This window comes from Nonomuraea sp. NPDC004186, assembly GCF_053603495.1.
In genome coordinates this window covers 58,297-114,028 of the sequence record NZ_JBSGFQ010000010.1, presented here as the reverse complement: position 1 = coordinate 114,028, position 55,732 = coordinate 58,297, and the positions used below count along the sequence as shown (strand labels likewise).

The window sequence follows — 55,732 nt, the reverse complement described above, 5'->3', positions numbered from 1 at the left end:
GGCCGCCGGACACGAGGTGGCGGTCTGGAACCGTACGGCGAGCAGGACGGCACCGCTGGTCGCCCAGGGCGCCAGGCAGGCGGCGAGCGCGGCGGACGGCGAGCTGCTGGTGGTCAGCCAGATCAGCTACCAGGCGATGTACGACAGCTTCGGCGACGCCAGGCTGGACGGGAAGGTGGTGGTCAACCTCAGCTCCGACACCCCGGAGGCGCTGCGCCGAGCGGCCCGGTGGGTGGAGGAGCGCGGCGGCACGCTGATCACGGCGGGCATCATGGTGCCGCCGCCGGGGATCGGGCAGCCGGGCGCGTACACCTTCTACAGCGGCCCCAAGGACGTCCTCGACCGGTACGCCGGGACGCTGGAGGCGCTGAGCGAGGTCACCTACGTCGGGGCGGACCGGGCCCTGGCGATGATGTACTACCAGGCCCAGCTCCTGATCTTCTGGTCGAGCCTGACCAGCTTCATGCACGCCATGGCGATGCTGCGCACGGCGGGGACCGCGCCGGCGGAGTTCCTGCCGTTCGCCCGGGACCTGTTCACCCAGCTGGGCGGTGACGGGCCCATGGGGTACGCCAAGATCCTGGCCGAGGAGTTCGCGGCCGGGAAGTATCCGGGCGAGCTCAACTCCCTGCACATGCAGGCCGTCGGCATCGGCCACGCCGTGGAGGCGCTGGCCGACGCCGGGCTGGAGACCACGGTCCCGGGCGCGCTCAAGGCGTTGTTCGAGCGCGCCGACGCCGAGGGCCGGGGCCACGAGGGGCTCGGCACCGTGATCGAGTCGATCAGAAAGCCCTAGTGATTCGCGAGGAAGGCGAGCAGGTCCTGGCGGGTGATCATGCCCGAGGGCTTGCCGTCTTCCAGCACAACGGCCGCATCGGCCTTCTCCAGCGCTTCGACCGCACGGGCCACAGGTTCACCACTGCCGATCATGGGTAGTGGCGCCGACATGTGATCACCGATCTGGTCGTCGGAGGAGAGTCTGCCGTGGTAGAGGGCTTCGAGGAGATCGCGTTCGACGATGGAGCCGACCACCTCGGCCGCCATGACCGGCGGCTCCTCCTTCATCACCGGGAGCTGGGACACCGAGTATTCCCGCATGATCGAGATGGCCGTGCCCACCGACTCGTGCGGATGCGCGTGCACGAACTCCGGCAGCCCCGCTCCCTTCCGCGCCAGCACGTCGGCGACCAGCCCCTCCTCGGACGACGTGGTCAGGAAGCCGTAGTCGGCCATCCAGTCGTCGTTGAAGATCTTGGACAGGTAGCCGCGCCCGCCGTCGGGAAGCAGCACGACGATCACGTCGTCGGGCGCGGCCGTGGCCGCCACCCGCAGCGCCGCCACGACCGCCATCCCGCAGGAGCCGCCGACCAGCAGCCCCTCCTCGCGGGCGAGCCTGCGGGTCATGGTGAAGGAGTCCTTGTCGGACACCGCGATGATCTCGTCGCAGATCTTGGTGTCGTACGTGGCGGGCCAGATGTCCTCGCCCACCCCTTCCACCAGGTACGGCCGGCCGGTGCCGCCGGAGTAGACCGAGCCCTCCGGGTCGGCCCCGATGATCTTCACGCGGCCGCCGGAGACCTCCTTGAGATAGCGGCCGGTGCCGCTGATGGTGCCGCCGGTGCCGATGCCCGCGACGAAGTGGGTGATCCGGCCGTCGGTCTGCTCCCAGATCTCCGGACCCGTCGAGTGGTAGTGGGAGTCGGGGTTGTTGACGTTGGAGTACTGGTCGGGCTTCCAGGCGTTCGGCACCTCGCGGGCCAGCCGGTCGGAGACCGAGTAGTACGAGTCGGGATGGTCGGGCGAGACGGCGGTCGGGCAGACCACGACCTCGGCCCCATATGCCCGCAGGACCGAGATCTTGTCCTGGGCCACCTTGTCCGGCACCACGAACAGGCACCGGTAACCCTTCTGCTGGGCCACGATCGCCAGGCCCACCCCCGTGTTGCCGGAGGTCGGCTCGACGATCACGCTTCCCGGACGCAGCTCGCCGGACGCCTCCGCGGCCTCGATCATCCGTACGGCGATGCGATCCTTGACCGAGCCGCCCGGGTTGAAGTACTCGACCTTGGCCAGCACCTGTGCGGACAACCCCGCGTTGACTTTGTGCAGCCGGACGAGCGGAGTGTTCCCCATGAGATCAACCAGGGAATCGTAAACGCGCACCGCGGTGTTCACCTTCTTTACCGAAGCTTGGTCAGCTTGCCAGTGGCCGAGATCCAGTGGGGGTGGCCGGCACTCGGCTAGTTTTCAAGCAAACGCTACCGCTGAGTTCGACTAGGAGGGCACGTACGGTGGTCTGGCCAGCTGGTATGGCGCGCGCGGCACGCAAGATCGCCACGGCCGCGGCGCTCGGAGGTGGCGGGCTTACGGCCCTCGGCGCGACGGCGTACGGGCTGCTGGTCGCCGAAGGACTGCTCGCGCGCCGGGCCATCGGGCAGCCGCACGGCCTGGACGGGCCGCCTTCCGACGGCACGTACGGCGACTTTCCCGGCGAGCCGCTCAAGATCGCCATGCTCGGCGACTCCACATCGGTCGGGCTCGGCATGACCGACCCCGCCCAGACCCCCGGCGCGCTGCTCGCGCACGGCCTGGCCTCGGTCGCCGAACGCCCGGTACGCCTGCTCGTCGTCGGCAAGTCGGGCTCGCCCTCGTCCGAGCTGGGCGACCAGGTGGACAAGGCCCTGGCCATGGAGACCGACATCGCGGTGATCTTCGTGGGGGCCAACGACATCATCACGCAGACGCCGCCCGCCGTCGCCGTACGCCATCTGGCCAAAGCCGTGCGGCGCTTGCGCGACGCGGGGGTCGAGGTGGTCGTGGGCACCTGTCCCGACCTCGGCACGGTGCGGCCGATCGGGCAGCCGCTGCGCTGGGTGGCGCGGCGGTGGAGCCGCCAGCTCGCCGCGGCGCAGACGGTGGCGGTGGTGGACGCGGGCGGCCGTACGGTGGCGTTCGCCGACCTCCTGGGGCCCGAGTTCGCAACAAATCCGGCAGAAATGTTCGGACCCGATCGTTTCCATCCATCTGCCCGAGGTTACGCGCAGGCCGCTTACGCGGTGCTACCGTCAGTGTGCGCTGCGTTGGGGCTGTGGCCTGAGCCGCGTCCCGCACGCGGCGAAGCACTACAACCGATCTACCTTGCGGCGGCTACGGCCGCGGAGGAGCCCGGCACCGAGGTCACCGCGACCCGGGTCGACGGACGGGCGACGGGCCTGCACGGAAAGTGGGCGACGTTGTTCCGCCGGCGGCTCGGCGAGACGTTCAACGACGCCCGGCGTCTGACGTCCCGGCTCGGCGAGACGCTCGACGACGCCTGACGTCCCCCGTCAAGGCCCGACGAGTGCCAGTGTTGGTTACTCTGCGCGCCCGCGTCGCCACTCTTCGTCCCCTTTGGAGTGGATTGCCCGTGCAGCGACCCCTCTGGAAACCGACCGTCGCCCTCGCCGGAACCCTCGTCGGAGTCCTCTCCGCGGCCGCCTGCTCCGGCAGCGACGCGGCCACCACCCCGAACTTCCCGACCTGGCAGAACACCCAGGTCAACGCCGTCAGCCGGATGGCGGTGGCGGGCGGGGTCGTCGCCGCCACCTCCATGAAGCCCGACGGCTCGCTGGAGACCGTCGCCGTCGGCCTGCGGGACGGCAAGCGGCTGTGGTCCTACCCGGCCACGATCGCCGGCCGCCTGCCCGGCATGGGCGTCTCGGCCCCGGCGGTCGTCGAGACGTCCCCGGGCCAGGGCGTGGTCGTCGCGCTCGACCCGGCCAAGAGCGGCCACTGGAACGCCACGCTCATCGCCCGCGACGCCCGCTCGGGGGCGCAGAAGTGGAGCAGGCCGGTGCACTCGACGTTCGGGCCGCAGCGGTGCGGGCCGTACGTCTGCGTGTCGGAGCACACGGCCCTGGCCAAGGCCCGCATGGTGGTGCTCGACCCGGCCACCGGGAAGACCCTGTGGAAGCTGCCGGGGATCTCCGAGGTGGAGTGGTCGGACCCGAGCCGGGTCCTGCTGCTCAGGCTGGCCGCCAGCCCCATGATCGAGTCGTACGAGCTCAAGACCGGCAAGCTGCAGTGGCAGCAGCCGATCGAGCAGGCGCTCGGCCCGGGGATCGACATGTCGGGCGGGTGGGCGTTCGGGGCGACCGGCGACAATCTGGTCGGCTACGTCGCCCCCTACACGAACCCCCAGACGAAGAAGGTCTCCGCCTTCGGCCTCTTCTCCGTCAAGATCGCCAACGGGACGATCAACTGGATGCGGCCCTCGGTCGTACGCGTCTATCCGAGCGGCAGCCCCGGCTACGCCCCTGTCGTACGCCCCGTCGACCGCCAGGGGGCCTACGGCGGCTTCGCCCGGCTCGACTCGGAGAGCGGCAGGGTGGTCGGGCAGGTCACCGCGGCCGACGTGCCCGGGTCCGGCTGGTGGCTGGCCTTCCCCGACCGGATGGACAAGCTGGGCTTCCTCAAGCACGACGCCAAGGGCACGGCGTTCGACCTGGTCTCGGGCAAGCCGGTGCCGGTGGAGGAGCAGCACGGCTGGTCCTTCTGCGTGACCGACCCCAAGCCGCTGCCGCTGCGCGGGCAGGCGCCGGGCTTCTACTCGACGGCCGCCGTCTGCGAGTACGACCTCGCCACCGGCAAGCAGGTCAAGGGTGCGGTCGTGCCGCCTCCCTGGTTCACCGGCAGCCAGGACGGGTGGCGGCTGTGGCGCGACGAGAAGGGGGCCATCCACGCCATCAACGACCAAACCTCCACCGCACCCGGCATGTACGGATAGGACCGGAATATAGTTCTATCTGTAGCACCCGACAAAGGAGGGGCCATGCCCGAGGCAGTCATCGTCGCGACCGCGCGTTCCCCGATCGGCCGGGCCTTCAAGGGCTCGCTCCAGGAGATCCGCCCCGACGACCTGACCGTGCAGATGATCCAGGCGGCGCTGGCCAAGGTGCCCCAGCTCGATCCCTCGTCCATCGACGACATCATGCTGGGGTGCGGGCTACCCGGGGGCGAGCAGGGGTTCAACATGGCCCGGGTGGTGTCGGTGATGCTCGGGCTGGACAACGTGCCCGGCACGACCGTGACGCGCTACTGCTCCTCGTCTCTGCAGACCACGCGGATGGCCTTCCACGCGATCAAGGCGGGCGAGGGGGACGTGTTCGTCTCGGCCGGGGTGGAGATGGTGTCCCGGTTCACGAAGGGCAACTCCGACTCGCTGCCCGACACGCACAACCCCGTCTTCCTGGACGCTCTGACACGCACCAAGTCCTTCGCCGAGGGCGGGAAGGTGTGGCACGACCCGCGTGAGGACGGCGTCGTCCCTGACATCTACATCGCGATGGGGCAGACCGCCGAGAACCTCGCCCAGCTCAAGGGGGTCACCCGCCAGGAGCAGGACGAGTTCGGGGTGCGCTCGCAGAACCTGGCCGAGAAGGCGCTGGCCGACGGGTTCTGGGCCAAGGACATCACGCCGGTGACGCTGCCGGACGGGACGGTGGTGGAGAAGGACGACGGGCCTCGGGCGGGGACGACGTACGAGAAGGTCTCCACCCTCCAGCCGGTCTTCCGGCCCGACGGGACCGTGACCGCCGGCAACTGCTGCCCGCTGAACGACGGGGCGGCGGCCGTGATCGTGATGAGCGACGTCAAGGCCGCCGAACTCGGGATCACGCCGCTGGCCCGGATCGTCTCGACCGGGGTCACCGGGCTGTCCCCGGAGATCATGGGGCTGGGGCCGGTGGAGGCCTCGAAGCAGGCGCTCTCGCGGGCGGGGATGGCGATCGAGGACGTCGACCTCGTGGAGATCAACGAGGCGTTCGCCGCCCAGGTGATCCCGTCCTACCGGGATCTGGGGATCCCGCTGGACCGGCTCAACGTCAACGGCGGGGCGATCGCGGTGGGGCACCCGTTCGGGATGACGGGGGCGCGGATCACGTCCACACTGATCAACAGCCTGCAGCACCACGACAAGAGCATCGGGCTCGAAACCATGTGCGTGGGCGGCGGCCAGGGCATGGCCATGATCCTCGAACGCCTCTGACCACTTCCCATCCATTTTTTACGCGCTGCCCGGGCAACCACCCGCCGCACTCCGGCTGAGGGCCCTCCAGGAAACGGCCTCTGACCCTTCACCGGCTGAGCGCCGCCACGCGAGCCCATGGTTGCCCGGCTACGCTGCCCCACCTTGCCCACCGCACGCCACGCGCCGCGCATGCCGCAGCGCCCGCGCATGCCGCCCCGGCGCGCAGTCGCCGTACGCACCCGGTGGGCCGCCATCGCGTTCTGAGCGCCGAGCATCACCGCACCCCGCCCCGCCGGCCGGGCGCCCGATCGGCGGGGGAGGCGGGTCAGCCGTGGGTGTCCGGGCCGGCGTGGTGGGGGGTGATGCGGAGGAGGACGCGGCGTTCGCGGGTCATGGCGGCGCGGTAGTCGTCCCAGTCCGGGTGCTCGCCGGAGATGTCGCGATAGTACGAGACCAGGCCCTCCATGGCGTCCGGGAGCGACTGGATGTCGGCCGTCCCGTCCACCTGGATCCATTCGCCGTAGAAGCCGTCCGTGAAGACGCACAGCGAGACGTGCGGGTCGCGGCGGGCGTTGCGGACCTTGGCGGCCGTTTCGCGGGTGCTGACGATGACCTGGCCGCCCGAGACGCCGGCGGTCACCGGGGACATCTGCGGGCGCCCGTCGCGATGCTTGGTGAGCAGGACGGCGCGGTGGTGGGTGCGGAGGAAGGCGAGTGCCTTGTCGAGGTCCATCTCCTCATGATGACGGCCATGAGGACGCGCCCGCGCCTGGGGCACGGGCGCGAGGATGGATGGGCTTAGATGAAGCCCATGCGGTTACGGCGGTGCCGCTCGTGTTCGTGCACGATCGCGGCAGCGTAGCCGTGGGATAGCCCGTGCTCGTCGGCAAGCCAGTTGGCCCGCTCGTCACACCTCAGGAAAGCCGGGCCGTTGTCGATGGCTTGAAACCACTCTGGGAGTTCGCGCCCCGTTATGGACGGGACTCTTGCGATCAGCTTTGTCTGCGTCTCCGGTGAGTGGTTCAAGGACATGGGCACCTCCGCGAATAAGGGTCCTTTGCTCGACCCTGCAACACCAGCGTCCGAATGGCAAGCCCCCAACCAGGCATCATTTTGTGACGGCACGTAGATTTTCGGTCACACAAGGAGAGGGCCCCGCCTGAACGGCGGAGCCCTCGGGGGTGACGCAGACGTTAACGATCAGTCACTACTTGTGAAATAGCTGACGAACCGCAGCACCTCGAGGTAGATCCAGACGAGGCTCAGCGTCAGACCGAACGCGCACTGCCAGGCGAACTTCTCCGGCGCCCCCTCCCGCACGCCCTGCTCGATCGAGTCGAAGTCGAGCAGCAGGAAGAAGCAGCCGATCAGGATCATGACGATGCTGAACGCCCAGCCGATCGGGCTGTCGGTGCGCAGGCCGAGGCCGCCGTCGACGAAGAAGCCGAGGATCAGGTTGACGAGCAGCAGCCCGAGCGCCGCGATGCCGGCCGCGAGGCCGAACTTCACGAGCTTGGGTGTGACGCGGATGATCCGCAACGAGTAGACCGTCAGCACCGCGCCGAACGCGAACGCCGTGCCGAGCACGGCCTGCAGCACGATGCCGCTGATCATGCCCTCGAAGACGGAGCTGATCTTGCCCAGGAACACGCCCTCGAAGACGGCGTACCCCAGGATGAGCGCCGGGTTGGTGCTCTGCGTGAACGAGGCGATCAGCCCCAGGATCAGCGCGACGACCGCGGCGCCGATGGCGACCACTGGCGGGACGTTGAGGACCCAGGCCGCGGCGGCGGCCGCGACGAGAGCCCCGAGGGTGAGAAACCCGCGCACGACGACGTCGTCTAGCGTCATGGTGCGGTACGCGGGCCGAGTGGGTTGCGCGTACGACGGCGCGTCGTACATGTTCTGCAGCTGGTCTGGGGACGGGGACGGTCCGGCCCAGCCCGCGGACTGCTGCCGCGACCTGCTGAAAACGGGGTTCTTGCTCTCCATCGCTGCCTCCTGTGACGCCGAGCCTACGGGGCGCGGCGACACCTTGGTCAACTGACGTGTTAGATCGATGTTCATTCGGGACTTCGGCAGCTTCCCAACGAACGTGCCCGGCCCAGAGTTCCCAAGGTCATCGAGCTCGCCGTTCAAGATCATCCGCAGCCCCGGCCCCAGGGCCTCGGCGCGTCCTATTTACTGTGCGTCCACGAGAAAAGACCGGCAGTAATGGCGTAGTCAAGCATTCACAGAAAGAAACGTTCGGGAGAAGCCCGGAGAGGCAGAAAGACAGCCCGTTGTCAATATGCCGAAGGCGAAAAGTAAACGACGCCCACCTGAGCTTACTCGGCCGCTCCACGTCGGCCTCAACCGGTCCGGCGTCGGCGCCCAGAGGCCCTTCCAGCAGGGGCGAAGCGCCCGGAGGCGGCGCGACACCGTAACAACTCGACATCGGCCGCAACAGGCCCGTCCGACGATCGCGGTAAACCTCCAGGTCAGGAACCCAAAGGCGATGAAGACGGCAAGTGCCCCCGGCGGGATTCGAACCCGCACGTCAACCCTTTTAAGGGGTTTGCCTCTGCCATTGGGCTACGGGGGCGCCGCAATCATACGAAACAGACCATGGTTAAGAGGAGCACAACTTCGCATCAGGCGTCACAACTGTGAAGTCTGCGGTGAAGTGAGAGGGCTCCAGGCACTCTGTCCAAGAAGAGTAGACCGTCCAGATGGTCGAGTTGGTGCTGAATGCAGCGGGCTTCGAAGGCGTCCGCTTCGATGGTGACGGGCTCCCCCGTACCTGGCAAATGCCCACGTACGGTGATACGGGTGGCGCGGAGGACATCTGCCGTGAGTCCCGTGATGGACGTGCAGCCCTCGCGCCCCGGGTCCCAGTGGGACGCTCTGGCAAGGCGTGGATTGGCCAGAACGAGCTCTCCGGCCCACGAACGGCTCCTGGGGTGGAGTCCGGCGTCAAAGGCGATCAGGCGCCAGCTCAGGCCGATCTGGGGGGCGGCCAGCCCGGTCGTGGCGGTCTCCCGGCGGAGGGTGGCCAGGAGATCGGCGGCGGCGGCCACGACCTCGGGGGCGGTGGGGTCGACCGGTTCGGCGGCGGCGGACAGGAGCGGGTGCGGGGCGCCGAGGACCTCGCACGGGGTTCCCACGCGGCCGCCGAGCACATCACGGCCGCCGGGCGCCCCCCAAGGCTCGCCGCCCCATCCGTTCATCTGTCCTCCTGCCCGTTCACAGCAGGTCCGGTTCGACGGGGCGGAAGGTGATCTCCGAGTCGAGTCCGGCGCCGACGGCCGCCAGCCTGCGCATGAGCGCCGCCACGTCCACCTCCTTCGGTAGCTCGACGTCCGCGATCAGAACGTAGAGACGGCCGGTGAGCCTGGTGCTCATCCCGGTGATGTTGCCTCGGTCAGCGGCGAGCACGGCGCTGATGGCCGAGATGATCCCGGGCCGGTCGGGCCCGTGCACGGTCAGTACGTAACCGAGACCGCCGCCCTCCTCGCAGAAGTGCCGCTGGGCCTCGATGGCGGAGGCGGTCACCACGAGATCGGGCGCGCACAGACGCTTCAGCAGCTCGGCCGAGTCCAGATCGCCCGACACCAGCAGCATCATCGCCACGTGACCGCCGAGCAACGTCATCGTCGAGTCCTGGATGTTCGCTCCGCAATCGGCGAGCGAACCGGTGACCGCGGCGATCACGCCGGGCCGGTCGACGCCGAGCACGGTCACCGCTGAGAGCCCCATCCGTGCTACCCCTTCCGCTTGCGACCAGGGGTGCCGAATACGCCCCGGCGAGGTTCGCCGGGGCGCTTGCCGTTCCTGGGCTAGCGACGGGTCGTCGCGACTGCGGCCCTGAAGTCCTCACGCGGGTGCTCCATCTCACCCAGCGAGATCGTCTCGCGCTTGAAGAACAGGGCCAGGGTCCAGTCGACGACGACACGGACCTTGCGGTTCAGCGTCGGCACCCGCGACAGATGGTAGGTCCGGTGCATGAACCACGCAGGGAATCCGCGAAGCTTGACGCCATAGACATTGGCGACGCCCTGATGCAGGCCCAAACCGGCAACCGATCCGACATACTTGTGGCGGTATTCGACCAGTTGCTGGCCACGCAGGTGGCGGACGATGTTGTCGGCCAGCACCTTGGCCTGGCGGACGGCGTGCTGGGCGTTCGGGGCGCAGTACTGGCCGGGGTTCGTGACGTCGGGCACCCCCGCGGCGTCTCCCGCCGCGAAGGCGTCGTTCGTGCCGGCGATGGTGAGCATGGCGGTGCACTTGATCCGGCCACGCTCGTCGAGCGGCAGGCCGCTGTCGTTGACCACGGGGCTGGGCTTGACGCCCGCGGTCCACACGAGGGTCTCCGCGTCGAACTCCGAGCCGTCCGAGAGGATCACGTGCCCGTCGGTGCAGGACTCCAGGCGGGTCTCGAGCTTGACGTCGATGCCGCGCTCGCGCAGCTGCTCCAGGGTCCACTTGCCCATCTCGGGGCCGACCTCGGGCAGCACCCGGTTCGAGGCCTCCACGAGCACCCAGCGGAGGTCCGACGGCTTGATGTTGCGGTAGTAGCGCGTCGAGTCCTTGGCCATGTCCTCGAGCTCCGCGAGCGCCTCGACGCCCGCGAATCCGGCGCCGACCACGACGAACGTGAGCGCCTTGCGCCGCACCTCCGGGTCGTCGGTCGACTCGGCCACGTCGAGCAGGTGCAGCACGCGGTTGCGCAGGGCGATGGCCTCGCCCACGGCCTTGAAGCCGATGCCGATGTCGGTGAGGCCGGGGATGGGCAGCGTGCGCGAGATCGATCCGGCGGCCATCACGATCACGTCGTAGGCCACCTGGCGCGGCGCGCCCTCGGGCGGCTGGAACGTGACGGTGCGCTCGGCGTGGTCGACCTCGGTGACCCTGCCGTTGAGGATCCGCACCTTGGGCAGGATCCGCCGCAGCGGCGCCACCACGTGCCGGGGCGAGAGGTTACCCGCCGCCGCCTCAGGCAAGAAGGGCTGGTAGGTCATGTAGGACTGGGGGTCGATGATCGTGATGCGTGCCTCGCCGCCGCGCAGCTCACGCTGGAGTTTGCGCTGCAGCCGAAGCGCTGTGTACAGGCCGACGTATCCACCGCCGACGATCAAGATGTGCTTGTTCATCCTGAGGCCCCATCCCTCGTGGAGTGCTTGTGAAAGCATTCACAAGCTTACGTCAAGCGCGCTTGATGAATCCAACCCGGGGGTGGTGGAACGCGTCACACAGCCAGTGACCTGGCCCTGGTGAAGACGTCGTCGAGCATCTGGGCGGTCACGCGGCCGGTGAACGTGTTCTGCTGGCTGGGGTGGTAGCAGCCGATCAGCGTGACGGGGGCGCCGGCGTGGCGGACCTCCACCTCGGCCCCGTGCCCGAACGGCGGCCTGGAGCGCGGCAGCTCGTAGCCGGCGTCCTTGAGCGCGGGCCACACGGCCTGCCAGGCGTACCCGCCGAGCGCCACGACCACCCGTACGTACGGCGCCACCAGCGCCACCTCCCTGGCCATCCACGGGAAGCAGGCTGCCTTCTCCGAGGGCAGCGGCTTGTTCGCGGGCGGCGCGCAGCGCACCGAGGCCACCACCCGCGTGTCGATGAGCCGCTGCCCGTCCCCGGCGTGGGTGCTGGTCTCCTGCGCGGCCAGGCCGGTGCGGTGCAGCGAGGCGAACAGCCAGTCGCCGCTGCGGTCGCCGGTGAAGATCCGCCCGGTGCGGTTGCCCCCGTGGGCCGCCGGGGCCAGGCCGACCAGCAGGATCCGCGGGCGCTCGGCGCCCCAGCCGGGGACCGGGCGGCCCCAGTACGTCTCGTCCGCGAACGCGCGCCGCTTCGCCTCGGCGACCTGCTCGCGCCACTCCACCAGGCGGGGACAGGCACGGCAGACGGACTGTCCGGCCGTGAGCTCCGCGAGGGTGTCACTGGTGGCGGCGAGGCGGCGCACGTCCGCGGGGTCGTGGGCGACCGGGGTGTCAGCGGTCGCCGGGTCTTCCGGCCAGCCGGTGCCAGGAGGTACGAAGCTCATGACACCGATGGTGCCTGATCACTTGGCGGGCTTCGGCGTGGGAGTGGGCGTGGGAGTGGGCGGCGGGGTCGGGCAGGCGGACCTCGTCGTGGTGGCGGCGTCCGGATCGGCCATCCCGTCCTGCTGGATCAGCGGCAGCGGGTAGCGGTTGAGTATGGGCTCCCCGCACGACCTGTCGACCGTGTATCCGAAGTCCTCGGGGTTGGTGGTCAGCGGCTTGCCGTCCTGGTCGTAGAGGTAGACGTCGCTCAGCGGGGTGCCGTCCTTGGCGTACGGCTTGATGTTGTAGACGTCGTTGTTGGACGACGCCGCGTCCACCCACACCGGCTCCGGGGTCGCCATGGCGACGCGCGCCCCGTCGGAACCGTGCGATGCGGCCTCCACCATCCCGGCGAACAACGTCAGCGCCGCGACCAGGTTGAGCGCCCCGACGAGCCCCGCGGCCAGCCCTCCCCTGCGCCGCCTGCCGATCCAGACCGAGATCCAGACGCCCGCCGCGACCAGCGCCCAGCCGGCCAGGTCGGACGGGACGAGGCCACCTTCGCCGGTCAGCGCCAGCAGCAGCAGGGCCAGCAGGTAACCCCGCAGCACCCACCACCCGGGGCGCAGCTCCGGCAGGAAGCCCACGAAGCTCCGGTACGGCCCCTGGCCCATCAGCCGGGTGTGCGCGCCCAGCGCCCACGCCCGCGGGTCGATGCGGCGCTTCCCGCCGCTCTCGGGGCGGTCTCCGTACGCGGCCGCCAGCTCCTCGGCGTACACCTCGGGCGGGCCCAGCCGGTCCTCCAGCGGCAGCTCCGACTCTGCCGCGATCTCGGCCAGGTGGTCGTCGAGGTCTTCGAGTAACTCGCCGCGCTCGGGATGGTCTGCCAGGGCATCCCGTACGGCCTGTGCGTACTGTTCGGGGGTCATGCTTGTCCCTCCTTGAGCAGGGATGCCATGGTCGCCGAGAACGAGGTCCAGGTCTTGGCCGAGGTGGCGTACATGCTCCGGCCGACCTCGTTGAGTCCGTAGTACTTGCGGTGCGGCCCTTCGTCCGAGGCGACCACGTACGACGTCAGCGCCCCGGCCTTGAACAGGCGGCGCAGCGTGCCGTAGACCGAGGCGTCGCCCACCTCCTCCAGGCCGGCCTCCCTCAGCCGGCGCACGACGTCGTAGCCGTAGCCGTCGCGCTCGTTGAGCACGGCGAGCACGGCCAGGTCGAGCACGCCCTTGAGGAGCTGACTGCTATCCACGTAATGCACACTACTGTGCAAAGCGGAGTAGTGGCAACGAGAAAACCGGGTGGCACCCGCGAGGGCTGCCACCCGGTCCGGTCAGCCTAGGCTGCGGCCTTTGGCGGGCAGGTCGCCGAGTAGGAGGCGACGCCCGAGGACGCGGCGTTCGGGCTGGTGACGACGAGCTCTACGGTGCCCTCCGTCTTGGTGGAGTTCTGCGCTCCGCCGATGCCCCAGGTCACGTCGAGGCTGCCGTTGACCGTACGCTCGAGCGTGTTGTGGTCACGGACGCCGTTGACGACCCAGTAGTACTGCACGGTGGTGGGGCCGGTGCTGGTCAGCGTAGCCTTGAAGTCCACCCCGGGGCCACGGTTGTCGGCGCACATGTCGGTCCGGGTACCGGTGACCGACGCACTCGAAACCGAGACCTTGGCGGGAGCCGGAGTCGGAGCCTCGTCCTTGCACCAGACCTTGTAGTAGGCCCGGTTGGAGGAGGCGCCCTCGGGGCTCAGGATCTCGAGCTGCGCCCAGCCGCGCTGGCTGTGACGCGGGGAGATGCCGAAGCCGACCTTGCGCGTGTCGTAGACCTTGACCCTGCCGTAGTCGGCCACTTCACCGTTGAGAATCCAGCGGTAGCGAACCCACGTCGGGCGGTTGGCCTCGATCAGGCCGACAAAGTCGATCTTGTCGCCAGGGGTGCAGACACCGGAGTACGAGTCGGGGCTGGCCCATGCGCGGGCGGACACCGACACGTCGAGCTGCGTGCGCCCCACGTCCTTCGGCTCCTCGCAGGAGACGGAGAAGTAGCCCTTCTTCGAGGTGACCTTCTTCGGACCGAGGACCTGGACGGCCTCCCAGCCCTTGACGTTCTCCTTGAAGGTGATGGACTGCCTGACCGTCACCGACTTGGTGCCCTTGCCCGAGAGCTTGAGCACCTTGACCTTGCCCTTGGACCCGTCGCCGTGGAGCCAGCGGTAGGCCAGCTCCGTCTTGCCCCGGACGGGAACCTTGATCTTGGCCGAGAAGTTGACCTTGACCGGGCAGGCTCCCTCGTAGTCGCCCGCGGACACCGCGGGCGTCGACACCGAGACCTTGGGAGCGGCCTTGGTGGTGGCGGCCGTCGCCGCCTGGGCGGGGCTGGCGACCAGGCCCGCGGCCAGGGCGGCCAGCACCGCGGCGGACGCGCCGAACGCCGCCGCCTTACGTGCTAACCCAACAGACTTCATGTGAGAGTGCTCCATTCCTTTGAGGGAAGAGACGCGCTCGGGAACGGTCGCCACGCCGGCACCTTCCGTGCACAGCAATATGGCAAAGCCCCCGTAATGCCCCTTTACCTAACCACAATACTGATTGCACGCTCAACACAGGCCATAGACCTGAAATGTCCGGATTTCTTCAGCTATCGGGCGATAGACCAGGCGATACCGTCAAGGATGTCGTGTTCACTGACCACGACCTGCGAAAACGCGAAACGACGGACGATCCGGTCAAGAATTAGCGCGCCGGCGCCAATCACGTCGACCCTTCCCGGGTGCATCACCGGAACCTCGGCACGCTCACCATGGGTCATCGCCAGCAGCCGCCGCGTCACTTCATGTACCTGCCCGGCCGAAATCCGCGAGTGGTGAATTCTGGCCGAGTCGTAAGCCGGCAGATCGAGCACCATCCCCGCGACCGTCGTCACCGAACCCGCCAGCCCCACCAGCGTGCGGGCCCGCTGCACGGGCACCTCCGCCTCGACCCTGTCGAGCGCCGCCTCGATGTCGGCCACCACGGCCTCCAGCGCGGGCGCGGAGGGCGGGTCGCCGGCGTCCTTCAGGTGCCGCTCGGTCAGGCGCACGCAGCCGATGTCCACCGACAGCGCCGCCTCGGCGTGCTCGGAGCCGACCACGAACTCGGTGGACCCGCCGCCGATGTCCACCACCAGGTACGGCGGCAGCGGCCCCTGCGGCATCTCGGTCTCCGGCGACAGCCGGACCAGCCCCTTGGTCGCCCCCACGAACGAGAGCTCGGCCTCCTCCGCCCCCGACACGACCTCCGGCTCCACCCCGAAGATCTCGCGGACCCCGTCCACGAACTCCTGCCTGTTGGCCGCGTCCCGGGTCGCGCTGGTGGCCACCACACGGGTCCTGACGGCGCCGTGCCGGTCGATCAGCTCCCGGTAGACCCTCATGGCCTTGAACGTGCGCTCAAGGGCGTCAGGGGCCAGCCTGCCGGTCCTGTCGACGCCCTGGCCGAGGCGGACGATCTCCATCCGCCGCTCGACGTCGTCGATGAGATCGTCGCCCACGTCGGCGATGAGCAGGCGTACGGAATTGGTGCCGCAGTCGACGGCGGCTACACGCATGGTCCGTCACTCCACCAGTCGGGGAGGGCGTCGAGCGCCTCCCTGCCGAACGGGTTGCTCCCGGGCGCCGCCAGCTCGTGCGCCACGAGCGCGTGCAGGCACTTGACCCGCAGCGGCATGCCGCCCGTGCTCTGCATGTCGCGCGGGAGCGGCTCCATGCCCTCCTCCTTCGCCGCCTCGTCGCGCCTGGCGACGTAGTCGTCGTGCGCGGCGCGGTAGGCGGCGGCCAGCTCGGGATCGGTGGCCAGCCGGGCCTGCATCTCCCGCATCAGCCCCGAGCCTTCGAGCGTGCCGATGGCCGAGGCCGCCTTGGGGCAGGTCAGATAGTAGAGAGTCGGGAAGGGCGAGCCGTCGGGCAGCCTCGGCGCGGTCTCCACCACGTCGGCGTTGCCGCACGGGCAGCGGTGCGCCACCCCGCGCAGCCCCCTGGGCGGCCGCCCGAGCTGCAGTCGCACCGTCTCGACGTCTTTACCGTCCAACACTTTCCTTCCCCGTCACGGCCCGGCGGCCGGTGCCTTTGTCGGCGGCCTCCACCGACTCCCAGAGCGTCTGGTACCACGGCGGCGGCGCCGGCGCCTGCTGCACGGTCGCCGGCTCCTTGATCTGCTGCTGGTCCATCACCACGTAGCACTTCTCGCCGGGCCCGCAGTAGTGCAGCCGTTCCTTGGCCGTCTTCTTGATCCAGTTGGGATCGTCGCTCTGCCGGTCGCGCTCCAGCAGCGTCTGCTTCTCCGCCTCGACCCTGGCCTTCTCCGCCCGATGCTCGGCGATGCTGCGGCGCAGGCTGATGTACTCGCGGACAGGGTAGGCCAGGCTCATCGCGATCGCGCACACCACGACGGCCAGGATGGCGGCCCGCCCGGTCAGCTGCGGCCTCTTAGCCATTTGGACACCCCCTGCTTATGGCCTATACGGCCCGGAGGCGGCGTGGTCACTTTGGAGCCGCCGCCTCGCGGCCGTATTCGAAACTAGCGCCGGAAGCGCGGGAAGGCGGCGCGACCCGCGTAGCGGGCGGCGTCGTCGAGGAGCTCCTCGATGCGCAGCAGCTGGTTGTACTTGGCCACCCGGTCCGAACGGGCCGGGGCGCCGGTCTTGATCTGGCCGCAGTTGACCGCGACCGCGAGGTCGGCGATCGTCGTGTCCTCGGTCTCGCCGGAGCGGTGGCTCATCATGCACTTGTAGCCGTTGCGGTGGGCCAGGTCCACGGCGTCGAGGGTCTCCGACAGCGTGCCGATCTGGTTGACCTTGACCAGCAGGGCGTTGGCGGTGCCCTCCTTGATGCCGCGCTCCAGCCGCTCGGGGTTGGTGACGAACAGGTCGTCGCCCACGAGCTGCACCTTGTCGCCGAGCGCCTCGGTGATGGCCTTCCAGCCGGCCCAGTCCTCCTCGTCGAGCGGGTCCTCGATGGAGACGAGCGGGTAGTTGGCGACCAGGTCCGCGTAGAACTCGATCAGCTCCTGCGCCGACAGGCCCTTGCCGTCGATCGTGTAGACGCCGTCCTTGTGGAACTCGGAGGCGGCCACGTCGAGCGCCAGCGCCACGTCCTCGCCCGGCACGTAGCCGGCCCGCTCGATGGCGACCAGGATCAGGTCGAGCGCGTCGCGGTTGGACGGCAGGTTGGGCGCGAAGCCGCCCTCGTCGCCCAGGCCCGTGGCGTAGCCCTTCTCCTTGAGCACGCCCTTGAGCGCGTGGTAGACCTCCGTGCCCATGCGCACGGCCTCGCGAAACGTCTCCGCCCCGATCGGCGCGATCATGAACTCCTGGATGTCCACGTTGGTGTCGGCGTGGGCGCCGCCGTTGAGGATGTTCATCATCGGCACGGGCAGCACGTGGGCGTTGGGGCCGCCGACGTAGCGGAAGAGCGGCAGGTCGGCGCTGTCGGCGGCGGCCTTCGCGACGGCCAGCGAGACGCCCAGGATGGCGTTGGCGCCGAGCTTGGCCTTGTTGGGCGTGCGGTCCAGGTCGATCATGATCTGGTCGATGATGCGCTGGTCCTCGGCCTCGATGCCGTTGATCTCCTCGAAGATCTCGTCGGTCACGGCGAGGACGGCCTTCTCCACGCCCTTGCCGCCGTAACGCTTGCCGCCGTCACGCAGCTCGACCGCCTCGAACTGGCCGGTGGACGCCCCGCTCGGCACGGCCGCGCGGCCGGTGCTGCCGTCGTCGAGCACGATCTCGACCTCGACCGTGGGGTTGCCTCGGGAGTCGAGGATCTCGCGGGCGTATACGACCTCGATGGTAGCCACGGGATTGCGCTCCTAAGTGAAAGGCGATATGCCATCAGAGCCTATCGGTACACCCGGACGCGGGACCGCACGGTCACCGGACACCGAACCGCGCACCGCAGGGTCAGGCCGATTCCCAGGCGCGCACCCTGTCCCGGTACGTACGGGCGGCCGCCCGCAGCTCGGCCTCGGCGTCGAGACCGGCCTCCGCGGCCCGGCGGACCAGGTCGAACAGCTCCCGGGCCACCCCCTGCCCGACGGCCGCCGCGAGCGCGTCGGGCGCCCCGGCCCGCTCGGCCCGGCGCACCAGCTGGGCGGCCAGCGACAGCGCGGGCTGCCCCATGGGCACGCCGTCGAGCACCGACTCCCGGCCCTTGGCGGCCCGCTCGGCCGCCTTGATCGCGTCCCAGTTGTCGTTGACCTCGTCGGCGCTCTCCGCGCGTACCGAGCCGAAGACGTGCGGATGGCGGCGCACCAGCTTCTCGACGATCCCGGCCGCCACGTCGTCCATGTCGAAGTCCGCGGCCACCCGCGCGTGGAAGACCACCTGGAGCAGCAGGTCGCCCAGCTCCTCGCGGAGTGCCGGGTAGTCGCCCTGCTCGATGGTCTCCAGCACCTCGTACGCCTCTTCGAGCAGGTACGGCACCAGCGACTCGTGCGTCTGCTTGCGGTCCCACGGGCACTCGGTCCGCAGCCGGTCCATCACGGCGACCAGGTCGAGCACCCGCGCCCCCGGCAGGTCGTACGAGCCCGGCACCACCTCGATCAGCGGCGGCTCCTCCAGCGCGATCGCGGCGTGCCCGACCGCGCGCATGAACTCCTCGTCCTCCTTCTCGGAGGCCGAGGCGAGCCACACCACGCTCTCGCCGACGGCCCGCGCGGCCAGCCCGCGCGGGTCGGGCTCCACGACCTCGACCGACACCCCCGCCTCCGCCAGGTAGGGCAGCTGCGGATGCGCGGCGGACCCGGTCAGCACCGGGCCAGAGCGCAGCACCTGCCAGGCCTGATGGCTCAGCAGGCCCGGCGGGACCCTGGGCGAGGTGGTGACGACGGTCAGCGGCACGGCTCAGCCCTGCGGCTGCTGCTGCTGAGGCGCCTGCTGCGGGGTGGCCTTGCCGAACCTGCCGGCGTCCACGAACAGCGACGGGTTCTCCTGCGACGGGTTGGCGTTGACCACACCGAAGCGGGGGTTGAAGATCGTCTTGATCGAGGCGAAGTCCTGGCGGAGCTTGTCGAGCCCGCCCTGGCCGGCCTGCTGCTGCAGCTTGGCCATCCCGACCGCCGTGCGCGCGTACTCGCGGGCGTAGCTGGGCGCGACGCCCAGGGCCAGCAGGTTGATCTGGGGCGACTGGTACTGGCCGGGGTCCTGGAGCTTGGCGTCGATCTCCTTGTCGGTCACCTGGACGTTGTTGCGCGCCATCAGCTGCTTGGCGGCGCTGATGTCGGCCAGCCGCTGGAGCACGTACTGGCTGACCGGCACGCCGAGCGCCGTCTCGTCCAGCTTGTTCTGCTTCAGTGCGGCCTTGTAGGCCTCCGCGTCCCTGTTGAGCTGACCCGTCGAGATGCGCTCCTTGCCCACCACGGCCGCGGCGCCGGCCTGCATGGGGGAAGAGCAGGCGGTAAGCGCGATGCCCACCGCGGCAGCGGCCACAGCCACTCGTATCGACTTCACGTGCGTCCCTTTCCGACCGAAAACCGCCGCTAGCTTACCCGCGCTGGCTCGAGGAACATCGCCTCGACCAGGTCACCGCACCATTTGAGCAGGTCGAGATCCCGGAGCGGCTGCCCACCGAGCGGCTTGGTCTTGGGCACCGGCACCAGCAGCGTCTCGGCCGCCTGCTTGTATATCGCCTTCTTGTACAGCCGGTCGAGCCGGACCTGCTGCGACTCCCTCAGCCGGGCCGGGCCGAACTTGATGTTCTGCCCCTGCAGCGTCACGTCCGTGAGCCCGGCCTGGCGCGCCTTGATCCGGAACTTGGCCACCTCCAGCAGGTTCTCCACCTCCGCGGGCGGCTTGCCGTAGCGGTCGGTCAGCTCGGCGCGTACCTCGTCGATGTCGGCGGGGGAGGCGATGGCCGCGATCCGCTTGTACGCCTCCAGCCGCAGGCGCTCGGAGGTGACGTAGTCGTGCGGGATATGGGCGTTGATCGGCAGCTCGACCTTGACGTCCTGCTGCTCCTCCTGCGCCTCGCCGCCTTCGAGCTTGGCCTTCTGCTCCTGCACGGCCTCGGCCATCAGCCGTACGTACAGGTCGAAGCCGACGCCCGCGATGAACCCGGACTGCTCGGCCCCGAGCACGTTGCCCGCGCCGCGGATCTCCAGGTCCTTCATGGCGACGTACATGCCCGCGCCCATCTCGGTGTGCTGCGAGATCGTGGCCAGCCGCTCGTGGGCGGTCTCGGTCAGCGGCTTCTCCGGCGGGTAGAGGAAGTACGCGTAACCGCGTTCCCTGCCCCGCCCGACGCGCCCGCGGAGCTGGTGCAGCTGCGACAGGCCGTAGTTGTCGGCCCGGTCGACGATCAGCGTGTTGGCGTTGGGCACGTCGAGCCCGGACTCGACGATCGTGGTGGAGACCAGCAGGTCGTACTCCCGCTCCCAGAAGCCCACCATGATCTTCTCGAGCTGGTGCTCGTTCATCTGCCCGTGCGCCACCGCGATGCGCGCCTCGGGCACCAGTTCGCGCAGCCGCGCGGCCACGCGGTTGATCGAGGCCACCCGGTTGTGCACGAAGAAGATCTGCCCGTCGCGCATCAGCTCGCGCCGGATCGCCGCCCCGATCTGCTTCTCCTCGTACGGCCCCACGAACGTGAGGATCGGGTGCCGCTCCTCCGGCGGCGTGAGGATCGTGGACATCTCGCGGATGCCGGTCAGGCCCATCTCCAGCGTGCGCGGGATCGGCGTGGCCGACATGGCCAGCACGTCGACCTGCGTGCGCAGGTGCTTCATCGCCTCCTTGTGCTCGACGCCGAACCGCTGCTCCTCGTCGATGATGATCAGCCCCAGGTCCTTGAAGCGGACCTCGGGGCTGAGCAGCCGGTGGGTGCCGATCACGACGTCGACGGCGCCCGACCTGAGCCCTTCGAGCGTGCCCTTGACCTCGCCGTCGGTCTGGAACCGGGAGACCGGCTTGAGCGTGACGGGGAAGCTGGAGAACCGCTCGGTGAAGGTGGACATGTGCTGCTGGACCAGCAGCGTCGTCGGCACCAGCACGGCCACCTGCTTGCCGTCCTGCACCGCCTTGAACGCCGCCCGCACCGCGATCTCGGTCTTGCCGTAGCCGACGTCGCCGCAGATCAGCCGGTCCATCGGGATGCCGCGCTCCATGTCGCGCTTGACCTCGTCGATGGCCTCCAGCTGGTCGCCGGTCTCGGCGTACGGGAAGGCGTCCTCCATCTCCCGCTGCCACGGCGTGTCGTCCCCGAACGCGTGGCCCGGCGAGGCCATGCGGGCGGAGTAGAGCCTGATCAGCTCCCCCGCGATCTCCTTGACCGCCTTCTTCGCGCGGGACTTGGCCTTGGCCCAGTCGGCGCCGCCCATGCGGTTGAGCGTGGGCGCCTCGCCGCCGACGTAGCGGGTGACCTCGTCGAGCTGGTCGGTCGGCACGTAGAGCCGGTCGCCCTTGGCGTATTCGATGACCAGGTATTCGCGGGTGGCGCCCTGGACCGTGCGCTGGACCATCTCGATGTAGCGGCCCACGCCGTGCTGCTCGTGCACCACGTGGTCGCCGACCTTGAGCTGGAGGGGGTCGACCATGTTGCGCCGGCGCGACGGCAGGCGCCGCATGTCCTTGGTGGACGCCTTCTGCCCGACCAGGTCGAGGTGGGTGAGCACGGCCAGGTTGGACGTGATGAAGCCGTGCTCGATCAGGCCCGTGCTGACGTGGACGACCTTGGGCTCGGGCGCCTTGTCCAGGAACTGCCGCAGCCTGGCGGGCACGTCGACGCCCTTGAGCAGCTCGACCATCCGCTCGGCCGGCCCGTGGCCCTCGCTGAGCAGCACGACTGCCTTGTCCTCGGCCAGCCAGCCCTTGATGTCGGCCAGCGCCTTGGCGGTGTCGCCCCGGTAGGCCTCGGAGTCCTGCGCGTCGAGCTCGACCCCGCCGCCGAACGGCGCCATCGTCCACCACGGCTGGCCCAGCGCGTCGGCGTGGTCGCGGATCTCCTCCAGGGTGCGGAAGGCCGCCGCGCCCAGGTCGATCGGCGCCTCGCCGCCGGCCGCCGCGTTGATCCAGGAGGCCTCCAGGAACTCCTGCGACGTGCGTACGAGCTCCTCGGCCCGCCCCCTGATCCGCTCGGGGTCGCACACGAACACCGCGGACCTGACCGGCAGGTGGTCGAGCAGCAGGTCCATCTCGCCGGCCAGCACGGGCGCGAACGCCTCCATGCCCTCGACCGGCGAGCCCTCGGCGAGCTGGTCGAGCACCTCGGCCAGCGCCGGGTGCTCCTCGGCCAGCTCCGCCGCCCGGGCCCTGACCTCGTCGGTCAGCAGCAGCTCGCGGCACGGCGGCGCGAACAGCCCTTCCTCGGCCGCCTCCAGCGAGCGCTGGTCGGCCACCTTGAACCAGCGGATCTCCTCGACCGTGTCGCCCCAGAACTCCAGCCGCAGCGGGTGCTCCTCGGTCGGCGGGAACACGTCGAGCAGCCCGCCGCGCACGGCCACCTCACCGCGCTTCTCCACCATGTCGACCCGGTGGTAGCCGTTGGTCACCAGGCGGTCGACGACCTCGTCGAGGTCGGCGTCGTCGCCCGCGCGCAGCCTGATGGGCTCCAGGTCGCCGAGCCCCTTCACGATGGGCTGCAGCAGCGCCCTGATCGGCGCCACGATCACGCTGAGCGGCCCGGCCGCGCTGTCACCCTTGATCGGGTGCGCCAGCCGCCGCAGCACCGCCAGCCGCTGCCCCACGGTGTCGCTGCGCGGCGAGAGCCGCTCGTGCGGCAGCGTCTCCCAGGCCGGGAACACGGCCACCGAGCTGGGCTCGATGAGGCTGGTCAGCGCGGCGGCGAGGTCTTCCGCCTCGCGGCCCGTCGCGGTGACCGCCAGCACGGCCCGCTGGTCGTGCGTGGCCAGCGCGGCCACGCCGAACGGCCGCAGCGCGACGGGCGCGACCAGCGCGACATCGCCGCCCTCTTCGAGAGCGGCGGTCAGTTTCGGGTCGGCGCGAACAAGGTCAAGTAGCCCGGAAAGACTCATCAGATACGCCCACAGCCCCACGACGGCAACACGACTACCCCCGGCCGGGTCAGGTCGCGGGGGTTCTCTCCAAGGGTACTCGCAGGCGCAGCTCAGCCGACCCGGTAACCGGCCACGGACGGCCAGCGGACGGTGAGCACGGTCGAGGCCTCCTCCGCGCGCCACGAATGGTCGACGCCCTTGCCCCAGACCACGTAGTCACCCGGCTCGGCCAGCAGCACGCTGCGTCCCGGCAGCTCCACCCGGAACCGGCCGCTGATCAGGACCAGCAGGGCCGTGCGCGCCTCCCCCTTGACCCACTCCGCGCGCTCCTCACCGGGCGCGTGCACCCCCCATTTGATCTCCACGTCGTCACTGTGCCTTGGGTCGCCGAGGGGTTTGAAATGACCCAGCAACCAGCCCCGGTCCATGGCCGCATCTACGCCCGCATTTCCTACGTAAACCTCGCCGTTCACGGGGAAGGATGCTAGCGAGGAAATGGCTCACTGAAACCGTTCGAGTGATTACTGTAGGTGACATGTCTGAGGTGCGATCGGTCGCCCAGCGGGGCGACGTCTTCGGTCAACGGGTCCGCGAGCACTGGTCCGGGCTGCCAGGCAGGCGGCTCGACGTGCTGGTCGCCGGCTGCGCGCACGACGAACCGCTCAACCTGGAAGAGATCGAGACCAGGGCCACCGGGGCCGACGAGGAGATCCCCGCCATCCGGGCGGTGCTCGGGGAGCGGGCCGACCTGGTGTCGTGGTCGCTGGGCGACCTGCGCTCCGTGCCGCTGCCGCCCAGGTCGTACGACGTGATCCAGCTGTCCTTCCTGCTGGAGCGCATCAAGCATTCGGAGCTCGTCTTCGACCGGCTGCTGCAGTCCCTGCGCCCGGGCGGCCTGGTGCTGCTGCGGATGCGCGACCGCAAGTCGGCCTACGGGCTGCTCGACCGGATCACGCCGTCGCTGCTGCGCCGCGTGTTCTGGCGCATGCTCGTGACGCCGGGCACCCCGGGCCCGCTGCCCAGCGTGTACGAGCCGCTGGCGTCGAGCGACGGCATCTACGCCTTCTGCCTCAGCCGGGGCCTCATGATCACCGACGACCAGCGCAACACCAGCGGCCCGGCCCGCCGGCGCAAGCTCACCGTCGCCGCGGTCGCGCTGGCCTCCAAGCTGAGCAACGGCCGCTACCCTGCCACCCATGACGAGATCACCATGGTGATCAGGAAGCCGCAACACCACTTCGCCCGGGTCCTCTAGCGGCACACTTGCATCAATCGGTAGACTCCATCCCTACCAATTCAATCGGAATAGTTGGGATGTTGGAGCCGTGGAGTGGACCCCCGATGCGCGCGAGCTGGCCGACCTCGAGCTGCTGCTCTCCGGCGCCTTCGAGCCGCTGACCGGGTTCCTGGGCCACGATGACCTGCACGCGGTGCACGAGCGGGGCACTCTCGCGGACGGCACGCCGTGGCCCGCATCCGTCACGCTCCACGTGTCCGCCGATCTCTCACCCGGCGACGAGGTCACGCTGCTCGACCCCGAGGGCCTGCCGCTGGCCGCCCTCACGGTGGCCGCCCAGGAGCCCGACGGACTGACCTCGGGGCCGGTCAAGGGCCTCGGCACGCCCGAACACGGCCCGTTCGCGCGCCTGCGGCGCACCCCGGCCGAGGTCAGGGCGGAGCTCGGCGGGCGTCCCGCGCTCGCCGTCAGCATGCGGGGGCCCCTCGACGACCTCTCCGAGATCGTCGCCACCGCCAAGGAGCTCGACGCGCTGATCATGCTGCTCCCCCTCTCGTACGGCGAGCCGGGCCCCGCGGTCGTACGCGCCGCGCTCCGGGCCAAGGAGAAGCTGCCGGAGGACACGATGGTCGTCTCCGTGCCCCTGGCGCCCCGCGAGGAGCCCGAGATCGACCTGGAGCTGCGCGAGCACGTCGCCACCGCCTACGGCGCCGCCGAGCACCTGGCCGGCCCCGACCCCGTGCACATCCCGGGCCCGCCGCACCGCCGCGGCCTCGTGGTCTTCTTCACCGGCCTGTCCGGCTCCGGCAAGTCCACGATCGCCCGCGGCCTGCGCGACGCGCTGCTGGAGCTCGGCAGCCGCACAGTGACCTACCTCGATGGCGACGTCGTACGCCACCTGCTGTCCAAGGGCCTGACGTTCTCCAAGGCCGACCGCGACCTGAACATCCGCCGCATCGGCTTCGTCGCCGCCGAGACCGCCCGCCACGGCGGCCTGGCCATCTGCGCCCCCATCGCCCCCTACGCGGCCACCCGCGAGGAGGTGCGCGAGATGGTCGAGTCGGTCGGGGCCGACTTCCTGCTCGTGCACGTCGCGACGCCGCTGGAGGAGTGCGAGCGGCGCGACCGCAAGGGCCTGTACGCCAAGGCGCGCGCCGGCCTCATCCCCGAGTTCACCGGCGTCTCCGACCCCTACGAGGAGCCGGACGACGCCGAACTGGTGATCGACACCACGCACATTTCGATCGACGCGGCCGTCTCCCAGGTCCTGGGGACGCTGCGGTCTGGAGGCTGGGTTCGGTGATCGACTTCCCCCTGATCCTCGGGTCCTTTTTCGTCGCGATCGTGGTCGGGCTGACCGGGATGGGCGGCGGGGCGCTCATGACGCCGATGATGATGCTGTTCTTCAACGTCTCGCCGCTGGCCGCGGTCTCCAGCGACCTGGTCGCCTCGGCCGTCATGAAGCCGGTCGGCAGCGCCGTGCACCTGCGCCGGGGCACGGTCAATCTGCGCCTGGTCGGCTGGCTGTGCGCGGGCTCGGTGCCGGCCGCCTTCTGCGGGGTGTTCCTGGCCCGCGCGTTCGCGGTCACCGACGCGGTCAAGTACGCGCTCGGCGTGGCGCTCCTGCTGGCCGTGGCCGGCATGGCGCTCAAGAGCTGGCTCGGCGCGCGGGGAGGCACGTCGAGCGCCCATGAGATCGTCGTGCGCCCAATTCCGACCCTACTGGTCGGTACGGTGGGCGGACTGGTCGTGGGAGTCTCCTCCGTCGGATCCGGATCGCTGATCATCGTGGCCCTGCTCGTCCTCTACCCGGCGCTCAAGGCCAACCAGCTCGTCGGCACGGACCTCGTCCAGGCCGTGCCGCTGGTGGCCTCCGCCGCGCTCGGGCACCTGCTGTTCGGCGACTTCCAGCTGGACCTCACGCTGTCGCTGCTCATCGGCTCGATCCCGGGCGTCTACCTCGGCGCCCGGATCTCCTCGCGCGCCCCCGGCGGCCTGATCCGGGCGCTGCTGGCCATCGTCCTGCTCGCCTCCGCGCTCAAGCTGCTCAACGTGAGCAACACCCTCACCGTCTGCGCCCTCGTCGCCGCCGCCGCGGTCACGGTCGTGGGGTGGCGGATCACGGCCTCGGGACGGGTGTCGAGCGGAAGTAAGGATCCCGAGCCAGTTCGGTGAACGCCCGGTCGGCCCCCGAGCCGGTGTCGAAGCTGGTGTCGCCGCGCGGCGCCTGCGGCGAGTCGAAGTACAGCAGCGCCTTGATCTGCGGATATCGCTTGATCTGCCGCCGCACCGACTCGTAGAACGCCCGCTTGAACCCCCGGTCGTCGCTCCGCTCGAACACCCCCCACTCGGCCACCATGACCGGCTTGCCGGGGAAGCGGGCCTGCATCCACCGGTAGAACCCCGGCCAGTCCGGATATTCCTTGCGGGTCTTGTTCACCAGCCCCTCGAAGTCCTCGACCTTGCCGTCGGCGTACGGGTCCATGGCCACCCAGTCGACCACGTCGTCACCCGGGTAGAGGTCCTCGAACCACGGCTCGGCCGCCCAGTTGGGCGCCCCCATGTACGTCATGACCATGACGGCGTTCTTCACCCCCTCGGCCCGCAGCCTGGCCACGACGTGCCGGAACATGGCCGCGTAGTCGGTGGCCTGCATGCCCGAGCCCGACGACTCGTCCACGTCGTTCTCCGGCTCGTGGTGGAGGGTGAGGAAGAACCGCTCGGGGAAGGTGCGCCTGAGGTATCCGGCCAGCCGGTCGATCCGGGCGTCGAGCGCCCCGTCGGCGATCTCGGCCCAGGTGTGGTCGAGCGAGGGCTTCCAGTTGACCATGAGCAGCCGGGGCCTGGCCGGGTCGCGGGCCAGCCTGATCTCGGCGGGCGTGGGGAACAGCTCGCTGCCCCGGTGGTAGACGTGCACCACGTCGGCGGCGGCGCCCATGCGCGACTCGGCGCTGTGCAGGGCCTGATCCAGCGGGGCGCCGCTGAAGACCTCCGGCGCGAGGCCCCACCAGGCGCCGCAGGACGGGATGAGCCTGGAGGTGGCCGTGCAGGAGGGCGAGCCCGAGGCTTCCTTGATCGCCACGGGCGCGCGCGCGTTGGAGCCCTCCGCCGTGGAACAGGCGGACAGCATCACGATCACGGCCAGAATAAGCGCCGCGTTGGTGGTGTTATGAGAAATTCCCCGTAGCTGCAAAGCCTTTCAACCCCCTCGTCGAACGACCCCCGCCTATCAAACCGGATCCTTGCCATGCCGTTCCGGGAACTTCAGCAAGTGTGCCGTGTCTCGGCAGCTCGCGATGGGTATATGACCCAAGGAATTTTCCGGACATTTCCTTTTATAGCTGCCTTTACCTTGTGCCGTTCTGCAGAAAATCTTGGGTATTAGGCTTGGCTGATAATCGTCCGCCCTATAGTGGGCGCACATCTCGACGCAATTCCAGGAGACCCTCCCCAATGAGCTCCGGCACGGACCTGGACGAGCATCTCTCGCTGCTGCGCAGGCGATGGTTGCTGCTGGTGGGCTGCGTCGTGTTCGGCGGCACCGCCGGCCTCGCGCTCATGCGGCTCACGCCGTCCGCCTACACCGCGACCACGCAGGTGCTCGTCATGCCGGTAGGCCCGCAGGAGCCGGCCAACCAGGTGACCAGCCGCCAGCGCGAGGCGCTCAACCTCGACACCGAGGCCCAGGTCGCGCAGTCCGCCGTGGTCGCGGCGCGGGCGGCCAGGACGCTGCGGGTCGAGACCCCGGAGCCCGTCGAGGTCTCGGTGCCGCCCAACTCGGCGGTGCTGTGGATCTCGGTGACGGCCGCCGACGCCGGCGTCGCCGCGGCCCAGTCCCGCGCGTACGCCCAGGCGTACCTGGCCAATCGCCGCGAGAGCGCGCTGGCCGCGCTGACCGCCCAGCAGCAGGTGGTGCTGGGCAAGCTCAAGCAGGTCAACACCGCGCTCGACGCGGTGATCAAGCAGCTCGCCGGGTTGTCCAAAGGCACTCCCGAGCACACGATCGCCACGCAGCGGGAGAGCGTGCTCAACCGGCAGGCCGCCGGGCTCGCGCTGAGGTACGACGGGCTCAGGACGGTCGCGGTGACCCCCGGCACGATCATCAGCCAGGCCGCCCCGCCGACCGCGCCCAGCTCGCCCAGCCTGCCCCTCTACCTCGGCACCGGGCTCATGGCGGGCCTGCTCGCGGGCTCGGCCGCCGCCTACGCCCGTGACCGGCTCGACCGGCGGCTGCGCACGGTCGCCGACGTCGAACGGCTGACCGGCCTGCCCGTGCTGGGCGACCTGTCGAGCCCGCGCGAGCCCGGCGTGGCCCACGAGCTGGCCTGCGCCGCGGTGGCCGCGTGTCCCGGCAAGCGGCTGCTGGTCCGGATCCTGCCGCCCGACCTGGAGGAGTCCGCCGACCCGGTGGCCGTCAGCATCCCCCTGACGGTGCTCGACGGCTGCGACGTACGCGACCTGTCCAGGGCCGACGCGGCACTGCTGCTGGTGGGGCTCGGCCGGGCCACCTCGGTCCACGTCGCGGCCGCCGTACGGCGGCTCGCCAGGCACGACGTACCCGTCATCGGCGTGGTGACGGTGACCGACGCGCTGCCGTCGTTCGTGCCGCTGCTGGAGCCGCGCACGCACACCCCGCTCGGCAAGCTCGTCGCCACGGGCGAGCTGGACCTGGGCGAGACCACCCCCATGCCCATGCACCCGCGGCGCCCCGGCCAGCCGACGTGAGAGGGCCCGCGTGGCCGATCGCGGCGCTGCTCGTCGGCTATCCGGTGTGGTGGGCGCTGGGGTTCGGCGGGCTGTCGGTGATCGTGATGGCGGTGCCGATGGCGGTGATCCTGTGGCGGCGCCGGCCGATCAGGGTGCCGCGCGGGTTCGGGCTGTGGCTGCTGCTGATCGCCGGCTACCTGGTGAGCGGGCTCATGCTGTCGGAGATGCCACCGGGCACGTACGGCGAGATCGGGCCCGGCCGGATCGTCGGCTACGCCATGCGGCTGGCGCTCTACACCGCCATCCTGATCATGGTGCTCTACCTGGGCAACCTCACCGAGCGCGAGCTGCCGCAGCTGCGCCTGGTGCGGATGCTCGGCGTGCTGTTCGTCACGACGGTCGCGGGCGGGCTGCTCGGCGTGTTCGTCCCGTCGTTCGCGTTCACCTCGCCGGTGGAGCTGCTGCTGCCCGACTGGGTGGCCTCCAACTCGTTCGTGCAGAACCTCATCCACCCCACCGCCGCCCAGACGCAGAAGGTGCTGGGCTTCGCCTCCCCCAGGCCCGAGGCGCCGTTCGAGTGGGCCAACGCGTGGGGCAGCAACGTGTCGGTGCTGCTGGTGTGGTTCGTGGTCGGGTGGTGGGTGTACGGGGGGCGGCGGCGGAAGGCCTTCGTGGCCGTCGTGGTCGCCCTGGCCGCCATCCCCGTCGTCTACTCGCTCAACCGCGGCCTGTGGATCGGGCTCGGCCTGGCCGTGGCGTACCTGATCGTCCGGGTGCGCGGCCGGACCAGGGCAGCGCTCTGCGGGGCCGTCGCGGTGGCGGCGGTGGCGTTCGCGCTGAGCCCGCTCGCGCCGCTGGTCGCGCAGCGACTGGACCGGCCGCACTCCAACGACATCAGGGCCTTCACCGTGACGGCCACCGTCGCGGCCGCCGGCCACTCGCCGCTCATCGGGTACGGCAACACGCGCAACGCCACGGGCAACCATCGCACGATCACCACGGGCCGCACCGAGTGGTGCGAGGGCTGCGGGCACCCGCCGCTGGGCAGCGACGGCCAGCTCTGGCTGCTGATCATCACGCAGGGGTTCACCGGGGCCGTGCTCTACGTGGCGTTCTTCGCGGGCGCGATCCGGCGCCACTGGGCCGACCGCAGCCCGATCGGGCTGGCCGGGGTGCTGGTGATGGGGCTGGTGCTGCTCTACATGTTCGTCTACGACGGCCTGGTCACCCCGCTCAGCCTCTATCTCGTCTCTTTCGCCCTGCTGTGGCGCAACAGCCGAGGGGAAGTCACGTGAGCGACGCCGCCATCCGGCTCGACTATCTCGAGAAGACCGTGCGGCTGCTGTATCCGGGGCCGGGGTCGCCCCGGGCGTACACCGTGCTGCCGCACCCCGCCGTGCCCCGCCGCATGGTGCCGCGCCGCTGGTGGCATCCCTGGTCCCCGGTCGTCGTGCCGGGTGAGGGGTCCATCGCCACGTACCTGGGCGAGGTCTTCGGGCAGCCCGTCGAGACCGTCCTGCACGTGCGGCCGGCCGCGCGGGCCAACCGCAAGCCCGTCCTGGAGGCCCGCTCGGGCGGGCGGCTGCTGGCGTTCGTGAAGATCGGCGACAGCGCGCGGGCGCGCGCGCTGATCACCGCCGAGGCGGCGGCCCTGCGCAGGCTGGCCGGCCTGGAGCTGGACACGGTGGTGCCGCCCGCCGTGCTGCACCACGGCAGCTGGCGGGGGCTGGCGGTGCTGGCGCTGTCGCCGCTGCCGGTGCGGCGCGGCCGGGTGTCGCGGCCACTGCTGCTCGACGCGGTCAGGGAGATCGCGGCCACCGGCGGGCCGCGCACGGCCTGGCACGGCGATCTCGCGCCGTGGAACATGTGCCCGTCCCCCGACGGCCGGCTGCTGGTGTGGGACTGGGAGCGGTACGAGCTCGGCGTGCCCTACGGCTTCGACGCCGTGCACCACTTCTTCCAGCGGGCCCTGCGCAGGATGTCCCCGCGGGTCGCGGCGCGGGCGTGCGTGGCGCGGGCCTTCCGCGAGCTGGCGCCCCTGGGGGTGTCGGCCGTGGTGGCCAGGCAGACCGCGCTGCGCTATCTCATCACGCTGGCCGACCGGCACGCCGCCGACGGGCACGCGCCGCTCGGGCCGCCGGACACCTGGCTCAACCCGGTCGTCGACCACGAGGAGCTGCTCACGTGAAGACCATGAAACGGTCGGTGCTGTCGCTGTCACGCGCCACGGGGAGGATCACGTCGGGGGTGCGGGTGCTGCCGTCGTTCCTGATCGCGGGGGCGCAGCGGTGCGGCACCACCTCGCTGTACCGGGCGCTGGCCCAGCATCCGCTGCTGCTCAAGCCGGTGCTGCACAAGGGGGTGCACTACTTCGACGTCGGCTACGCGCGGGGACAGCACTGGTACCAGGCGCACTTCCCGCTGCGGATGAGCGCCGGGCTGGTCGAGCACCGGTACGGCTCGCGGGCGCTGGCGTTCGAGTCGTCCCCCTATTACCTGTTCCATCCGCTGGCCGGTGAGCGGATCGCAGCCGACCTGCCCGAGGTGCGGCTGATCGTGCTGGTACGCGATCCGGTCGAGCGCGCCTGCTCGGCCCACGCCCACGAGCTGGCCAGGGGCTACGAGACGGAGTCGCTGCTCGAGCACGCGATCGAGCTGGAGCCCGAGCGGCTGGCGGGGGCCGAGGAGGCGCTGCGCGAGTCGCCCTTCTCCCTGCACCACTCCCACCGCCACCACGCCTATGTGGCCCGCGGGCGCTACGCCGACCAGCTCGACCGGCTGGAGGCCCTGGTCGGCCGCGAACGGATCCTGGTGCTCGACAGCCATCGGTTCTTCGCCGAGCCGGAGACCGCGTACGACCGGGTGCTGGCGTTCCTGGGCGTGCCGCATCTCGGTTATCCGCTGTTCGAGCGGCACAACGGCCGCCCTCTGCCGCGGCCGGTGCCGCGGGCGCTGGCGCGGGAGCTGCGCGACCACTTCGAGCCGTACGACGCCCGGCTGGTGCGGTGGCTGAGCGGGGAGCCTTCGTGGCGGCGCTGACCGCGGTCGCGGACCGGCGGCTGCGGCGTGGCGGGATCGCGGGCGTGCTGGGGGCGGGCTGCGGGGCGGTCGCGCAGTTCGTGCTCGTGATGGTCGTGACCAGGGCGTTCAGTCCGGCCGACGCCGGGGCGTTCTTCACGGTCACCGCGATGGCCCTCATGGCGGCGGGGATCGCCAAGCTGGACGCGGGGAACGGGCTCGTGTTCTTCATCGCGCGGGCGAAGACGTACGACTATCTCGGCATATCCGGATATATCCGGGCGGCGCTCGTGCCCTGTGTGGTGGCCTCCTGCGTCGCGGCGGTCGTGCTCTACCCGCGGCTGGGACCGCTCGCCGCGATCCTGCCCGTCATGGTGGTGGGGGACGTGCTGCTGGCCGCCACCCGGGGGTTCGGGGCCATGCGGCCCACCGTGCTCGTGGACGGGCTGCTGGTGCCCTTCTCGCAGCTCGCGCTGGTCACCTGCGCCGCGCTGGCGGGGGCGGTCTCGTGGCTGCCGGTGGCGTGGGGGGCGCCGTACGCGCTGGTGGCGGTCATCGCCTGGGCGGAGCTGCGGGGGCGGGTGCCGCGGAGCCCGTACCTGCCGGGGACGACCCGCGACCTGTGGCGGCACACGGCCCCCCGGTCGGTCGCGGGGGCGATCCAGGCGGTGTTCCAGCGGCTGGACATCGTGGTCGTCGCGCTGCTCGGCGGGCCCGCGCAGGCCGCCGTCTACACGGCCGCCACCCGGTTCAAGGTGGTCGGGCAGCTCGCGAGCCAGGGGCTGGCGCAGGCCGTACAGGCTCGGCTGGTGAGCGCGCTCGCGGACGGCGAGCGGGCGCGGGCCGGTGAGCTGTACCAGACCGCCACGATCTGGCTGGTGCTGCTGACGTGGCCGGTGTGGCTGGCGTACGCGGCGCTGGCGCCGTGGCTGCTGCGGCTCTTCGGGCCCACGTACGGGTCCGCGGTCCCGGTGGCGCTCGTGCTGGCGGGGACGATGATGGTGGCGACGGCCTGCGGGATGGTCGACGTCGTGCTGACGGCCGCCGGGCACACGGGCACGAGCCTGCTCAACCTGGTGGCGGCGATCACCTGCACGGTGGCGCTGGACGTGGCCCTGATCCCCGTCCACGGCGCGTTCGGGGCGGTCATCGGCTGGTCGGGCGGCGTGCTCGTCAAGAACCTCCTCCCGCTGTGGCAACTGCACCGCCGCTACGGCCTCCACCCCTTCGGCCGCCACACCCTGCCCGCTCTCCTTCACCGGAGGACGGTATGACGGTGCTGGTGACGGGGTTGCCGAGGAGCGGTACGAGCTGGACCGGCAAGATGCTCGCCGCCGGCGGCGACCTGGTCTACGTCAACGAGCCGCTCAACCCGCAGCACCCGCCCGGCCGCTGCCCGGGGGTGCTCAGGGCCACCGTGACCCACCGGTTCCAGTACATCTGCGACGACAACGCCGCCGACTGGCTGCCCGCCTTCCGCGACACGGTGGCCCTGCGCTACCGCTGGCTCTCCGAGCTGCGCGCGAACCGCTCCCCGTACGACCTGGCCCGCCTGCTCCGCTACGGCACCGCCTTCGCCGTCGGCCGCCTGACGGGCCGCCGGGCGCTGCTGGACGACCCGTTCGCGGTACTGAGCGCGGGCTGGTTCGCCGCCTCCCTGGGCTGCCGGGTGATCGCGCTGGTGCGGGATCCGGTGTCGTTCGTGGCGAGCTGGCAGCGGCTCGGCTGGACGGTCTACTTCCACGAGCTGCTCGAACAGCCGCTCCTGGTCCGCGACCACCCCGAGCTGCTGGAGCTGCGCGCGCTCGTCGGCTCCCAGGACCGCCTCGCCAAGGCGGCCGCGCTGTGGCGGGCGACCCGCGCGATCCTGGACCGCACGCCCGGCGTCCGCGTCACCTCGTACGAGTCGCTGGCCGCCGACCCGCTGACCGGCTTCCGCGGCCTGTACGCCTACGCCGGCCTGCCATGGACGCCCGCGGCCGAACGCCGCATCACGCGGGCCTGCACGGGCCCGTCCGGGGCGGGCACGGGGTTCGCCTGGTCGGGCCTGTCCCGCACGGCCTACCGCCCCATGGACTCCCGCCGCGCGCTCGACGACGCCGCCCGGGGGCTCAGCCCGCGGGACGCGGCCCGGGTCCGCGCCCTCACCTCGTGAGGCGGGTGACCAGGCTGCCTCCCAGCAGCCGTACCGCGAACGGCAGGTCGTCGACCAGATAGCGGCGCGCCAGCCGCCCCGGCTCGCAGCCCAGCCGGTACGCCCACTCCAGCCCGGCCCTGCGCATCCATTGCGGCGCCCTGGAGACCGTGCCGGCGGCGAACGCGATCGCCGCCCCGCACCCCACGAACCACGCCTCCGGCAGCTCCTCCCTCAGGTCGGCGATGAGCCGGTCCTGCCGGGGGAACCCGAGCCCGACGAACACCACCCTCGGCCGGGCCGCGGCCACCATCCTCCGGACGCGCGCGCTCCCCTCGGGGGTCGTGTCGAAGTGGTACGGCGGCGCGTGCACCCCGCACACCTGCAGCCGGGGATGACAGCTCGTGAGCTCCTTGCCGGCCCTGCGCGCCACGCCGGGAGGGCCGCCCAGCAGGTAGACGGGCCAGCCCCGGCGGGCGGCGAGCTTGCTGAGCGACCAGATGAGGTCCGCGCCCGTGACCCGCTCGGGCACCGGGGTGCCGAGCAGCCTGGCCGCCCACACCAGCGGCATCCCGTCGGGCACCACCAGCTCGGCGGTGCACACGAGCTCCCGGAGTGCGGGGTCGGTGGCGGCGGCGCGGCAGATGTCGACGTTCGGGGTGACGATCCGGCCGCCCCTGCCGGCCTCCAGCTCGGCCTCCACCCACCGGACCACCTCGTCCTCGGTGAGCGCGTCCACCCCGATCCCGCCCAACCGAACCCGATCCCACCAGCGGACGGACGCCGCCGCCCGCGCGCGCGGCGGTCCGCCGGGGTGGGTGGGTGGAGACGGGGTGGCGTCCTGGCACAGGGCCTCGGGGAGGCGCTGGAGCGGGACGTGCGGGGTGGTGGTCTCGGTGCGAGTCAAATGCCGTGCCCCCTACGGTGAAGTGCGGAAAGAACCGCCGGCGCGGAGATGAGGCCGGCCGCCACCGCCAGGGCGATCGGGGCGCGCGGCTCCCCGGCCCGGGCCCCCATGGCGCGCACGGCCCAGCGGACGGCCTCGCGGCGGTGGCCGAGCGCCGCGTGGCCGAAGGCCAGCTGGCCGTAGACCCGTGCCGCGCCGCGCGGGTCCACGGCCAGTTCGGGGTGCCGGGCGAGCATCCAGTCGAGCCCGGCAATGCGATCCGCCCATCGGGCGACATAGTGGGATCCACCCCAGCGCACCCGGACGAGCGGGCGGTCCACATGGGTGATCGGCCGGCGTCCGGCGGCGCGCAGGGCCAGGTCCCAGTCCTCGTTCTGGCCGCCCGGGGCGCTCTCGTCCACCCGCAGCGCGCCGCGCTCGAACAGGAACGTCGACGAGTGCACCATCACCATGCGCGAGCGGACCAGGTCGTGCGCCGTCACCGTGTCGCAGCCGGCCAGGCGGGCCACGCGGCGGTGCCCGTACTCCACCTCGATGCCGCAGCTCGCGAACTCGCCGCCGCGCTCGGCGAGCGCCCGCGTCTGGGCGGCGAGCTTGCCGGGCAGCCACACGTCGTCGTCGTCGCAGAAGGCGACGAGGTCGGTGTCGCAGGCCGCGATGCCGGTGTTGCGGGCGCCGGGGAGGCCCGGGGTGAGCGTGTTCGGCAGGACCGGGACAGAGGACGGCACCTCGATGTCCTCAGGGGCGGCGCCGTCGGCGACCACGACCACGGACAGGCGCCCGGGGTGGTCCTGGGCCAGCGCCGACTCCACCGCCTCGCGCAACTGCGCCGGGCGGTCGCCCCGGGTGGGGATCACCACGCCTACGGAGGGAGTCATGCGAACCCCCGATAGCCGTAGCGGGCCCTGAGCGGCCACGTGAGGGCGTTGACCACCCGGCGGTCGCCGTCCTGCAGGCCCGTCACCCACGCGTCGTCCCGGCGCAGCTCGATCCGCCCCACGTGGAAGCGCATCGGATTGCCGGACGCGGTGTGGGAGGGCCCGAGCCAGGCCGTGCGGCCGTCCAGGAACGGCAGCTCCGGCTCCGCCAGGCCGAGCCCGAGCGCCAGGGAGCTGAGCGTGGGCCCGGGCGCGGCGAGGAGGTCCTCGTAGCGGACCCTGGTGACGCGGGCCCCGCGTCCCGGCAGGAGCTCCAGCGCGGCGTTCTGGGCCGTCCAGTGGACGGCCGTGTGGGCGGGCCGCCACCGGGTCATGGGCCGCCCGTCCTCGGGGCGCCGCACCGTCCTGGCCCAGGAGTGGGCGACGGCGCGCGGGTCCCTGACCACGTGGACGATCCGTACGTCCACCCCGGCGGCCACCAGGCAGCAGGCCAGCGACGCGTGCTTGCTGGAGTCGATCACGACCGGCGCGCCCGCGGCCTCGTACAGGAGCCGGTAGGCCTGCACGTACTCGGCCAGGTCGGGATGCGCGATCCGCGCGATCCTGCGCGTGCGGTCGACCCGGCTCCGCAGCGTCAGGACCTTCCCGGCCAGCGCCGGGCTCCATCCGCCGAACGCCCGCTCCCCCACCTGCCGCCAGAAGGGGCAGTCAGGAAAGGCCACACCGCACCCGCACGGCTCCCCCGCGAGCACGCTCCGCTCCCAGAGGTGCACGACCTCACCGAGCGCGACCACTCCCGGCAGCTCGCCCAGGAGCCGCTCGAGCAGTGTGGTGCCACTGCGCCCGAGGCCGCCCAGGTAGATGACCCGGGTGGTGCTTTCGCGGTCGGTCACGAAAAAGGGCCTTCACGTCGTGAACACGGAACGCGAAGACCCTATCGCGGAGAGTAACCGAGGGTCGGAGAACCCGGAAAGATCTACCTAACGGGCGTCGATGACCATGCCGGCGCCGACGGTGCCGTTCGTGGCCTCGTCAACCAGGATGAAGCCGCCGGTGAGCCTGTTACGCGCGTAGTCGTCCACGAACAGCGGCTGGGTGATCCGCAGCGACACCCGCCCGATCTCGTTGAGGCCGAGGGAGGCCGCCTCCTCGTCGCGGTGCAGGGTGTTGACGTCGAGCCGGTAGTGCAGGTCGCGCACCATGGCACGGGCCGTACGGGTGGTGTGCTTGATCGTCAGCTTGGAGCGCGGCGTCAGCTTGAGCCCGTCGGCCATCCAGCAGATCATCGCCTCCAGCTCCTGCGCCACCTGCGGCTGGTTGTTGGGCCGGGCGATCATGTCGCCGCGCGAGATGTCGAGGTCGTCCTCGAAGCGCAGCGTCACCGACATGGGCGGGAACGCCTCCTCCACCGGCCCGTCGAAGGTGTCGATCGAGGCGATGCGGGTCGTGAGGCCCGAGGGCAGGTGCACCACCTCGTCGCCGGGCTTCAGCACGCCGCCCGCGACCTGGCCCGCGTAGCCGCGGTAGTCGTGGAAGGCCTGCTCGGTGGCCCGCTGCGGGCGGATCACGTACTGAACGGGGAAGCGCACGTCGACCAGGTTGCGGTCGGAGGCGATGTGGACGTTCTCCAGGTGGTGCAGCAGCGACGTGCCGAGGTACCACGGCATGTTCTCGGAGCGCGAGACCACGTTGTCGCCGTTGAGCGCGGAGATCGGGATGAAGGTGAGGTCGGCGACGTTCAGCTTGGACGCGAACGCCGTGAACTCCTCCTTGATCTCGTCGAACCGCTCCTGCGAGTAGCCCACCAGGTCCATCTTGTTGACGGCCAGCACCAGGTGGGGCACCCGCAGCAGCGTGGTCAGGAACGCGTGCCGCCGCGACTGCTCCAGCACGCCCTTGCGGGCGTCGATGAGGATGATCGCCAGGTCGGCCGTGGAGGCGCCGGTGACCATGTTCCGGGTGTACTGGATGTGGCCGGGCGTGTCGGCGATGATGAACTTCCGCCGGGGCGTCGCGAAGTAGCGGTACGCCACGTCGATCGTGATGCCCTGCTCCCGCTCGGCCCGCAGGCCGTCGGTCAGCAGCGACAGATCGGTGTATTCGGTGCCCCGGTCGCGCGAGGTGCGCTCGACCGCCTCCAGCTGGTCCTCGAAGATCGCCTTGGAGTCGAAGAGCAACCGTCCGATGAGGGTGGACTTACCGTCATCGACACTTCCCGCTGTGGCAAAGCGAAGAATGTCCATTAGAAGTAGCCTTCCCTCTTCCTGTCCTCCATCGCGGCCTCCGACGCGCGGTCGTCGGCCCTGGTGGCCCCGCGCTCGGTGATCCGGGTGGCCGCGATCTCCTCGATGATCTCCTCGACCGTGGCGGCCGTGGACTGCACGGCGCCCGTGCACGTCATGTCGCCCACGGTGCGGTAGCGCACCACGGCCTCGAACAGCGGCTCGTCGTCACCCCGCTGCACGACCTCGGAGTCGGGCAGCAGCATGCCGTCGCGCTCGAACACCTTGCGGGTGTGGGCGAAGTAGATGGAGGGGATCTCGATGCCCTCGCGCCTGATGTAGTCCCAGACGTCGAGCTCGGTCCAGTTGGACAGCGGGAAGACGCGGATGTGCTCGCCCTTGCGGATGCGCGAGTTGTAGAGGTTCCACAGCTCGGGGCGCTGGTTCTTCGGGTCCCACTGGCCGAAGTCGTCGCGGAAGGAGAAGACCCGCTCCTTGGCGCGGGCCTTCTCCTCGTCGCGGCGAGCGCCGCCGAAGACCGCGTCGAACTCGTGCTCCTCGATCCCGTCGAGCAGCGTGGTGGTCTGCAGCCGGTTGCGCGAGGCGCGCCGCCCGGTCTCCTCGACCACGCGGCCGGCGTCGATGGAGTCCTGCACGCTGGCCACGATCAGCCGCGCGCCGAGCTCGGTGGAGCGGCGGTCGCGGAAGTCGATGACCTCGTCGAAGTTGTGGCCCGTGTCGACGTGCATGAGCGGGAACGGGATGGCCGCGGGCCAGAACGCCTTCTCCGCGATGCGGAGCATGACGATCGAGTCCTTGCCTCCGGAGAAGAGCAGACAGGGACGCTCGAACTCGGCCGCAACCTCGCGCATGATGTGAATGGCTTCGGCTTCGAGCACGTCGAGCTGCGACGTCGTGTAGTCGCGCTGGAGCATGGGAGCTTCCTCCGGCGGTTTTAGCGGTGCAGGTCCCGAATCCCGCTGAGCAGCGATGTCGCTAGCTCAGGTAGGGAAACCAGGATATCCGGTAGTGACGGGTCGGCTTGGTTGTAGGTCAGCTCGGAGCCGTCGATCCGGCTCGCGTGGGCCCCGGCGGCCTGGGCGACGGCGACCGGCGCGGCGGAATCCCACTCGTACTGGCCCCCGGCGTGTACGTACGCCTCGACCTCGCCGGTGAGCACCGCCGAGATCTTCGCCCCGGCGGACCCGATGGGGACCAGGTCGGCTCCGAGGAGGTAGGCCAGCTTCTGCACGAACTCCGGCGGGCGCGTGCGGCTCACCGCGATGCGGAACCGCCCCCCGTCGAAGGAGCGCGACCCGGGCGGCTCCGCGGTGGTCAGCGTGCGGCCCTGGGCGGGCAGCGCCACGGCGCCCGCGGTCAGCCTGCCGCCCTCCCACAGCGCCACGTGCACGGCCCAGTCGGACCGCCCCTCCTCGGCGAACTCGCGCGTGCCGTCGAGCGGGTCCACGATCCACACCCGGGACGCGCTGAGCCGGCGCGGGTCGAGCCGCTCCTCGCGGGTGGCCTCCTCCGACAGCACACTGTCACTGGGACGGAGCCTGGCCAGCGACTCCATGAGGAAGACGTGGGAGGCCCGGTCGCCCTCCGCGCGCAGGGCGGAGGAGTCGCCGAACCCGGTGCGCTCGCGAATGCGCAGCAGCCGCTCGCCCGCCTCGGTGGCCAGATCAGCGGCGAGTGCGTGGTCGTCGCGAATCGTCATCAATAAGCTCCTTGCCCGCGGGCGACGGCCGACCAAGTCTTCCACAGGATCTGGAGGTCGAGCGTGAGGGACCAGTTCTCCACGTAACGCAGATCGAGGCGGACGGATTCCTCCCACGATAGGTCAGATCTACCACTGACCTGCCACAGGCCCGTCATCCCGGGGCGTACGAGGAGCCGTCTGCGCACGTCGTCGCCGTAGCGCGCCACCTCCTCCGGCAGGGGCGGCCGGGGGCCGACGAGCGACATGTGGCCGCGTACGACGTTGATGAGCTGTGGCAGCTCGTCCAGCGAGGTGCGGCGCATCCGCGTGCCCAGCGGCGTGACCCGGGGATCGTTCCTGATCTTGAAGAGCACGCCGTCGCGGTCGCTGACCAAGGTGATCTTCTGCTGCTCGGAGCCGCGCCGCATGGTGCGGAACTTCAGGATCGTGAACAGTCTCCCGTCCCTGCCGACCCTGGTCTGCCTGAACAGCGCGGGCCCCGGACTCGTCACGCGTACGGCCACCGCCAGTCCCACCAGCAGCGGCGCGAGCAGCACCAGCAGCGCGGTGGCGACCAGCCGGTCGAAGATGTTCTTGACCAGTTTCCTGGCCCCGCCCAGCTCGGGGTGCTCCACGTGCAGGAGCGGCAGCCCGGCGGCCGGCCTGATCATGGTGCGCGGGCCCGCCACGTCCATCAGCGCCGGGGCGACCACCAGATCGGTGTGGGTGCGCTCCAGCCGCCAGGCCAGCCGCCGCAGCGCCTGCCCGTCCATCTCGGGACAGGCCAGCACGGCCACGGTGTCGGCGCGGAACTGGTCGACCACGATCGGCACGTCGCTGAGGTCGCCGGCGACCGGCACCTCGCCCACGAAGTCGCCCGGCACGCCCCCCGGCAGGCAGGCGGCCACGACGTCCATGCCGTGGTAGCGCTCCTTCCGGAACAGCCGCACCAGCTCCTCGACGGACGTCTCGTGCCCGACGGCGACCACCTTGCGCATGCACTCCCCCGCCGCCCTGCGCCGGTGCAGGGAGCGGCGCAGGGCGTACCTGAGGAGCAGCGTGAGCAACGTCACCAGCGGCAGCGCGAGCACGACGTAGCCCCGGGCGACGTCGGTCTTGGTCAGGTAGGAGCCGATGGCGGTGCCCGCGGTCAGCGCGACGCCCGACTGCACGACCCGGCGGAACTCCTCGGAGCCGACGCCGAGCATGCGCGGCTCGTACGCGCGGTTGAGCGCCACCGCGAACGCCCACACCACCGGCAGGGCCAGGCTGACCAGCAGGTACGGCAGCACGTACGGCGTGAGCTCGCCGAAGCGAACGTAGAAGGCGAGCCCGGACCCCACCCAGGCCCCGCAGAGGTCGCCCAGCACCGCGCGGAAGCGGTAGGAGCGGACCCAGGTGGGCGTGCGCGGGCTGACTCGCCAGGAGGCCACATGGCCCGGTCCGACGACGGCCATGAAGCCCTCACCCCGCACGCATGCCTCCAGGTGACCATTCCTGAACGGACAGTCACAGATGGTAGCTGCGGGAGAGGCAGGGAACCGGCGAACGGACCTATGTGGCGATCAGCGTGGAGGGCCCGAAATATGCAGATCAGACCGGTGGAAGTCGTTCTGGGTGACTTCGAGGCCGCGGGACATCAGCGACTCCACGACGTCGGCCGCCCGGTCCACGAGGAAGGGCAGGTCCTTGCGCTCCATGGTGGCGAAGTCCCGCAGCACGAAGGAGGCCGCGTCCATGCGCCCGGGCGGGCGCCCGATGCCGAAGCGGACCCGCAGGTAGTCGCGGGTGCCGAGGACCTTGGTGATCGACTTGAGGCCGTTGTGGCCGTTGTCGCCGCCGCCGAGCTTGGCCCTGAGCGCGCCGTAGGGCACGTCGAGCTCGTCGTGGACGACGATCAGCCGCTCCGGGCCGATCTTGTAGAAGTCGGAGAGCGCCTTGACGGGCCCGCCGGAGAGGTTCATGTAGGTGAGGGGCTTGGCCAGGATCGCGGTGCTGGTCTCGCACACCTCAGCCCTGCTCTTGTGCGCCTTGAACCGCCCGCCGGCCCTGGCGGCGAGCTCGTCGAGCACCATGAAGCCCGCGTTGTGCCTGTTGCCCGCGTATTCGGGCCCGGGATTGCCCAGGCCGGCGATCAGCCAGCGATCCATCTGCACCCCTAACAGCGGAACGGGGCGGCTCGAGTCCGGCCGCCCCGTTCACGAATCGGACCGTTACTCGGCGGAAGCCTCTGCGGTCTCGCCCTCGGCGACCACACCCTCGGCGGCCTCCTCGGCCTCCTCCGGCGCCTCGACCGGCTTGGCGATCACCTGGAGCACGACAGACTCGGGGTCGGCGGCCAGCGTGGCGCCCTTCGGCAGCGCGAGCTGCGCGGCCGTGATGGCGGTGCCGACCTCCAGGCCCTCGACGTCGACCTCGACGCCGGTCGGGATGTGGGTGGCCTCGGCCTCGACGGCGACGGCGACGAGCTGCAGGTCGAGCAGGCCGTCGGTGTGGACGTCGCCGACCGTGTTGACCGGGATCTCGACCGTGACCTTCTCGCCGCGCTTGACCAGCAGCAGGTCGACGTGCTCGACGAAGCCCTTGATCGGGTCGCGCTGCACGCCCTTGGGCAGGGCCAGCTCGTCGACGCCCTCACCCTTGAGGTGGATCAGCACGTTGGGCGTGCGGAGCGCGAGGAGCACCTCGTGGCCGGGCAGGGTCAGGTGCTTGGGGTCGATGCCGTGCCCGTAGAGAACCGCGGGCACCTTGTCGGCGCGGCGGATCTTGCGAGCGGCGCCCTTGCCGAACTCGTTGCGCGGCTCGGCGGCGATACGTACTTCGGACATGACATCTCCTAGGGATGCTTGGAGTCTGGTGGGTGTCGGCGCTCTCCCTCACCCGCCCTAGCGGAAGGCGTTACGAGCGCAACCGGGCCAGTCTACAGCGCTGTCTGCCGAGCTCCGCTCGGAAGGCTGTGATGGATGTCCTCACTTCGCTGCGGATCCATCACAGCTCAGGTGTCACCCTCGAACAAGCTCGTGACCGAGCCGTCCTGGAAGACCTCGGTGATCGCGCGGCCGATGAGCGGCGCGATCGACAGCACCGTCAGCTTGTCGAACCTGTTGGCCTCCGCCAGCGGCAGCGTGTTGGTGACGATGACCTCGGAGATCCGGGAGTTCTTCAGCCGGTCGACGGCCGGGTCGGAGAAGACCGCGTGGGTGGCGGCGGTGATCACGTTGGTGGCGCCCTGCTCGTAGAGGGCGTCGGCGGCCTTGCAGATGGTGCCCGCGGTGTCGATCATGTCGTCGATCAGCACGCAGGTGCGGCCGCGGACCCGTCCGACGACCTCGCTGACCTTCACCTGGTTGGCCACGTCGAGGTCACGGCGCTTGTGGATGAACGCCAGCGGCGTTCCGAGCGTGTCGGCCCAGCGCTCCGACAGCCGGACGCGGCCGGTGTCGGGCGAGACGACGGTGGTGTTCTCCAGGTCGAGCTTGTTCTTGAGGTAGCTCTCCAGCACCGGCATCGCGAACAGGTGGTCGACCGGGCCGTCGAAGAAGCCCTGGATCTGCGAGGTGTGCAGGTCGATCGACATGAGCCGGTCGGCGCCCGCGGTCTTGAACATGTCGGCCATCAGCCGGGCCGTGATGGGCTCGCGGCCCCGGCCCTTCTTGTCCTGGCGGGCATAGCCGAAGAACGGCATGACCACGGTGATGCGCTTGGCGGAGGCCCGCTTCAGCGCGTCGACCATGATCAGCTGTTCCATGATCCACTTGTTGATGGGCGCGGTGTGGCTCTGGATGACGAACGCGTCGCAGCCGCGTACGGACTCCAGATAGCGCGCGTAGATCTCGCCGTTGGCGAAGTCGATCAGCTTGGTGGGGGTGAGGGAGACGCCGACGTGATGAGCCACCTCGTCGGCGAGCTCGGGGTAGGCCCGGCCCGAGAAGAGCATGAGGTTCTTCTCGCCCGGCTGTTTGATACTGCTCATGAGACCTCCTTCGTCGGTCTCATGACCGTGCTGCTGTGCTTACTGATGACCTCAACAAGCTCGGTCATTTGCCACTCTCCTGCTGCTCTTGCTCGGCCAGCGCCCGCTGGGCGGCCGCGGCCGACTTCGTGCCCGCGCGCCTGCGCAAGACCCATTTCTCGATGTTGCGCTGCCGCGCACGCGCCACGCCGATGGCGCCGGGAGGCACGTCGTCGACGATCACCGAGCCCGCCGCCGTGTAGGCGCCGTCATTGACCGTCACCGGGGCGACGAGCATGGTGTCGCAGCCGACGAACACCCCGTCGCGAATGGTCGTCTGGTGCTTGTTGACCCCGTCGTAGTTGACGAAGACGGTGGAGGCGCCGATGTTGACGTCGTCGCCGATCGTGGCGTCCCCCGCGTAGGACAGGTGCGGCACCTTGGAGCGCTCGCCGACCTTGGTGTTCTTCATCTCGACGAACGTGCCGGCCTTGGACTTGCGGCCGAGCACCGTACCGGGGCGGAGGTAGGCGTAGGGGCCGACGCTGACCTCGGGGCCGATGTCGGCGCTGTCGCAGACGGCGTTGCGGACGACGGCGCCTTCGCCGACGCGGGTGTCGGTCAGCGTGGTGGCGGGGCCGACCTCGGCGCCGGTCTCGATCACGGTGTCGCCGTGGAGCTGGGTGCCGGGGTGGATGACCGTGTCGGGCGCGATCCGCACGCCGACGTCGATCCAGGTGCTGCCGGGGTCGATGATCGTCACCCCGGCGCGCATGTGGTCCTCGAGCAGGCGCAGGTTGAGCACCTTGCGGGCGGCGGCGAGCTGCACGCGGTCGTTGACGCCCTCGACCTCGACGAAGTCGCCCGCGACGCAGGCGCCGACCCGGTGGCCGTCGCCGCGCAGGATGGCCAGGACGTCGGTGAGGTATTCCTCACCCTGGGCGTTGTCGGTGGACACGCGCTTGACGGCGTCGGCGAGCAGCGAGCCGTCGAAGGCGTAGATGCCGGAGTTCATCTCCTTGATCGCGCGCTGCTCCGGGCTGGCGTCCTTCTCCTCGACGATCTCCAGCACGGCGCCGCTCTCGTCGCGGATGATCCGCCCGTAGCCGGTCGGATCGGGCACGTTGGCCGTCAGCACGGTGACCGCATTGCCTTCGGCCTCGTGCCGTTCGAGCAGCTCGGCGAGGGTTCGCGGGCGCATGAGCGGCACGTCCCCGTACGTGACCAGCACGGTGCCGGAGATCACGCCGACCTCTTCGAGCACGGTGCGGACCGCGTGGCCGGTGCCACGCTGCTCATGCTGGACGACGGCGCGCGCGTCGGGGCTGGTGGCGGCCAGGTGGCCGCCGACCTGCTCCAGCGCGTGGCCGATGACGACGATCAGCTGTTGCGGATCGAGGTCGCGGGCGGCTGCGAGCATGTGGTTGACCAGCGAACGGCCACATAGCTCATGCAGGACCTTGGGGGTCTGACTCTTCATCCGGGTACCCTCGCCCGCGGCGAGGACGATGACGGCTGCCGGGCGCGGCACACTCACGGACTGAGGCTCCCTGTGACTGGACGGATCAGGGCATTTGGTACGTCTACCGCACCGCTACCCTCCCGACACCGTGAGGATACCTGGACGCACCCCGAACATTCTCGCCGGGGGAGCAGGTCACAGCTCCCGGAAGAGGACTCGAACCCCTACAAAGTGGACCAAAACCACTTGTCCTGCCGATTAGACGATCCGGGACAGATCGGACACGTGGCGTCCGACACATCCCTACGATACCGATCCCGAACCCCGGCGCGCGCCCGTAATTGCGTCCCACACCCGGCTCGGGCGCGAAGTCCCAGGTAACGGCAGGTACGCGGCACGCCGACGGTATAACAGACCGCCCTAAAAGGCGCAAGGCGCGAACCCCACCCACCTTGTTCTGCAGAGCGTCACGTTCCCCCCATTAACGGCTTAGGGCTTCCTTACTTACGCTAGCGTAGGTTACGGTTGCGTAGTCCGGACATACATCCTCATACATGCCGTTGGAGGTCGTCCATGACCGTTGTCGCCGAGCGTTCAGCCCCGACACCGAAGCCCGAATTCGAACCCGAGCCCAGATCCAAGGCAGAACTGGTCACCTTCACGCTCGTCGTCGGGCTGCCGCTGATCGCGATCGCGGCCGCGGTGCCGTTCGCGTGGGGATGGGGACTCGGCTGGTCGGACATCGTCATCTCCTTCGTCTTCTACGTGATCTCCGGGCTCGGCGTGACCGTGGGGCTGCACCGCTACTTCACCCACGGCTCGTTCAAGGCCAAGCGGCCGCTGAAGATCGCGCTGGGCATCGCGGGCAGCCTGTCGCTGGAGATGTCCGTGCTCGACTGGGTGGCCACGCACCGCAAGCACCACAAGTTCTCCGACAAGGAGGGCGACCCGCACTCGCCGTGGCGGTTCGGCCCCGGCTTCAAGTCCCTGTCCAAGGGCCTCCTGTACGCCCACATGGGCTGGCTGTTCGAGAGCGAGCGGACCAACCGCGAGAAGTACGCTCCCGACCTCGTCAAGGACCCCGACGTCATGAAGCTGCACAAGTGGTTCGGCACGATCGCCCTCACCTCCATCGTGCTCCCCGGCGTGATCGGCGGGCTCGTCACCTGGTCCTGGCAGGGCGCGCTGACCGCGCTGTTCTGGGGCTCGCTCATCCGCATCGGCCTGCTGCACCACGTGACCTGGTCGATCAACTCCATCTGCCACGTCTTCGGCGAGGAGGAGTTCCAGGTACGCGACAAGTCGCGCAACGTCTGGTGGCTGGCCATCCCGTCCTTCGGCGAGTCCTGGCACAACCTGCACCACTCCGACCCGACCTGCGCCCGGCACGGTGCGCTCAAGGGCCAGATCGACCTGAGCGCCGGGTCCATCCGGATCTTCGAGAAGCTGGGCTGGGCGTACGACGTCCGCTGGCCTACCCCCGAACGCCTGGCGGCGAAGCGCATTGCCTGACGTAGATCAGCCGGTGAACGGCCGCGCACCCGTGGCCGTCATTATGGAGACCGTGACCGAACCCCGATCTCGCAGGCGCATGTCCGGTAGCGAGCGCAGAGAGCAGCTGATCAGCATCAGCCGCACCCTCTTCGCGGAGAAGGGGTTCGACGGGACCTCTATCGAGGAGATCGCCGCTACCGCACAGGTGTCGAAACCCGTGGTCTACGAGCACTTCGGCGGCAAGGAAGGCGTCTACGCGGTCGTCGTGGACCGCGAGATGCAGAAGCTCCTCACCATGATCACCGAGGCGCTGGCCGCGTCCCATTCACTGATCAAACTGGAGCGGGCCGCGCTGGCGCTGCTCCAGTACATCGAGGAGAGCAGCGAGGGCTTCCGCATCCTGGTGCGCGACTCCCACGCCGCCTCGGGCACCGGCACGTTCGCGAGCCTGATCAGCGAGATCGCCAGCCAGGTCGAGGACGTCCTCGCCGACGAGTTCGCGGCCCGCGGCTACGACCCCAAGCTCGCGCCGATGTACGCCCAGATGCTGGTCGGCATGGTCGCGCTGACCGGGCAGTGGTGGCTCGACGTACGCAAGCCGGGTCGCGAGGAGGTCGCCGCCCACCTCGTCAACCTGGCCTGGAACGGCCTGACCGGGCTCAACCCCGACCCGGCGATCACCGCGGCGACCCGCGACCAGCCCGTCTCCGTCCCCGCCCCGGCCCCCGTCCCCGCCAAGCCGCGCACGAGCGAGAAGGAGCTGCGCGAGCTGGAGAAGGCGCGGGACAAGGAGCTCAGGGAGGCCGAGAAGGCACGGGTGCGGGAGTTCAAGGAGGCGGAGAAGGCGCGGGTCCGGGACCTCAAGGAGCGGGAACGGCTGCTCAAGGAGGCCGAGAAGGAGCGCGAGCGGGTGCTGAAGGAGGCGGAGAAGGCGCGGGAGCGCGAGGAGAAGATCCGCCAGCGCGAGGCCCGCCTCGCCGAACGCACCGCCCGCCTCGAACAGGCGGACCACCAGGAGTAATCCGCCGTCAGGACCCCGGTCCGGAAGGCGTCGGCGGGAGGGGCGGATGCGGGAAGACGGTCCGGCGGTGGGCTTGAACAGGGGGGATGTCTTGAGTGACGATTGGGTAGAGCGTGGTTGACTTTCCGGGATAAGCCGTTGCGACCACGTTAACGTTCTGTTCAACCAAACGGGGCAATATAGGCCATATGTCCGCGGAACCGTTCCAACCCGCCAACGACCTGCCCCTGCCTCAGGAGCGGTTTCTCAATCGCGAAGAGAGCTGGCTCCAGTTCAACGAGCGCGTGCTCGATCTGGCCGAAGATCCATCGACCCCCCTCCTGGAGCGGGTGCGCTTCCTGGCGATCTTCGCCAGCAACCTCGACGAGTTCTTCCGCGTACGGGTCGCGGGCCTGAAACGGCGCATGGCCACGGGCCTGCTGCTGCGTACCAAGAGCGGGCTGAAGCCGCGCGAGGAGCTGGCCAGGATCGCCACGATCGCGGACGATCTGGCCATCCGGCACGCCGCGGCCTTCCACCACCACATCTCCCCTCAGCTGGCCGCCGAGGGCATCGAGATCGTCCGGTGGGACGAGCTGGGCCGCGAGGAGCGTACGGAGCTGCGCAAGCTGTTCAGGGAGCGGATCAGGCCCGTGCTGACGCCGCTGGCCGTGGACCCCGCGCACCCCTTCCCCTACATCTCCGGGCTCAGCCTGAACCTCGCGGTCCTGGTGCGGAATCCGGCCACCGATCACACGGTGTTCGCGAGGGTCAAGGTGCCGTCGCAGTTGCCGCGGTTCGTGCAAGCCTCGAAGGACCGGTTCGTCCCTCTTGAGGATGTCATCGCGGCCCATCTGGGGCAGCTCTTCAAGGGCATGGAGATCCTCCAGCACCACGTCTTCCGCGTCACCAGGAACGAGGATCTCGACGTCGACGAGGACGTCACCGAGAACCTCATGCAGGCTCTGGAGAAGGAGCTGCTCAAGCGGCGGTTCGGCCCGCCCGTGCGGCTCGAGGTCGAGGACACGATCACCCCGGAGGTGCTGGCGCCGCTGATCGAGGAGCTGGAGCTGGCGCCGCACGAGATCTACCGGCTGCAGGGGCCGCTCGACCTGTCGGGCCTGCACGCCATCGCCGACCTGGACCGGGGCGAGCTGAGCTACCGGCCGTTCGTGCCCGCCGAGGTGATCAGCGCCGAGGACGACCTCTTCTCGATCCTGCGCGAGCGCGACGTGCTGCTGCACCACCCGTACGACTCGTTCGCCACCAGCGTGCAGCGCTTCATCGAGGTGGCCGCGGCCGACCCCAGGGTCCTGGCGATCAAGCAGACTCTCTACCGCACCAGCGGCGAGTCCCCCATCGTGGACGCGCTGATCGACGCGGCCGAGGCGGGCAAGCAGGTCGTCGTGGTCGTGGAGATCAAGGCCCGCTTCGACGAGCACGCCAACATCTCCTGGGCGCGCAAGCTGGAGCGGGCCGGCTGCCACGTCGTCTACGGCGTGGTCGGGCTGAAGACCCACTGCAAGCTCGCGCTCGTGGTCCGCCAGGAGCCCTCGGGCGAGCTGCGCCGCTACTGCCACATCGGCACCGGCAACTACAACCCCAAGACCGCCCGGCAGTACGAGGACTTCGGCCTGCTCACGGCCGACCCGCTGGTCGGCGAGGACGTGACGGACCTGTTCATCCACCTGACCGGCTACTCCAACCACTCCGCCTACCGGCGGCTGCTGGTCGCGCCCCACTCGATGCGCAGCGGGCTGCTGGCCAGGATCGAGCGGGAGATCGCCCACCAGGAGGCGGGGCGCCCGGCACGGATCAGGATCAAGACGAACTCCCTGGTGGACGAGCCGATCATCGACGCCCTGTACCGGGCGTCCAGGGCGGGCGTCCCGGTGGACCTGTGGGTGCGGGGCATCTGCAGCCTCCGCCCAGGCATTCCAGATTTGTCCGAAAATATCCGCGTAAGGTCTGTCTTGGGGCGCTTCCTTGAGCACTCCCGGGTGTACGAGTTCGGCCTGGGCCGCCGGCCCGAGATCTGGATCGGCAGCGCCGACCTCATGCGCAGGAACCTCGACCGCCGCGTCGAGGCCCTGGTCAAGGTGACCTCGCCGCAGCACAAGGCCTACCTCATCGAGCTGATGGACCTGGCCATGGCCGAGACCACGAACGCGTGGGTGCTGCACTCCGACGGCACGTGGGCCCGCCACCCGGGCGAGGACCCGCAGAGCCATCTCATCAGCACGCGCCGCTGGAGGACCGTTGATGACTGACCTGCTCCGCGCCGCCGGAGCCGTGGTCTGGAGGGGCGAGGAGAGCCGCCCCGAGGTCGCCGTCATCCACCGTCCCAACTACGACGACTGGACCTTCCCCAAGGGCAAGCTGAAGTCCGGCGAGCACGTGATCGCCGCCGCCCTGCGCGAGGTGCTGGAGGAGACCGGGCTGACCGTGCTGCTCGGCCGCGCGCTGCCACCGGTCCACTACCTCAGCTCCGGGCGGCTCAAGCGGGTCGACTACTGGACGGCGCGGGTGGCCGCCGACGACGGGTTCTCCCCCGATGACGAGGTGGACGAACTGCGCTGGCTGCCGTTAGAGGACGCCAGGCGGCTGCTGACGTACGAATGGGATGTGGGGCTGCTGCGCGCGCTGAAGGCCGCGCCGCTCGAGACCGTGCCCCTCGTCCTCGTACGGCACGGCTCGGCCGGCTCCAGGAACGAGTGGCAGGGCGACGACGAGCTGCGCCCGCTCGACACCGACGGCCGGTCGCAGGCGGCGCACCTGGCCACCGCGCTGCCCGCCTACCGGCCCGAGCTGCTGATCAGCTCCCCCAGTGCCCGATGCGTCCAGACGCTGGAGCCGTACGGGGCCGAACTCAAGCTGGAGCCCCTCCTCAGCGAGGAGGGGCAGGACCCGCAGAAGACCCCCGCCATGGTCAGGGAGATCACCGTGCCCGCGGCCGTGTGCAGCCACCGCAAGGTGCTCCCCGACCTGATCAGGACGTTGAGCGGAAAGGACCTGCACCTGCGCAAGGGCGCGTTCGCCGTGCTGCAGCGGGCGGGCGGGCACGTCGTCAGCGTCGAGCGCTACGCGGCCTGACCGAGCGCCTGGCGGCCGCGCCGCTCACCAGGTGACCTCCAGCTTCGCGAAGCCGTCGGCGATCCTCCCCTCGCTGCGTGGCAGCTCCTCGACGGGTACGGCCGTCCGCAGGGTGGGGAAGCGCTGGAACAGCCTGCCGAACACCGCCACCAGCTCGACCCTGGCCAGGCTGGCGCCGATGCAGAAGCGCGGGCCGTACCCGAAGCTCAGATGCGGGTCGGACGGCGGACGGCGGATGTCGAACACATCCGGATCCGGATAGATCCGCTCATCCCGGTTGGCCGCACCCGGGGTGAGCACCACGGCCTCGCCCCGGCGGATCGTGTGGCCGCCGATCTCGATGTCCTCGTGGGCGTACCTGGGCAGGCCGTGCAGGCTCGGCGTGGCCATCCGCAGGATCTCCTCGACCGCGCCGGGCGCCAGCCCCGGGTCGGCGATGAGCAGGTCGCGCTGAGCGGGGTTGGCGAGCAGGAGCAGCACGCCGAAGTCGATGCGGTTGACCGTGGTCTCGTGGCCGGCGAACAGCAGCCCGCCGGCGAGCTCGGCGATCTTCCCGTCGTCGTCCAGCTCGTTCGCCAGGTCGGACAGCACGTCCTCGGCCGGCTCGCGCCGCTTGCGCTCGATGAGCCCGGCCATGTACGCGCTCAGCTCATCGCGCGCCGCCTGGCCCTTCTCCAGGTCCAGCATGTCGCCCAGGCGGAACGACACGCCCCCGAAGTACTCCCTGTCCTCGTACGGCACCCCGAGAAGCCGGCAGATGACCAGCACGGGCAGCGGGAAGGAGAGCTCGGCATGCAGGTCGACCGGCGGCGTCAGCTTGGCCAGGTGGTCGAGCCGCTCGTCCACGAGCGAGCCGACGTGGTCACTGAGCGCCTTCATCCTGCGGGCCGAGAAGGACGGCATGAACAGCTTGCGCATGCGGTCGTGCTCGGCCTTCTCCGTGGCGATGTCGCCCTGGGGGCCGCCGAGTATGGCCGATCCCGACAGCCTGGCGGCCTTGTCCGGCTCGGGATGCGAGCGCCCGAGCCTGGGGTCGTTGAACAGACTGCGCGCGTCCTCGTAGCCGCTGACCAGCCAGACCTCGTCGCCCGTCTGGGTGCGTACCTTCGCGATGCCCGCTTCGGCCCGCAGGTCGCGGTACGCGGCGGGCACCTCCAGCAGGTTGCCGCGTTCGAAGGGGATGGTGGGAAGGTTCCTCATAGAACCTTCATAACCGCCCCGACCGTCTCTGCCCAGACTCTGGGGAACTCCGCGTACGCCCGCTCGGCCGCGCTGCGCTCGATGCCGATGAGCACTCCGTACGTGAACGTGTCCTCGCCTGCCTGGCGGGCGCTCTCGGCCTCCTTCGCCAGCGTCTCCTGCGCCACCACGCCGTCCTGGTGCGTGCCCAGGATCTCCTGGACGTTCTCGGAGAGTTTGGCCAGCTTGCCCATGTTCGCGCCGAGAGTGGGTTGGAGCGCTTCGGCGGTGTAGCGAGCGCGCTTGGCGGCCTTGCGTACGTCGTGCATGGCTATTTCACGACGTTCCGGGTCTTCTATGGCCTGAGCGGTTTCGTAGGCCTTCGTCACCCGGTTCCAGCCGGCCACCGCGATGGCGCTGAGCTTCTTCTGGGCGGGCTTGGCCGCCGCCTTCTCCAGCTTCGGGACGGAGACGAGCTGATCGAGCGCGTTGAGGAGGGTGTAGTAGCGGTCGCCGCTGAGTGCCTCCTTGATGCGGCCGTACGCCTCCTGCTCGCGTTCGTACAGATCCGTACCGAGTCGGGTCTGGATGGGGCCGTGGACCAGCTCGGGCTCCAGCCCGGCCAGCTCCTTGGCGAACCTGGCCCTGATCACCTCCAGGTCGCGGGCCTCGCCGAGCACGTTGCCGAGCCAGCGCAGCTCGTCCTGCACCTGGGCGGTGTCCGCGATGACGCTCTTGAACGCCTTGAGCGCGCTGCGCATCCTGCGGGCGGCCACGCGCATCTGGTGCACGGCGTCGTCCTCGGCTCTGCGGACCCGCGGATCCTGCGCGAGGAGGGCGTTGACCTGCCCGGCCAGGTACGCGACGACGATCTCGCCCGCCGTGTCCGGCTCGGTGGGGGCTTTGGGGAGCGGGGCGGGTTCGAGCAGTTTGGCGAGTTTGCTGGCGGCCGCCGAGGGTGTCGCGCCGGCCTTCCTGAGGCGCTTGCCGACCTTGGCGAGAACGCCCTGGCGATCGGGGGCGAGCAGCTCGGCCTCGACCTCGCGCCACCGTACGATCGTGGGCTCATCCCCGTACACCGTGCCCTTGACGCGGTCGTCGGCGACCTCGACGAGCTTGACGTCGCCGTCGAGCAGGACGGTGACGCTCCTGCGGGTGTCCAGCTCGGCGACCGGCACGAGCGGGGCACCGCGGGTGTAGGCGCGGACGAGCTCGGCCAGTTCCGCGGGCACGACCTTGGCGCTGCGGGTGAGGGGACGGGTGATCTCCTGCCGTACCCCCTTGGCTTTGGGCAGCTTCAGGTGCCAGCCGGCGTCGTCGCCGCCTCGTCGCCGCCTGAGCGTGACGCCTCGCGCGGCCAGCCGCAGGTCGGCGGTGTCGTAATAGAGAGCCACCAGCTGGTAGCTCTTCGGCCCCACGACCTCGGCCACTCGGCTCAGGTCCGGAATCGCGTAGTCGGGAGGAACGTCAAATTTGTCCTCGATCTCGATGCCCACTACACCTCGCAAGAGTCCGATTTCGGAACATCATGCCACTTTGAGGTGAACATCACACGACCTGCAGGAGCTCGATTCTGTTGCCGACGGGGTCCGAGAGATAGATCCGCCGGTAGCCGGGGAAGAGCAGGTCGGGCTCCATGCCGGGGGCGTACGCGTCGAGGTCGTCCACCAGGAAGGCAGGATGTGCCTTGCGCGCGGGCCTGAAGTCGTCCTCGATGCCGAGGTGGACCTCCACACCCTCGCCCTTGAACCATACCCCACCGCGTTTGGCCAGCTCAGGCGGCTTGGGCACCTCCCGCAGCCCCAGCACACCCTCGTAGAAGCGCCTCAGCTCCGGTTCGCTGCCCCTGGGCGCGGCGAGCTGGACGTGGTGCAGCGCCTGGATCATTTCTGCATCACCACGAAGATCCGCCGGAACGGGAAGGGGGTCCCGTAGCTCCTGGCCGGGTAGACCTCGGCGAGCGACTTGGCGAGGTCCTGCTTGAACCGCCGCTGCTCGGCCGGGTCGAGCCGGTCGAAGACCGGGCGCAGGGCGGTGCCGGAGACCCAGTCGAGCACCGGGTTCTCACCCTGGAGCACGTGCATGTAGGTCGTCTCCCACGCGTCCACCTGCGCGCCGCCGTGGTTGAGCAGGTCCAGATAGTCGATCGGGTCGTCGACAGGGTGCGCCCTGAGGACGCCGTCGAGCCTGTCGGACCAGGCGCGGGAGGCGCACAGCTCGTGGATGGCGACGTGGCTGGGCGCGCCGAAGTTGCCCGGCACCTGGAACGCCAGCCAGCCCCCCGGGGCCAGATCCTCGACCCAGTGCTCCAGTACCTCGCGATGCTCCGGCACCCACTGCAGGACGGCGTTCGAGACGATCACGTCCATCGGCCGGTCGGGACGCCACGTGGCCACGTCCGCCACCGCGAACCGCACCCTGGACCCCAGCCCGCGGGCCTTGGTGATCATCGCGGGCGAGGAGTCGTAGCCCTCCACGGTAGCGCGGGGCCAGCGATTGGCCAGCTCAACGGTGAGTTCACCACTGCCGCAGCCCGCGTCCACGACATAATCGGGGTCGACCGCCCCCACTCTGGAGATCAGCTCGATGAACGGCCGCGACCGCTCGTCGGCGTAGACCGCGTACGTTACCGGGTCCCAAATATCTCTTGACATGAAGATAATTGATATCGAGAGAGATATCTCGATGTCAAGACAGTACACTCTTGTGTCATGACGGAGGATGCTAGAGACGAGGTGGACCGCCTCGTCGCGGCTTGGCGCGCGGAGCGCCCCGACCTCGACGTCGAGCCGCTCCAGGTTCTCTCTAGGGTGTCACGGCTGGCGAAGCATCTCGACCGGGCCAGGCGGGCGGCGTTCGCCGAGCACGACCTGGAGCCCTGGGAGTTCGACGTGCTGACGGCGCTGCGGCGGGCCGGCAAGCCGTACGAGCTCAGCCCCGGCGCCCTGCTGCGGGCCACGCTCGTCACCTCGGGGACGATGACGAACCGCATCGACCGGCTCGCCCAGGCGGGCCTGGTGCGCCGCCGGCCCGACCCCGAGGACCGGCGCGGCGTCCTGGTGTCCTTGACGGACCCGGGCCTCGCCCGCGTGGACGCGGCCTTCGCGGACTTGTTGCGGCGGGAACACGAGCTCCTGTCCGGCCTCGGCTCCGACGATCAGCGCGCTCTCTCAGGCCTCCTCCGCACCCTCCTCGCCCCCTTCGACTCTCCCCAATAGCCCACCAGCTCTACGCCCGGCAGGCATCGGGCCTTTCTCATACGACCCCAACCCGCCCTCCAGCCCGCCCATCGGGCGGGTGTGCTGCGGCGCGTCAGTCACCCAAGCGATCGACCACCCCAGCCGCTTCACCCCGGGCGACGCCAAGCCTCAGCCACCCCAAGCGGTCAGCCACGTCGAGCCCACTCCACCTCGGGTGACGCAAAGCCTCAACCACCCACGCGATCGACCACCCCAAGCGCCTCCACCTCGGGCGACGCAAAGCGACGGTCGCCCAGGCGGTCTGCCGACCCAAGCCGCTCCGCCCCGTGCGACACGAAGCCTCGGCCACCCCAAGCGATCAGTCCTTCGAGTCACTCCACCTCCGGTGACGCAAAACGACGGTCGCCCAAGCGGTCTGCCACCCCACGCCACTCCGCCCCGTGCGACACGAAGCCTCGGCCACCCCAAGCGATCAGTCCTTCGAGTCACTCCACCTCCGGTGACGCAAAACGACGGTCGCCCAAGCGGTCTGCCACCCCACGCCACTCCGCCCCGTG

Annotated in this window: 53 protein-coding genes and 2 tRNA genes (1 of these 55 cut by a window edge); 18 read left to right on the top strand and 37 right to left on the bottom strand. The window is 70.2% G+C overall.

Features of this window, described 5'->3' with window-relative positions; translation table 11 throughout:
- Positions 1 to 796, top strand: partial view of an NAD(P)-dependent oxidoreductase gene (locus ACWEPL_RS11165; protein ID WP_363970720.1) — the 3' portion only. Its footprint begins 62 nt before the window's first position; 796 of the gene's 858 nt are visible here — the last part of the coding sequence; the start codon falls outside the window, past its left edge; it ends in the stop codon at positions 794 to 796.
- Here the strand turns inward: ACWEPL_RS11165 and ACWEPL_RS11160 are convergent.
- A complete protein-coding gene (locus ACWEPL_RS11160) occupies positions 793 to 2,163 on the bottom strand; it encodes a cystathionine beta-synthase (RefSeq protein WP_363970718.1) in 1,371 nt (456 codons plus the stop codon). The genes ACWEPL_RS11165 and ACWEPL_RS11160 overlap by 4 nt on opposite strands.
- Positions 2,164 to 2,309: 146 nt before the next feature.
- Between ACWEPL_RS11160 and ACWEPL_RS11155 the strand changes: the two genes are divergently transcribed.
- The 3 genes from ACWEPL_RS11155 (at position 2,310) to ACWEPL_RS11145 (ending at position 6,025) form a co-directional block, all read left to right on the top strand.
- On the top strand, positions 2,310 to 3,317 hold the full coding sequence (locus tag ACWEPL_RS11155; protein ID WP_452435951.1) for an SGNH/GDSL hydrolase family protein: 1,008 nt from the start codon (positions 2,310 to 2,312) through the stop codon (positions 3,315 to 3,317).
- 89 nt (positions 3,318 to 3,406) lie between these two features.
- Complete coding sequence (locus ACWEPL_RS11150) at positions 3,407 to 4,765, top strand: outer membrane protein assembly factor BamB family protein (RefSeq protein ID WP_363970714.1); 1,359 nt, start codon at positions 3,407 to 3,409, stop codon at positions 4,763 to 4,765.
- Positions 4,766 to 4,810: 45 nt separating this feature from the next.
- The gene (locus ACWEPL_RS11145) at positions 4,811 to 6,025 is read left to right on the top strand and encodes an acetyl-CoA C-acetyltransferase (protein WP_452435950.1); all 1,215 of its coding nucleotides are present in this window, start codon (positions 4,811 to 4,813) and stop codon (positions 6,023 to 6,025) included.
- A 307-nt stretch (positions 6,026 to 6,332) separates the two neighbouring features.
- On the opposite strand, the gene ACWEPL_RS11140 is transcribed toward ACWEPL_RS11145, so the two are convergent.
- The 19 genes from ACWEPL_RS11140 to ACWEPL_RS11050 form a co-directional block, all read right to left on the bottom strand.
- Entirely contained in the window at positions 6,333 to 6,740 is a 408-nt protein-coding gene (locus ACWEPL_RS11140) for a PPOX class F420-dependent oxidoreductase (protein ID WP_363970710.1), read from the bottom strand.
- A 65-nt stretch (positions 6,741 to 6,805) separates the two neighbouring features.
- Positions 6,806 to 7,039, bottom strand: a complete 234-nt coding sequence (locus tag ACWEPL_RS11135; RefSeq protein WP_185068609.1) for a DUF4287 domain-containing protein — start codon at positions 7,037 to 7,039, stop codon at positions 6,806 to 6,808.
- A 168-nt stretch (positions 7,040 to 7,207) separates the two neighbouring features.
- Entirely contained in the window at positions 7,208 to 7,999 is a 792-nt protein-coding gene (locus ACWEPL_RS11130) for a Bax inhibitor-1/YccA family protein (protein ID WP_350725768.1), read from the bottom strand.
- Between the two features lie 519 nt (positions 8,000 to 8,518).
- Positions 8,519 to 8,591 (bottom strand) — tRNA-Leu (locus ACWEPL_RS11125).
- Between the two features lie 49 nt (positions 8,592 to 8,640).
- On the bottom strand, positions 8,641 to 9,216 hold the full coding sequence (locus tag ACWEPL_RS11120; RefSeq protein ID WP_452435949.1) for a peptide deformylase: 576 nt from the start codon (positions 9,214 to 9,216) through the stop codon (positions 8,641 to 8,643).
- A gap of 16 nt (positions 9,217 to 9,232) precedes the next feature.
- Positions 9,233 to 9,745, bottom strand: a complete 513-nt coding sequence (locus tag ACWEPL_RS11115) for a glycine cleavage system protein R (RefSeq protein ID WP_350725772.1) — start codon at positions 9,743 to 9,745, stop codon at positions 9,233 to 9,235.
- A gap of 80 nt (positions 9,746 to 9,825) precedes the next feature.
- A complete protein-coding gene (locus tag ACWEPL_RS11110; RefSeq protein ID WP_363970704.1) occupies positions 9,826 to 11,142 on the bottom strand; it encodes an NAD(P)/FAD-dependent oxidoreductase in 1,317 nt (438 codons plus the stop codon).
- A gap of 95 nt (positions 11,143 to 11,237) precedes the next feature.
- Positions 11,238 to 12,032: a uracil-DNA glycosylase gene (locus ACWEPL_RS11105; protein ID WP_355197397.1), complete on the bottom strand. Its 795-nt coding sequence runs from the start codon at positions 12,030 to 12,032 to the stop codon at positions 11,238 to 11,240.
- A gap of 18 nt (positions 12,033 to 12,050) precedes the next feature.
- Positions 12,051 to 12,941, bottom strand: a complete 891-nt coding sequence (locus tag ACWEPL_RS11100) for a DUF1700 domain-containing protein (RefSeq protein WP_363970702.1) — start codon at positions 12,939 to 12,941, stop codon at positions 12,051 to 12,053.
- Entirely contained in the window at positions 12,938 to 13,264 is a 327-nt protein-coding gene (locus ACWEPL_RS11095; RefSeq protein WP_355197401.1) for a PadR family transcriptional regulator, read from the bottom strand. Before ACWEPL_RS11095 ends, ACWEPL_RS11100 begins: the two co-directional genes overlap by 4 nt.
- A gap of 86 nt (positions 13,265 to 13,350) precedes the next feature.
- The gene (locus tag ACWEPL_RS11090) at positions 13,351 to 14,472 is read right to left on the bottom strand and encodes a hypothetical protein (protein ID WP_452435948.1); all 1,122 of its coding nucleotides are present in this window, start codon (positions 14,470 to 14,472) and stop codon (positions 13,351 to 13,353) included.
- Positions 14,473 to 14,645: 173 nt separating this feature from the next.
- Complete coding sequence (locus tag ACWEPL_RS11085) at positions 14,646 to 15,593, bottom strand: Ppx/GppA phosphatase family protein (protein ID WP_350725782.1); 948 nt, start codon at positions 15,591 to 15,593, stop codon at positions 14,646 to 14,648.
- Entirely contained in the window at positions 15,584 to 16,072 is a 489-nt protein-coding gene (locus tag ACWEPL_RS11080; protein WP_452435947.1) for a DUF501 domain-containing protein, read from the bottom strand. The genes ACWEPL_RS11085 and ACWEPL_RS11080 overlap by 10 nt, the downstream gene beginning before the upstream one ends.
- Positions 16,062 to 16,478, bottom strand: coding sequence for an FtsB family cell division protein (locus ACWEPL_RS11075; protein ID WP_350725786.1), 417 nt, complete (start codon positions 16,476 to 16,478; stop codon positions 16,062 to 16,064). The genes ACWEPL_RS11080 and ACWEPL_RS11075 overlap by 11 nt, the downstream gene beginning before the upstream one ends.
- An 83-nt stretch (positions 16,479 to 16,561) precedes the next feature.
- Complete coding sequence (eno, locus tag ACWEPL_RS11070) at positions 16,562 to 17,839, bottom strand: phosphopyruvate hydratase (protein ID WP_363970698.1); 1,278 nt, start codon at positions 17,837 to 17,839, stop codon at positions 16,562 to 16,564.
- A gap of 103 nt (positions 17,840 to 17,942) precedes the next feature.
- Positions 17,943 to 18,881 carry a MazG family protein gene (locus ACWEPL_RS11065; RefSeq protein WP_452435946.1) on the bottom strand — a complete coding sequence of 313 codons (939 nt, stop codon included), beginning with the start codon at positions 18,879 to 18,881 and terminating at the stop codon, positions 17,943 to 17,945.
- Positions 18,882 to 18,884: 3 nt separating this feature from the next.
- Positions 18,885 to 19,490, bottom strand: a complete 606-nt coding sequence (locus tag ACWEPL_RS11060) for a SurA N-terminal domain-containing protein (protein ID WP_350725791.1) — start codon at positions 19,488 to 19,490, stop codon at positions 18,885 to 18,887.
- 29 nt (positions 19,491 to 19,519) lie between these two features.
- Positions 19,520 to 23,008 (bottom strand): transcription-repair coupling factor, encoded by a 3,489-nt coding sequence (mfd, locus tag ACWEPL_RS11055; protein ID WP_452435945.1) that lies wholly within the window; start codon positions 23,006 to 23,008, stop codon positions 19,520 to 19,522.
- Positions 23,009 to 23,100: 92 nt separating this feature from the next.
- Positions 23,101 to 23,355, bottom strand: coding sequence for a cupin domain-containing protein (locus ACWEPL_RS11050; protein WP_350725795.1), 255 nt, complete (start codon positions 23,353 to 23,355; stop codon positions 23,101 to 23,103).
- Between the two features lie 170 nt (positions 23,356 to 23,525).
- Between ACWEPL_RS11050 and ACWEPL_RS11045 the strand changes: the two genes are divergently transcribed.
- From ACWEPL_RS11045 to ACWEPL_RS11035, 3 genes are all read left to right on the top strand, one after another.
- Positions 23,526 to 24,245, top strand: a complete 720-nt coding sequence (locus tag ACWEPL_RS11045; protein ID WP_363970692.1) for a class I SAM-dependent methyltransferase — start codon at positions 23,526 to 23,528, stop codon at positions 24,243 to 24,245.
- A 70-nt stretch (positions 24,246 to 24,315) separates the two neighbouring features.
- Positions 24,316 to 25,530, top strand: a complete 1,215-nt coding sequence (gene cysC, locus ACWEPL_RS11040) for an adenylyl-sulfate kinase (RefSeq protein ID WP_452435944.1) — start codon at positions 24,316 to 24,318, stop codon at positions 25,528 to 25,530.
- Positions 25,527 to 26,402: a sulfite exporter TauE/SafE family protein gene (locus ACWEPL_RS11035; RefSeq protein ID WP_452435943.1), complete on the top strand. Its 876-nt coding sequence runs from the start codon at positions 25,527 to 25,529 to the stop codon at positions 26,400 to 26,402. The genes cysC and ACWEPL_RS11035 overlap by 4 nt, the downstream gene beginning before the upstream one ends.
- Here the strand turns inward: ACWEPL_RS11035 and ACWEPL_RS11030 are convergent.
- Complete coding sequence (locus ACWEPL_RS11030) at positions 26,347 to 27,357, bottom strand: glycoside hydrolase family 26 protein (RefSeq protein ID WP_363971086.1); 1,011 nt, start codon at positions 27,355 to 27,357, stop codon at positions 26,347 to 26,349. The two genes, ACWEPL_RS11035 and ACWEPL_RS11030, sit on opposite strands and share 56 nt — an antisense overlap.
- A 323-nt stretch (positions 27,358 to 27,680) precedes the next feature.
- Between ACWEPL_RS11030 and ACWEPL_RS11025 the strand changes: the two genes are divergently transcribed.
- The 6 genes from ACWEPL_RS11025 to ACWEPL_RS11000 are packed head-to-tail and all read left to right on the top strand — an operon-like array spanning position 27,681 to position 34,107.
- Positions 27,681 to 28,952, top strand: coding sequence for a Wzz/FepE/Etk N-terminal domain-containing protein (locus tag ACWEPL_RS11025; protein WP_363970686.1), 1,272 nt, complete (start codon positions 27,681 to 27,683; stop codon positions 28,950 to 28,952).
- Complete coding sequence (locus ACWEPL_RS11020; protein WP_452435942.1) at positions 28,949 to 30,229, top strand: hypothetical protein; 1,281 nt, start codon at positions 28,949 to 28,951, stop codon at positions 30,227 to 30,229. The genes ACWEPL_RS11025 and ACWEPL_RS11020 overlap by 4 nt, the downstream gene beginning before the upstream one ends.
- Entirely contained in the window at positions 30,226 to 31,122 is an 897-nt protein-coding gene (locus ACWEPL_RS11015) for a hypothetical protein (RefSeq protein ID WP_452435941.1), read from the top strand. The genes ACWEPL_RS11020 and ACWEPL_RS11015 overlap by 4 nt, the downstream gene beginning before the upstream one ends.
- A 5-nt stretch (positions 31,123 to 31,127) precedes the next feature.
- Positions 31,128 to 31,973, top strand: a complete 846-nt coding sequence (locus ACWEPL_RS11010; protein ID WP_452435983.1) for a sulfotransferase domain-containing protein — start codon at positions 31,128 to 31,130, stop codon at positions 31,971 to 31,973.
- Complete coding sequence (locus tag ACWEPL_RS11005) at positions 31,961 to 33,226, top strand: lipopolysaccharide biosynthesis protein (RefSeq protein ID WP_452435940.1); 1,266 nt, start codon at positions 31,961 to 31,963, stop codon at positions 33,224 to 33,226. Before ACWEPL_RS11010 ends, ACWEPL_RS11005 begins: the two co-directional genes overlap by 13 nt.
- Positions 33,223 to 34,107 carry a sulfotransferase gene (locus tag ACWEPL_RS11000; RefSeq protein WP_363970679.1) on the top strand — a complete coding sequence of 295 codons (885 nt, stop codon included), beginning with the start codon at positions 33,223 to 33,225 and terminating at the stop codon, positions 34,105 to 34,107. The genes ACWEPL_RS11005 and ACWEPL_RS11000 overlap by 4 nt, the downstream gene beginning before the upstream one ends.
- Here the strand turns inward: ACWEPL_RS11000 and ACWEPL_RS10995 are convergent.
- From ACWEPL_RS10995 to ACWEPL_RS10940, 12 genes are all read right to left on the bottom strand, one after another.
- The gene (locus tag ACWEPL_RS10995; RefSeq protein ID WP_452435939.1) at positions 34,097 to 34,993 is read right to left on the bottom strand and encodes a WecB/TagA/CpsF family glycosyltransferase; all 897 of its coding nucleotides are present in this window, start codon (positions 34,991 to 34,993) and stop codon (positions 34,097 to 34,099) included. The two genes, ACWEPL_RS11000 and ACWEPL_RS10995, sit on opposite strands and share 11 nt — an antisense overlap.
- On the bottom strand, positions 34,990 to 35,871 hold the full coding sequence (locus ACWEPL_RS10990) for a glycosyltransferase family 2 protein (protein ID WP_452435938.1): 882 nt from the start codon (positions 35,869 to 35,871) through the stop codon (positions 34,990 to 34,992). Before ACWEPL_RS10990 ends, ACWEPL_RS10995 begins: the two co-directional genes overlap by 4 nt.
- Positions 35,868 to 36,764: a sulfotransferase gene (locus tag ACWEPL_RS10985; protein WP_452435937.1), complete on the bottom strand. Its 897-nt coding sequence runs from the start codon at positions 36,762 to 36,764 to the stop codon at positions 35,868 to 35,870. The genes ACWEPL_RS10990 and ACWEPL_RS10985 overlap by 4 nt, the downstream gene beginning before the upstream one ends.
- Before the next feature lie 87 nt (positions 36,765 to 36,851).
- Positions 36,852 to 38,114: a sulfate adenylyltransferase subunit CysN gene (cysN, locus tag ACWEPL_RS10980; protein WP_363970672.1), complete on the bottom strand. Its 1,263-nt coding sequence runs from the start codon at positions 38,112 to 38,114 to the stop codon at positions 36,852 to 36,854.
- On the bottom strand, positions 38,114 to 39,028 hold the full coding sequence (gene cysD, locus ACWEPL_RS10975; RefSeq protein WP_350725820.1) for a sulfate adenylyltransferase subunit CysD: 915 nt from the start codon (positions 39,026 to 39,028) through the stop codon (positions 38,114 to 38,116). Before cysD ends, cysN begins: the two co-directional genes overlap by 1 nt.
- Positions 39,029 to 39,048: 20 nt before the next feature.
- Complete coding sequence (locus ACWEPL_RS10970; RefSeq protein ID WP_363970670.1) at positions 39,049 to 39,813, bottom strand: 3'(2'),5'-bisphosphate nucleotidase CysQ; 765 nt, start codon at positions 39,811 to 39,813, stop codon at positions 39,049 to 39,051.
- Positions 39,813 to 41,252: a sugar transferase gene (locus ACWEPL_RS10965; protein WP_452435936.1), complete on the bottom strand. Its 1,440-nt coding sequence runs from the start codon at positions 41,250 to 41,252 to the stop codon at positions 39,813 to 39,815. Before ACWEPL_RS10965 ends, ACWEPL_RS10970 begins: the two co-directional genes overlap by 1 nt.
- 108 nt (positions 41,253 to 41,360) lie before the next feature.
- Positions 41,361 to 41,945 carry an aminoacyl-tRNA hydrolase gene (gene pth / locus ACWEPL_RS10960; RefSeq protein ID WP_350725826.1) on the bottom strand — a complete coding sequence of 195 codons (585 nt, stop codon included), beginning with the start codon at positions 41,943 to 41,945 and terminating at the stop codon, positions 41,361 to 41,363.
- Positions 41,946 to 42,008: 63 nt separating this feature from the next.
- Positions 42,009 to 42,623, bottom strand: coding sequence for a 50S ribosomal protein L25/general stress protein Ctc (locus ACWEPL_RS10955; RefSeq protein WP_452435935.1), 615 nt, complete (start codon positions 42,621 to 42,623; stop codon positions 42,009 to 42,011).
- A gap of 167 nt (positions 42,624 to 42,790) precedes the next feature.
- Positions 42,791 to 43,768: a ribose-phosphate diphosphokinase gene (locus ACWEPL_RS10950; protein WP_350725830.1), complete on the bottom strand. Its 978-nt coding sequence runs from the start codon at positions 43,766 to 43,768 to the stop codon at positions 42,791 to 42,793.
- Between the two features lie 64 nt (positions 43,769 to 43,832).
- On the bottom strand, positions 43,833 to 45,284 hold the full coding sequence (gene glmU, locus ACWEPL_RS10945; protein ID WP_452435934.1) for a bifunctional UDP-N-acetylglucosamine diphosphorylase/glucosamine-1-phosphate N-acetyltransferase GlmU: 1,452 nt from the start codon (positions 45,282 to 45,284) through the stop codon (positions 43,833 to 43,835).
- Positions 45,285 to 45,410: 126 nt separating this feature from the next.
- Positions 45,411 to 45,482, bottom strand: a tRNA-Gln gene (locus tag ACWEPL_RS10940).
- Positions 45,483 to 45,782: 300 nt separating this feature from the next.
- Here ACWEPL_RS10940 and ACWEPL_RS10935 point away from each other — a divergent pair.
- From ACWEPL_RS10935 to ACWEPL_RS10920, 4 genes are all read left to right on the top strand, one after another.
- Positions 45,783 to 46,721, top strand: coding sequence for an acyl-CoA desaturase (locus ACWEPL_RS10935; protein WP_363970661.1), 939 nt, complete (start codon positions 45,783 to 45,785; stop codon positions 46,719 to 46,721).
- Between the two features lie 43 nt (positions 46,722 to 46,764).
- Complete coding sequence (locus ACWEPL_RS10930) at positions 46,765 to 47,724, top strand: TetR/AcrR family transcriptional regulator (protein ID WP_397372103.1); 960 nt, start codon at positions 46,765 to 46,767, stop codon at positions 47,722 to 47,724.
- Positions 47,725 to 47,912: 188 nt separating this feature from the next.
- On the top strand, positions 47,913 to 49,973 hold the full coding sequence (locus ACWEPL_RS10925; protein ID WP_364242436.1) for an RNA degradosome polyphosphate kinase: 2,061 nt from the start codon (positions 47,913 to 47,915) through the stop codon (positions 49,971 to 49,973).
- The gene (locus ACWEPL_RS10920; protein WP_452435933.1) at positions 49,966 to 50,796 is read left to right on the top strand and encodes an NUDIX hydrolase; all 831 of its coding nucleotides are present in this window, start codon (positions 49,966 to 49,968) and stop codon (positions 50,794 to 50,796) included. Before ACWEPL_RS10925 ends, ACWEPL_RS10920 begins: the two co-directional genes overlap by 8 nt.
- A 24-nt stretch (positions 50,797 to 50,820) precedes the next feature.
- On the opposite strand, the gene ACWEPL_RS10915 is transcribed toward ACWEPL_RS10920, so the two are convergent.
- Genes ACWEPL_RS10915 through ACWEPL_RS10900 form a run of 4 tightly spaced genes read right to left on the bottom strand, consistent with a single transcriptional unit; the run spans position 50,821 to position 54,629 of the window.
- Positions 50,821 to 51,996 carry a cytochrome P450 gene (locus tag ACWEPL_RS10915; protein WP_363970653.1) on the bottom strand — a complete coding sequence of 392 codons (1,176 nt, stop codon included), beginning with the start codon at positions 51,994 to 51,996 and terminating at the stop codon, positions 50,821 to 50,823.
- Positions 51,993 to 53,471 (bottom strand): CYTH and CHAD domain-containing protein, encoded by a 1,479-nt coding sequence (locus tag ACWEPL_RS10910; protein ID WP_363970651.1) that lies wholly within the window; start codon positions 53,469 to 53,471, stop codon positions 51,993 to 51,995. The genes ACWEPL_RS10915 and ACWEPL_RS10910 overlap by 4 nt, the downstream gene beginning before the upstream one ends.
- Positions 53,472 to 53,523: 52 nt before the next feature.
- Positions 53,524 to 53,862 carry a VOC family protein gene (locus ACWEPL_RS10905; RefSeq protein WP_350725844.1) on the bottom strand — a complete coding sequence of 113 codons (339 nt, stop codon included), beginning with the start codon at positions 53,860 to 53,862 and terminating at the stop codon, positions 53,524 to 53,526.
- Positions 53,859 to 54,629, bottom strand: a complete 771-nt coding sequence (locus tag ACWEPL_RS10900; protein ID WP_452435932.1) for a trans-aconitate 2-methyltransferase — start codon at positions 54,627 to 54,629, stop codon at positions 53,859 to 53,861. Before ACWEPL_RS10900 ends, ACWEPL_RS10905 begins: the two co-directional genes overlap by 4 nt.
- Positions 54,630 to 54,686: 57 nt before the next feature.
- On the opposite strand from ACWEPL_RS10900, the gene ACWEPL_RS10895 reads away from it, so the two are divergent.
- Complete coding sequence (locus ACWEPL_RS10895; protein WP_363970647.1) at positions 54,687 to 55,193, top strand: MarR family winged helix-turn-helix transcriptional regulator; 507 nt, start codon at positions 54,687 to 54,689, stop codon at positions 55,191 to 55,193.
- Positions 55,194 to 55,732: the final 539 nt, after the last annotated feature.

Excerpts from the sequence above, each read along its gene's own strand:
- ACWEPL_RS11155 (WP_452435951.1), top strand. The coding sequence starts at position 2,310 with ATGGCGCGCGCGGCACGCAAGATCGCCACGGCCGCGGCGCTCGGAGGT.
- ACWEPL_RS11145 (WP_452435950.1), top strand. The coding sequence starts at position 4,811 with ATGCCCGAGGCAGTCATCGTCGCGACCGCGCGTTCCCCGATCGGCCGG.
- ACWEPL_RS11140 (WP_363970710.1), bottom strand. The coding sequence starts at position 6,740 with ATGGACCTCGACAAGGCACTCGCCTTCCTCCGCACCCACCACCGCGCC.
- ACWEPL_RS11135 (WP_185068609.1), bottom strand. The coding sequence starts at position 7,039 with ATGTCCTTGAACCACTCACCGGAGACGCAGACAAAGCTGATCGCAAGA.
- ACWEPL_RS11130 (WP_350725768.1), bottom strand. The coding sequence starts at position 7,999 with ATGGAGAGCAAGAACCCCGTTTTCAGCAGGTCGCGGCAGCAGTCCGCG.
- ACWEPL_RS11120 (WP_452435949.1), bottom strand. The coding sequence starts at position 9,216 with ATGAACGGATGGGGCGGCGAGCCTTGGGGGGCGCCCGGCGGCCGTGAT.
- ACWEPL_RS11115 (WP_350725772.1), bottom strand. The coding sequence starts at position 9,745 with ATGGGGCTCTCAGCGGTGACCGTGCTCGGCGTCGACCGGCCCGGCGTG.
- ACWEPL_RS11110 (WP_363970704.1), bottom strand. The coding sequence starts at position 11,142 with ATGAACAAGCACATCTTGATCGTCGGCGGTGGATACGTCGGCCTGTAC.
- ACWEPL_RS11105 (WP_355197397.1), bottom strand. The coding sequence starts at position 12,032 with ATGAGCTTCGTACCTCCTGGCACCGGCTGGCCGGAAGACCCGGCGACC.
- ACWEPL_RS11100 (WP_363970702.1), bottom strand. The coding sequence starts at position 12,941 with ATGACCCCCGAACAGTACGCACAGGCCGTACGGGATGCCCTGGCAGAC.
- ACWEPL_RS11090 (WP_452435948.1), bottom strand. The coding sequence starts at position 14,472 with ATGAAGTCTGTTGGGTTAGCACGTAAGGCGGCGGCGTTCGGCGCGTCC.
- ACWEPL_RS11085 (WP_350725782.1), bottom strand. The coding sequence starts at position 15,593 with ATGCGTGTAGCCGCCGTCGACTGCGGCACCAATTCCGTACGCCTGCTC.
- ACWEPL_RS11075 (WP_350725786.1), bottom strand. The coding sequence starts at position 16,478 with ATGGCTAAGAGGCCGCAGCTGACCGGGCGGGCCGCCATCCTGGCCGTC.
- mfd (WP_452435945.1), bottom strand. The coding sequence starts at position 23,008 with ATGAGTCTTTCCGGGCTACTTGACCTTGTTCGCGCCGACCCGAAACTG.
- ACWEPL_RS11045 (WP_363970692.1), top strand. The coding sequence starts at position 23,526 with ATGTCTGAGGTGCGATCGGTCGCCCAGCGGGGCGACGTCTTCGGTCAA.
- ACWEPL_RS11030 (WP_363971086.1), bottom strand. The coding sequence starts at position 27,357 with ATGCTGTCCGCCTGTTCCACGGCGGAGGGCTCCAACGCGCGCGCGCCC.
- ACWEPL_RS11025 (WP_363970686.1), top strand. The coding sequence starts at position 27,681 with ATGAGCTCCGGCACGGACCTGGACGAGCATCTCTCGCTGCTGCGCAGG.
- ACWEPL_RS11010 (WP_452435983.1), top strand. The coding sequence starts at position 31,128 with ATGAAACGGTCGGTGCTGTCGCTGTCACGCGCCACGGGGAGGATCACG.
- ACWEPL_RS11000 (WP_363970679.1), top strand. The coding sequence starts at position 33,223 with ATGACGGTGCTGGTGACGGGGTTGCCGAGGAGCGGTACGAGCTGGACC.
- ACWEPL_RS10990 (WP_452435938.1), bottom strand. The coding sequence starts at position 35,871 with ATGACTCCCTCCGTAGGCGTGGTGATCCCCACCCGGGGCGACCGCCCG.
- cysN (WP_363970672.1), bottom strand. The coding sequence starts at position 38,114 with ATGGACATTCTTCGCTTTGCCACAGCGGGAAGTGTCGATGACGGTAAG.
- cysD (WP_350725820.1), bottom strand. The coding sequence starts at position 39,028 with ATGCTCCAGCGCGACTACACGACGTCGCAGCTCGACGTGCTCGAAGCC.
- ACWEPL_RS10970 (WP_363970670.1), bottom strand. The coding sequence starts at position 39,813 with ATGACGATTCGCGACGACCACGCACTCGCCGCTGATCTGGCCACCGAG.
- ACWEPL_RS10965 (WP_452435936.1), bottom strand. The coding sequence starts at position 41,252 with ATGGCCGTCGTCGGACCGGGCCATGTGGCCTCCTGGCGAGTCAGCCCG.
- pth (WP_350725826.1), bottom strand. The coding sequence starts at position 41,945 with ATGGATCGCTGGCTGATCGCCGGCCTGGGCAATCCCGGGCCCGAATAC.
- ACWEPL_RS10955 (WP_452435935.1), bottom strand. The coding sequence starts at position 42,623 with ATGTCCGAAGTACGTATCGCCGCCGAGCCGCGCAACGAGTTCGGCAAG.
- ACWEPL_RS10950 (WP_350725830.1), bottom strand. The coding sequence starts at position 43,768 with ATGAGCAGTATCAAACAGCCGGGCGAGAAGAACCTCATGCTCTTCTCG.
- ACWEPL_RS10935 (WP_363970661.1), top strand. The coding sequence starts at position 45,783 with ATGACCGTTGTCGCCGAGCGTTCAGCCCCGACACCGAAGCCCGAATTC.
- ACWEPL_RS10930 (WP_397372103.1), top strand. The coding sequence starts at position 46,765 with ATGGAGACCGTGACCGAACCCCGATCTCGCAGGCGCATGTCCGGTAGC.
- ACWEPL_RS10925 (WP_364242436.1), top strand. The coding sequence starts at position 47,913 with ATGTCCGCGGAACCGTTCCAACCCGCCAACGACCTGCCCCTGCCTCAG.
- ACWEPL_RS10920 (WP_452435933.1), top strand. The coding sequence starts at position 49,966 with ATGACTGACCTGCTCCGCGCCGCCGGAGCCGTGGTCTGGAGGGGCGAG.
- ACWEPL_RS10915 (WP_363970653.1), bottom strand. The coding sequence starts at position 51,996 with ATGAGGAACCTTCCCACCATCCCCTTCGAACGCGGCAACCTGCTGGAG.
- ACWEPL_RS10905 (WP_350725844.1), bottom strand. The coding sequence starts at position 53,862 with ATGATCCAGGCGCTGCACCACGTCCAGCTCGCCGCGCCCAGGGGCAGC.
- ACWEPL_RS10900 (WP_452435932.1), bottom strand. The coding sequence starts at position 54,629 with ATGTCAAGAGATATTTGGGACCCGGTAACGTACGCGGTCTACGCCGAC.
- ACWEPL_RS10895 (WP_363970647.1), top strand. The coding sequence starts at position 54,687 with ATGACGGAGGATGCTAGAGACGAGGTGGACCGCCTCGTCGCGGCTTGG.